This is a genomic window from Sphingobacterium thalpophilum, assembly GCF_038396785.1.
GTDB classification, from domain to species: domain Bacteria; phylum Bacteroidota; class Bacteroidia; order Sphingobacteriales; family Sphingobacteriaceae; genus Sphingobacterium; species Sphingobacterium thalpophilum_A.
Window position 1 is genome coordinate 5,248,105 of record NZ_CP151087.1, and the last position, 57,671, is coordinate 5,305,775.

Annotated in this window: 35 protein-coding genes (1 of these 35 running past the window's edge); 22 read left to right on the plus strand and 13 right to left on the minus strand. The window is 44.2% G+C overall.

The annotated features are described in order from the left end of the window. From AACH28_RS23220 to AACH28_RS23240, 5 genes are all read left to right on the plus strand, one after another. A protein-coding gene (locus AACH28_RS23220) for an FAD/NAD(P)-binding protein (RefSeq protein WP_341831652.1) crosses the window boundary here: on the plus strand, window positions 1-1,446 show its 3' portion. The gene continues 270 nt to the left of window position 1, outside the view; 1,446 of the gene's 1,716 nt are visible here — the last part of the coding sequence; its start codon lies off the left edge, out of view; its stop codon occupies window positions 1,444-1,446. 137 nt (window positions 1,447-1,583) lie between these two features. After that, a complete protein-coding gene (locus AACH28_RS23225) occupies window positions 1,584-5,198 on the plus strand; it encodes a response regulator (RefSeq protein WP_341831653.1) in 3,615 nt (1,204 codons plus the stop codon). A 77-nt stretch (window positions 5,199-5,275) separates the two neighbouring features. Beyond that, entirely contained in the window at window positions 5,276-5,650 is a 375-nt protein-coding gene (locus AACH28_RS23230) for a response regulator (protein WP_159333172.1), read from the plus strand. Continuing rightward, complete coding sequence (locus AACH28_RS23235; protein WP_159333171.1) at window positions 5,647-6,474, plus strand: protein-glutamate O-methyltransferase CheR; 828 nt, start codon at window positions 5,647-5,649, stop codon at window positions 6,472-6,474. Before AACH28_RS23230 ends, AACH28_RS23235 begins: the two co-directional genes overlap by 4 nt. 85 nt (window positions 6,475-6,559) lie before the next feature. Beyond that, window positions 6,560-7,216, plus strand: coding sequence for a response regulator transcription factor (locus AACH28_RS23240; protein ID WP_341831654.1), 657 nt, complete (start codon window positions 6,560-6,562; stop codon window positions 7,214-7,216). A 194-nt stretch (window positions 7,217-7,410) separates the two neighbouring features. Here the strand turns inward: AACH28_RS23240 and AACH28_RS23245 are convergent, their stop codons facing one another. After that, window positions 7,411-10,140 carry a DUF5695 domain-containing protein gene (locus AACH28_RS23245; protein ID WP_341831655.1) on the minus strand — a complete coding sequence of 910 codons (2,730 nt, stop codon included), beginning with the start codon at window positions 10,138-10,140 and terminating at the stop codon, window positions 7,411-7,413. A 273-nt stretch (window positions 10,141-10,413) separates the two neighbouring features. Here AACH28_RS23245 and AACH28_RS23250 point away from each other — a divergent pair, with 273 nt between their 5' ends. Then, window positions 10,414-13,815 carry a family 43 glycosylhydrolase gene (locus tag AACH28_RS23250; RefSeq protein WP_341831656.1) on the plus strand — a complete coding sequence of 1,134 codons (3,402 nt, stop codon included), beginning with the start codon at window positions 10,414-10,416 and terminating at the stop codon, window positions 13,813-13,815. 33 nt (window positions 13,816-13,848) lie between these two features. Here AACH28_RS23250 and AACH28_RS23255 read toward each other — a convergent pair whose 3' ends face one another. Beyond that, window positions 13,849-14,328 (minus strand): hypothetical protein, encoded by a 480-nt coding sequence (locus AACH28_RS23255; protein ID WP_286771094.1) that lies wholly within the window; start codon window positions 14,326-14,328, stop codon window positions 13,849-13,851. 189 nt (window positions 14,329-14,517) lie between these two features. Between AACH28_RS23255 and AACH28_RS23260 the strand changes: the two genes are divergently transcribed. Continuing rightward, window positions 14,518-15,441 (plus strand): hypothetical protein, encoded by a 924-nt coding sequence (locus AACH28_RS23260; protein WP_341831657.1) that lies wholly within the window; start codon window positions 14,518-14,520, stop codon window positions 15,439-15,441. 51 nt (window positions 15,442-15,492) lie between these two features. Here the strand turns inward: AACH28_RS23260 and AACH28_RS23265 are convergent, their stop codons facing one another. The 9 genes from AACH28_RS23265 to AACH28_RS23305 form a co-directional block, all read right to left on the minus strand. Then, complete coding sequence (locus AACH28_RS23265; protein WP_341831658.1) at window positions 15,493-16,092, minus strand: hypothetical protein; 600 nt, start codon at window positions 16,090-16,092, stop codon at window positions 15,493-15,495. Window positions 16,093-16,267: 175 nt separating this feature from the next. After that, window positions 16,268-17,113 carry a sialate O-acetylesterase gene (locus AACH28_RS23270; protein ID WP_341831659.1) on the minus strand — a complete coding sequence of 282 codons (846 nt, stop codon included), beginning with the start codon at window positions 17,111-17,113 and terminating at the stop codon, window positions 16,268-16,270. A 71-nt stretch (window positions 17,114-17,184) separates the two neighbouring features. Next, a complete protein-coding gene (locus tag AACH28_RS23275; RefSeq protein WP_341831660.1) occupies window positions 17,185-18,915 on the minus strand; it encodes an RICIN domain-containing protein in 1,731 nt (576 codons plus the stop codon). Between the two features lie 30 nt (window positions 18,916-18,945). Further along, window positions 18,946-20,631 carry an endo-1,4-beta-xylanase gene (locus tag AACH28_RS23280; protein ID WP_075993566.1) on the minus strand — a complete coding sequence of 562 codons (1,686 nt, stop codon included), beginning with the start codon at window positions 20,629-20,631 and terminating at the stop codon, window positions 18,946-18,948. Between the two features lie 23 nt (window positions 20,632-20,654). Next, window positions 20,655-21,680, minus strand: coding sequence for a DUF5627 domain-containing protein (locus AACH28_RS23285; RefSeq protein ID WP_145327914.1), 1,026 nt, complete (start codon window positions 21,678-21,680; stop codon window positions 20,655-20,657). Between the two features lie 16 nt (window positions 21,681-21,696). Next, window positions 21,697-23,460, minus strand: a complete 1,764-nt coding sequence (locus tag AACH28_RS23290; RefSeq protein ID WP_232475574.1) for a RagB/SusD family nutrient uptake outer membrane protein — start codon at window positions 23,458-23,460, stop codon at window positions 21,697-21,699. Window positions 23,461-23,481: 21 nt separating this feature from the next. Next, window positions 23,482-26,361 (minus strand): SusC/RagA family TonB-linked outer membrane protein, encoded by a 2,880-nt coding sequence (locus AACH28_RS23295; protein ID WP_341831661.1) that lies wholly within the window; start codon window positions 26,359-26,361, stop codon window positions 23,482-23,484. A 27-nt stretch (window positions 26,362-26,388) separates the two neighbouring features. Continuing rightward, window positions 26,389-28,284, minus strand: a complete 1,896-nt coding sequence (locus tag AACH28_RS23300; RefSeq protein ID WP_341831662.1) for a RagB/SusD family nutrient uptake outer membrane protein — start codon at window positions 28,282-28,284, stop codon at window positions 26,389-26,391. A 10-nt stretch (window positions 28,285-28,294) separates the two neighbouring features. After that, on the minus strand, window positions 28,295-31,477 hold the full coding sequence (locus AACH28_RS23305) for a SusC/RagA family TonB-linked outer membrane protein (RefSeq protein ID WP_232475573.1): 3,183 nt from the start codon (window positions 31,475-31,477) through the stop codon (window positions 28,295-28,297). A 440-nt stretch (window positions 31,478-31,917) separates the two neighbouring features. Here AACH28_RS23305 and AACH28_RS23310 point away from each other — a divergent pair, with 440 nt between their 5' ends. The 9 genes from AACH28_RS23310 to AACH28_RS23350 all read left to right on the plus strand — a co-directional run bounded on the left by AACH28_RS23310 (window position 31,918) and on the right by AACH28_RS23350 (window position 45,986). Continuing rightward, complete coding sequence (locus AACH28_RS23310; protein ID WP_341831663.1) at window positions 31,918-35,994, plus strand: two-component regulator propeller domain-containing protein; 4,077 nt, start codon at window positions 31,918-31,920, stop codon at window positions 35,992-35,994. Window positions 35,995-36,177: 183 nt separating this feature from the next. Beyond that, window positions 36,178-36,846 (plus strand): fructose-6-phosphate aldolase, encoded by a 669-nt coding sequence (fsa, locus tag AACH28_RS23315; RefSeq protein ID WP_115050365.1) that lies wholly within the window; start codon window positions 36,178-36,180, stop codon window positions 36,844-36,846. A 7-nt stretch (window positions 36,847-36,853) separates the two neighbouring features. Then, the gene (locus tag AACH28_RS23320) at window positions 36,854-37,711 is read left to right on the plus strand and encodes a transketolase (protein ID WP_341831664.1); all 858 of its coding nucleotides are present in this window, start codon (window positions 36,854-36,856) and stop codon (window positions 37,709-37,711) included. A gap of 28 nt (window positions 37,712-37,739) precedes the next feature. Further along, window positions 37,740-38,702: a transketolase family protein gene (locus tag AACH28_RS23325; protein WP_115050369.1), complete on the plus strand. Its 963-nt coding sequence runs from the start codon at window positions 37,740-37,742 to the stop codon at window positions 38,700-38,702. A 113-nt stretch (window positions 38,703-38,815) separates the two neighbouring features. After that, complete coding sequence (locus AACH28_RS23330) at window positions 38,816-39,652, plus strand: alpha/beta hydrolase-fold protein (RefSeq protein ID WP_341831665.1); 837 nt, start codon at window positions 38,816-38,818, stop codon at window positions 39,650-39,652. 106 nt (window positions 39,653-39,758) lie between these two features. After that, window positions 39,759-42,230, plus strand: a complete 2,472-nt coding sequence (locus AACH28_RS23335; protein ID WP_341831666.1) for a glycoside hydrolase family 95 protein — start codon at window positions 39,759-39,761, stop codon at window positions 42,228-42,230. Between the two features lie 28 nt (window positions 42,231-42,258). Next, window positions 42,259-43,818: a glycoside hydrolase 43 family protein gene (locus tag AACH28_RS23340; protein ID WP_341831667.1), complete on the plus strand. Its 1,560-nt coding sequence runs from the start codon at window positions 42,259-42,261 to the stop codon at window positions 43,816-43,818. A 6-nt stretch (window positions 43,819-43,824) separates the two neighbouring features. Continuing rightward, window positions 43,825-45,201: a glycoside hydrolase family 43 protein gene (locus tag AACH28_RS23345; RefSeq protein ID WP_341831668.1), complete on the plus strand. Its 1,377-nt coding sequence runs from the start codon at window positions 43,825-43,827 to the stop codon at window positions 45,199-45,201. An 11-nt stretch (window positions 45,202-45,212) separates the two neighbouring features. Beyond that, complete coding sequence (locus tag AACH28_RS23350; protein WP_341831669.1) at window positions 45,213-45,986, plus strand: sialate O-acetylesterase; 774 nt, start codon at window positions 45,213-45,215, stop codon at window positions 45,984-45,986. Window positions 45,987-46,103: 117 nt separating this feature from the next. Here the strand turns inward: AACH28_RS23350 and AACH28_RS23355 are convergent, their stop codons facing one another. Next, complete coding sequence (locus AACH28_RS23355; RefSeq protein WP_112374319.1) at window positions 46,104-47,126, minus strand: IS5 family transposase; 1,023 nt, start codon at window positions 47,124-47,126, stop codon at window positions 46,104-46,106. A 155-nt stretch (window positions 47,127-47,281) separates the two neighbouring features. Here AACH28_RS23355 and AACH28_RS23360 point away from each other — a divergent pair, with 155 nt between their 5' ends. The 6 genes from AACH28_RS23360 to AACH28_RS23385 all read left to right on the plus strand — a co-directional run bounded on the left by AACH28_RS23360 (window position 47,282) and on the right by AACH28_RS23385 (window position 56,394). Next, window positions 47,282-48,421, plus strand: coding sequence for a sialate O-acetylesterase (locus AACH28_RS23360; RefSeq protein ID WP_341831670.1), 1,140 nt, complete (start codon window positions 47,282-47,284; stop codon window positions 48,419-48,421). 78 nt (window positions 48,422-48,499) lie between these two features. Beyond that, on the plus strand, window positions 48,500-50,599 hold the full coding sequence (locus AACH28_RS23365; protein ID WP_341831671.1) for a hypothetical protein: 2,100 nt from the start codon (window positions 48,500-48,502) through the stop codon (window positions 50,597-50,599). A gap of 169 nt (window positions 50,600-50,768) precedes the next feature. After that, complete coding sequence (locus AACH28_RS23370; RefSeq protein WP_313531170.1) at window positions 50,769-52,181, plus strand: MFS transporter; 1,413 nt, start codon at window positions 50,769-50,771, stop codon at window positions 52,179-52,181. Window positions 52,182-52,194: 13 nt separating this feature from the next. Further along, window positions 52,195-53,346, plus strand: a complete 1,152-nt coding sequence (locus tag AACH28_RS23375) for an endo-1,4-beta-xylanase (protein WP_341831672.1) — start codon at window positions 52,195-52,197, stop codon at window positions 53,344-53,346. 5 nt (window positions 53,347-53,351) lie between these two features. Continuing rightward, window positions 53,352-54,323 carry a glycoside hydrolase family 43 protein gene (locus tag AACH28_RS23380; RefSeq protein WP_341831673.1) on the plus strand — a complete coding sequence of 324 codons (972 nt, stop codon included), beginning with the start codon at window positions 53,352-53,354 and terminating at the stop codon, window positions 54,321-54,323. 19 nt (window positions 54,324-54,342) lie between these two features. Beyond that, window positions 54,343-56,394 (plus strand): alpha-glucuronidase, encoded by a 2,052-nt coding sequence (locus tag AACH28_RS23385; RefSeq protein ID WP_341831674.1) that lies wholly within the window; start codon window positions 54,343-54,345, stop codon window positions 56,392-56,394. A 44-nt stretch (window positions 56,395-56,438) separates the two neighbouring features. Here the strand turns inward: AACH28_RS23385 and AACH28_RS23390 are convergent, their stop codons facing one another. Beyond that, on the minus strand, window positions 56,439-57,302 hold the full coding sequence (locus AACH28_RS23390; RefSeq protein ID WP_088162333.1) for an AraC family transcriptional regulator: 864 nt from the start codon (window positions 57,300-57,302) through the stop codon (window positions 56,439-56,441). Between the last annotated feature and the right edge of the window lie 369 nt (window positions 57,303-57,671).

Consider the following 57,671-nt stretch of genomic DNA (forward strand, 5'->3'; position numbering starts at 1 on the left):
GATGTTGACGATTTTAATCGCTACAAAGTAGTGCCACGGTTGCTCCTTGGCCGCTACCTTTCGGAGCAGTTTATGTTATTGAAACGGATGGCGGATGAAAAGGGGATAGAAACACAGATTCATCTCGGCTGCCAGGTCAGCGATATTATTGATCTGGAAAGCCAGACGCAGGTTAAAATCATGGTCGGCAGCACCGATACCTATATCGTAGACAAGGTTATCATCTGTACCGGACATAAATGGCCAACCAGGTATGAGGGCAATGTAGAGCATTATTTTGAATCACCCTATCCGCCGTCAAAGCTCGCCTTAAAAACAGACCATGCAGTAGGCTTACGTGGCGCTTCGCTCACGGCAATCGATGCTATCCGCACAATAGCGCGTCATAATGGGTCTTTTGAGGCGCTGGAGACAGGTGAGTTAAGGTATCAGATCGACCCGGGAAGTGAAAATTTTAAGTTATTGATGCATACACGCAGTGGTCTACTGCCTGCGATCCGATTCCATCAGGAAGAACCTTTCCTAGCCAACAAGCTCTTGATCTCCGAAGAGGAGCTGATGCTTAACAGGCTAGAGAATGAGGGTTTCGTCTCGCTGGATTTTCTGTTTGAGCGCAATTTTAAAGCGCAGTTTAAGGAAAAGGATCCCGACTTTTATGCAATTGTGGAAAAACTCAGCCTGGAAGACTTTGTAGAAGCAGTACTCAGTTTAAGGGAACAGAAAGATGCCTTCGAGGGATTTCGCCAGGAGCACGAACAAGCGCTGAAATCTATCAGAAGGCGTCAGTCTATCTATTGGAAAGAAGTACTTTCTGCCTTGAGCTTTACCCTGAATTATCCGGCCAAATATATGTCTGCCGAAGATATGCTGCGTCTAAAAAAAGTACTGATGCCGTTGATTTCCATTGTCATCGCTTTTGTGCCGCAGAGTTCCAGTCGTGAGCTCCTCGCACTACACGATGCTGGTCGGCTGGAAGTGGTCAATGTGGGTACGGACAGTCGGGTTGAACCCGCGAGCGACCGCGGCGCTAACTATTTTTATACCGATGAATCTGGGATAGAAGTAAAAACCCATTATAAGACATTTGTGGATTGTGTAGGACAGCGACCGTTGGACTTTAAAGAATTTCCTTTCAAGAGTTTAGTCGACAATGGCAATGTCAGTCCAGCCTACTTACGGTTTCGCTCCGTGGAACAGGCCAAAGAACAAATGCTGGCAGGCAACGACCATATGTTTGTGGCTCCGGATGGCGCCATTTTTTTGCAGGTACCCGGGGTAAAGATAGACGACAGCTTCCGGCTGGTAGACCACAGCGGCAACACCAGTCAACGTCTTTTCATGATGGCTGTACCTTACATGGGCGGCTATAATCCGGATTATTCGGGCCTAGATTTTTGCGCCGCTACCTCCGCTATCATTGCCGGCAAGATTGCTGAAGGGGGATAAATACGTAAGTTTTTGTTAAAATACGGTAAGATGGTTGGGGCAGGGCGACACGGGATTTAATTTAAGCTCCCTATTGCTATATTTGGCGGCCATCTAGATCATCAGTTGGCATTGTCTTAACTCAATTGTTGAAAAGCATGCCTAAAACTATTTTAAGAAACCTGCAGATAGGTTTTGGAATATCGCTGTTGATTCTGTTAGCCAGTTCAACGGCTTCTTATATCAGTATTCGTAAGCAGATCCATAATAGCGCGATGGTCGATCACAGCCGGCGTGTCATGAGCCGCGTCAACAAAATTCTGCAGGATCTGCAGAATGCCGAAACTGGCCAGCGCGGCTTCCTGCTTACAGGTATAGACAAGTTTCTGGATCCTTACAAAACCGGCCTCCAGTCGCTGCCCCAATCGCTGAGTCGTGCGCACGATCTTACGTCCGACAATCCTGAACAGCAGCAGATAATCGATACGCTATCCACACTCGTGCAATCCCGACTGGCAAAGCTTGAAAACCTGGTCAATATCAAAAAGCGTGGTGGAATGGTCACCGTTTCGCAGCTTGAGGAGGGCAAGACTTATATGGACAGCTGCCGTTTGCTCATCAGCAAAATTATCGATCGTGAAGAACTTTTGCTCAATAAGCGTTCGGAAGAACTGAGCCGCTCTTCGGGCTATACCTCCATCTTTGTTTTGTTGGCCGCTGCTGTATCCTTATTGATTACCCTCTTCTTTTACTTCCGCCTGCGAGCGGATTTCTTTCAACGGGAGCAGCTGCAGAATGACCTGAAACGTAAAGATGAAGAGATCCAGCGGCGGCTGAGCATCACCCAGCGCATCGCAAGGGAGATAGCGGCCGGACATTATGATATGCAGATTCAGGATGGCGAACAGGACGATCTGGGCAGCCTGACGGGATCCCTCAATGAAATGGCGCGTTCGCTCAAAACATCTTTTGAAGAACTCAATAATAACAACTGGCATCAAGCTGGTCTAACCCAGTTGGGTAACCTGTTGATGGGTAATAAACAGCAGGAAGAGCTCACGGCTGTCACGCTGGGCCATCTGACAAAATATGGCAACTGTGTCAACGGCGCCATATACCTGATGGAACAAGATGAGCTTGTCTTAAGGGGATCCTATGGACTTGAAGATCCCGAACGTAAACGCTTCGCCCCAGGTGAGGGCATGGTCGGCCAGGTCTTTAAAGACAAGAAAGAAAAGTTATTCGAAAACCTCGAAGATACCGATTATGTCATCAGCTTTGCTGCTGGGAAGGTACTGGTGAACAACCTTTTTATACTGCCTGTTTTCGATGGTAACGAATGTATCGGTGTAATGGAGCTGGGCTCACTACAACCTTTTTCGAGCATTCAGCTGGCATTTTTTAGGGATGCGGTGCAAAAGGTGGGTACGACACTTGCGGCGGCCCAAGCCAGACTGGTGGTACAGAATTTATTGGAAGAAACCCAGGCACAGACCGAAGAATTGCAGGCACAGCATACCGAACTGGAATCGCTCAATTCGAGCCTCGAGATGCATACCCATAAGCTGCAGGCTTCGGAAGAGGAACTCCGCGTACAGCAGGAAGAATTGGTGCAGTCTAACCGTGAATTGGAAGAGCGCTCCAAATTGCTGGAGGATAAAAATTTGGAGATTGCCGAACGCAATCAGGAAATACAGAAAAAGGCGGCGGAGCTTGAACAGAGTACACGCTATAAGTCTGAATTTTTGGCCAATATGTCGCATGAACTGCGTACACCCCTCAATTCAATTCTGTTACTTTCACGCTTGATGGCCGAAAATTCGGATGGTAACCTGAATGAAGAACAGATGGAATCGGCAGCTGTGATCCAAAGTTCGGGAAAGAGCCTGCTGACCTTGATAGACGAGATTCTGGATCTTTCCAAAATAGAATCCGGAAAAATGGATCTGGATGTACAGCCTGTATTTTTTGCCGATATATTGAACGGGCTGACGGCGATGTTCGCACCAATCGCCGCCGACAAGCAACTTGGATTAGAAATGAGCGTTGCGGAGGGAATGCCGCTACAGCTCGAAACAGACAAGCAGCGCCTGGATCAGATTTTACGTAACCTATTGTCGAATGCCATCAAATTTACAGCTTCGGGTAAGGTTACTTTGCATATTGACCACGAACAGTCGCAGACAAACCGTATCGTATTTGCAGTGCGCGATACGGGAATCGGGATACCGAAAGACAAGCAGCATCTGATATTTGAAGCATTCCAACAAGCAGACGGTTCTACACGCCGCAAATTTGGCGGTACTGGACTGGGGCTCTCCATCAGTCGGGAACTGGCGCGTCTGCTCGGCGGCGAAATCTTGCTGGATAGCGAAGAAAACAAAGGCAGTGTATTCCGACTGATCCTTCCAGCGAAGACTTCGGATGCCACGCCAGCTGCTTTCGGCACGGTGCAATTGTTGCCGATAGAGCTAGACTTCGCTGAAGAAGCATCTACAGCTGGAGTGCAGACTTCGGAAACAGTGAACTTGCCTGCCAAAAAGACACTGGAGATACCTATCCCAGCCGATATTCCTGATGATCGCGATAGTATCGTCGCAGGCGACCGCTTCATTTTGATTGTTGAGGATGATATTGAATTCGCAAAGATTCTGCTGAAATATACGCGCCAGCAAAACTACAAGGGTATCGTGGTCGTCCGTGGTGATATCGCGGCTGAGATGGTGGCCCGTTATATGCCGCTAGCCGTTCTGCTGGATATTCAGCTTCCGCTCAAAGATGGCTGGCAGGTAATGGCTGAGATCAAGGAAAACCCCAAGACTCGACATATACCGGTGCATATTATGTCTTCTTTACAGGTTAAGAGAGAAAGTCTGCTGCAGGGCGCCATAGACTTTATCAATAAACCAATGGCATTGGAGCAGATGGGTGATATGTTCCGTAAAATAGAAGATGCCCTCACGCGGCATCCAAAAAAAGTACTTATTGTTGAAGAAAATCCCAAACATGCGGCAGCGCTGTCGCTCTTCCTCGGAAGTTTTGACATTGCCTCGGAGATCAAGAGCAACGTAGATGATAGCATTGTGGCGCTGAGCTCAGACACTGCCGACTGTGTGATACTTGATATGGGGGTTCCAGACCGGGTTGGTTACGAGACATTGGAAGCTGTAAAACGAAATCAGGGTCTTGAAAATTTGCCGATTATTGTTTTTACCGGTAAGAACCTTTCGCAGGTAGAGGAAATGAAATTAAAACGGTATGCGGATTCTATTATTGTAAAAACGGCGAATTCCTATCAGCGTATTTTGGACGAAGTGGGTTTATTTTTACATCTCGTAGAGGAAAATAGTGGTCCTTCTACCAAATCTCCGGGCAGACTTGGCTTTTTGCAGGATGTTCTGCAGGGTAAAAAGGTGCTTGTAGCGGACGACGATATCCGAAATATCTTCTCGCTCACCAAGGCGCTCGAAAAATATCAGATGACCGTGGTCCCGGCAACGGACGGAAAAGATGCGCTGAAACAGCTGGAAGATAATCCGGATGTAGCGGTGATCCTGATGGACATGATGATGCCCGAAATGGATGGTTACGAAACGATTGCTTCGATCCGGAAAGATCAGCGCTACGAAAACATGCCCATTATTGCTGTTACAGCCAAATCAATGATGGGCGATAGGGAAAAATGTATTGCCGCAGGAGCGTCTGATTATATATCCAAACCGGTGGATATTGATCAGCTTTTGTCCCTACTTCGCGTATGGATGTATGGATAATAGGTATATAAGGATGATGTATGGATCTATTATTAGTAAGGTGTTATATATAGACAATAGGGGGATACTAAAACTGCATGGATAAGAACAAAATCATATTGATTATCGACGATGATCAGAACAATATATTTGCATTGAAATTGGCCCTGAAGTCAAGAGGTTTTCAAGCGATAGGCTGCCTGTCTGCTGAAGAGGGACTTGCTCAGTTACGGGATCATGCCGGCATAGGCCTTGTCCTCATGGATATGATGATGCCCGAGATTGACGGTTATGAAGCCACTCAGCTGATTCGGAAAACAAAGAATGCCTGTGAATTGCCCATCATCGCTGTGACGGCACAAGCCATGACCGGCGACCGTGAAAAATGTCTGGCTGCAGGAGCAAATGGCTACATTTCGAAACCGATAGACATTGAACTTCTGGTGCAGCTAATAGGGGAAATAAAAGGATGATTACGGGAAAAAAAATTGTCAGCCAAGAGCAGGTGATGATGCTGATGGAGGATGTGGAGCGTCTTTATGGTTACGATTTTACCCATTATACGAAGGCCTCCTTATCGCGGCGAATCAACCAACTTTGTCTGCTGGATAATTTTGCGAGCTTTGCCGAACTGCGTTACCGTGTTGTCCACGATCCGGAATACCTGCAGCGATTTGTCGAAAAGATGACGGTCAATGTGACCGAAATGTTTCGTGACCCTAGTTTTTTTGCACATCTTCGCCAGGAAATCCTACCCAAATTGCGCACCTACGCCTTTATCCGTATATGGATAGCTGGCTGTGCAACAGGTGAAGAAGCGTATTCACTGGCCATTCTATTGCAGGAACATAATCTGCTGCACAAATCGCTGATCTACGGCACCGATATCAATCCCTCGGTGCTCGAGCAGGCAAAGAAGGCTGTTATCCCGATGGCAAATCTAAAATCCTATGTTGAAAATTATCAGCTTTCAGGTGGTAAAGCTGATTTTTCATCGTACTATACCGCGAATTATAACTGGGTGAAACTCAATCCCACCTTGCGGGAACGCATTGTATTTGCTTCGCACAATCTGGTGAATGATGCTTCTTTTAATGCTTTTCAGCTGATTCTATGTCGCAATGTGCTGATCTATTTTGACACAGAGCTGCAGGCCAGGGTATTATCGCTCTTTGATGAAAGCCTCGAGACATTTGGTTACCTTGCCTTAGGCAGTCAAGAGACGCTGCGCTTCTCTGCGCTGGCACCCAACTATGATCAGGTAGGAAACGAAAAAATATGGCGCAAGGTCAAGTAGAATGGACTACTTTTTTTTAACTGGATAGTATTAAAAAATTAACTTATTTAAAAAAATAAAGTATCTTAGTAGGATTGGAGGAAAAATGACTAAAATTCTTTTAGTTGATGACCATCGACTTGTAAGAAATGGGATACGCTTGATTATTGATACCCACGACAAGCTTTCGGTGGTAGGAGAAGTAGACAGTGCAGAGGATGCATTAATCTATCTTGAACAAAATGCATTGCCGGATCTGGTTTTAACGGACCTGAATATGCAGGGCATGGATGGTGTGAGTTTCATCCGAATGGCCAAAAAAATATATCCTGATCTTAGGTTTGCTGTGCTTTCCATGATTGAAGATCCGGTTGATGTAGCCGAAGCTTTTCGGAGTGGCGCAGACGGGTATCTATCTAAAGGTGGGGATTATGATGAAATCTTATTTGGATTGTTACGTTTATCGCATGGGCATAAATATCTGATGACCAATTTCGGTTTACGGTTTATGGAAGATTATAATGTTGAGAGCAGTGCTACGGTCGATGTAGGTTCGCGCCTGGCACAGTATGAGATTTCCGATAGGGAGTTTGCTGTGCTGGAACTGATTGCCCAGGGTTTCACTGCAATGGAGATTGCGGATAAAATTTTTCTAAGCAAACGAACCGTTGAAGGACATCGCCAGAACTTGATGGATAAGACAAAAAGTAAGAATACGGCAGATTTGATCCGTTTCGCTTTTCAGCAGAAGCTTTTGAGTTAGCGCAGGATTTTTCGAATGGCGAAGACCTTAGGAAAGGTATCAGGAAATATTTTGCTAAAGTGAGTTATTAAGAATCGGGCTTCCATCTAAATGGAAGCCCGATTTTTGGGCGTCTTACGATCTCTTTTGTTTCTAGCGTGAATGCTAGCGTAGATATAGCCCATGTTTAAGTCGACCGTTGCCTGGATTTTTTGCTACTTCAGCTTTTTCAATTTTACCGTTTTTGTTGATAGGGGTATTACATAGCGATTCATCGCATCTTTGGCTATTCCTTCCACATCATAATGGCTTTCTGGATTTACATTGAGCAGCATATTCGTGCTATATTGGTTCGCCTCCGTATTGAAGATCAGGGTGACGCTGCGGTCTTTTTGATCGTACTGTAATTCGGCAATTTCTCCGGCGTCGGTGGTCAGCCAAAGATTTTCTTTTGCCAGAAAGACACGCCCTTTGGAAGCTGTAGTCAGGGCAACCTTAACCAGCTGTTTTTCGGTTTTTAGATTACCACTGAAAGCCAGCCAGCCAAATTCGGGATGGTCGACAATATAGGTTCCCGAATTGACGGCATAGCCATAAAAACCGGTTCCATAATCGCCCGAGATACCGTCATTGGCCAGTGTGGACGGGTAAGAGTGGAATGCTCCCGGGCCAAAGCCGTCTTGGGTGACATTGGCCAATGCACCCATCATGCCGGCATGTCCGATACGGAGTAGGTAGAAGTCGTCCGGATGATCGCGGTAGGCAGTCAGGACGGGAATGGCATTGAGGGCCGAACCATAATGATGCAGCTGCCGCTCGATACGGGAGAGCTTGCCGCCATAGACAAAATCCCAGTAACGGCGCGCGCTGCCATTGTAACCCCAGTGCGGAACGGTTGGCATGTAGGCGATGATGGCATTTAGGGTGACTTGAGCCTTTTCATCGAAACCAAAAAAGCGTGACCAGAGGTATACCTCTTCCTGACCGGTAGAGTCCCAGGGCATCTCGCTTCCGAATGGATAATTGAGGGTTTTCCAATGCTCTGCTCGTTTGCGCATGGCAGCTTCAAGCTTATCGGCCATGGTGGTTAATCCTTCCTTTCGGAGGTCATTGAGGACGATAAGGAAAATACTGCCTTCCATTTGACCGAACTGCGCGTAATAAGGCGCTTTTTCGACCATGGCGATACTGGTCTGGTACGCCCGTTCGAGGTACTTGTCCCAAGTTTCCTCGTTGACCAGATTGTTGTAGTTGCGGGCAAGCCTGTACATCACCCAGTGTGCTGCCGCCACGTGTGGGTAATTGTAGGACCGCCCAATGTCGTCGGCTTCTTTTTTAGGCCAAGCAGCCCAGGTCTTCCAGTTGATGTCCGAGCGGTATGTTCCTGCGGGCATCGAGTCGGGTTCATAATAAAAGAGGCTTTTGACAACGCCATATTTCTTGTCGCCTTCTTTATGCTGGATATGGCCATATAGCGTCTCATTGACAAAACGTTTCAATTTGGCTATTTCCTGCTGATTGGGCTGTAGTACCTGTTTCATCAGGGCGGCAAGCCAGCTTGCGGCACCGGCTTCATCGCTTAGACCCGCAAACCAGGCACTCTTATTTTGGGTGATGGGCTGCTGTTCTTCATAGTCGTAGGATATAACAGATGGTGATCGGCCAAAAATATCTTTATCATTTTCATACCACTGCTTGGTAGTGAGGAAATGGCCCAGATCTTGGACGACTTCTTTTTCAGATTTGATCACTTTATAGTGTATCGTCTGTGTAATGCCATCCCGGTAGTTGATGGTAAGCCGCGCACGTCCCCAACGATTGCCCTTCACTTCGTATTCGGTCCAGTGCTGTGCTGTACTTCCTTTTTTTGTCAGGGTCAAAGCACCTTCAGGATAGACACTGACATTTTTGACCGCTTTGCTATGCTTAACAAAAAGTTTGGCGGGATTGTCCATGGGGACAACATATCCGGGAAGCCCAACAGCAACAGGCCTATTATTTTTCAGTAACTCCGATTCAATTTGTCGGATACTTGGTGCGAGAACGAATTTTAAGGCAAAGGTATTTGATTCCTGTGGCTTCAAGAGGGTAGAAGTCGGTGTATTCCATTGTTCTACGCCTTTCCAGTCAGTCTCAGCATGTGCCTTACTGTGGATCAGCCATTCATGAAATCCCTCAAAGGTAATACTTCGGGGGGTCGGGTCGGTATTGAGCGGATTGTAGGCTTCAAAGCCTGCATTTTTATAGGGCAATACCAATAGACTAGGTCCATTGCCATGTAGACGGTTGACCTGTAGATAACCCGCATCTTGGCCGATATAGGGATCGAAAAACACATTCTGTGCATGCGCCTGATCGAGATTTTTCCAGTCCATGTTGTTATTGAATGGAAGGGGGATGCCCAGCGCGCCAATTTCGATGGTATAATCAGTTGGATTTGAAATCTCAAAGCTAAGGATCAGGTCGCCATGGTCATCTTGCCAGTTGCGGATGACCTTTAAGGGGATGTTGTTGAGCGTAGGACTAATATCCGCGCTGGCCAGGTTGTTTTTTGTAGGACTTAGCGCCTTTACGTGCTTACGCGCTGTAGCCGATGAATAGGCGCTCCAGGAGCTATCGCCCTGACGACGCAAACTGATCGTGATATCACCGATATGAAAAAATTGATTACGGTCTCTTTTGCGCAGGAGTTCAACAGGTGTATAGTCAAAGTCTTTTTCGCTTCCGTTGGGACGAAAAGAAGATAGCGTCTGCGACGCATTGAGAATGGCTACATTGAGGTTTTTGAGGGTAAAGCTTTTGGCGCCCTCTTCTACGCCTAAGGTGGCTTGCTGCGCTTTGACTGCTTTCCATACGGGGTGTTCGTCCTGCTGGCTATATACGCTGCTTGGCAACTGTGTGCATACGAGCGCAAATAGGATCCAATAGCATTTTTTAAGATTCATTTTAGATATTTTAATACTCATTATAAGACAGCTAAGGTCAATGCTCTTACAAAGATGAAGGATTGTACCCTGTATTTATGGGTAGATTTTAACCTTCAATAGCCCATTTTTAACCAGTTAGCCATCAAAATTTGTAATGTGATGACTGAAGTTATAAATTTAATGTTAAATAGACATTTATCGTAGATTTTATTTGTTGTAAAATCTGTTAAATGGCAATATCGTTTCTTCTGTACCTGTAAACTCTTATGTACTTGTAAACCTTGTGTTATCATGAAACATCATTTTTCTTTCGCTATTTTGGCAGCAATGGTTATGTCGCTAACAGGGCTGGTGGCCCAGCCGTTGAAACCGTACCAACAGCCTAATGTATTGAATCCACTGCTGCCCGGATATTTTGCGGACCCGAGCATCAAGAAAATTGCCGATACGTATTATATCTATGCGACTACGGATGGGAACGGTTGGGGCGCAGGCCCTTCGCAGGTGTGGAGTTCCAGGGATCTGAAGAACTGGACCATTCAACCCATGAACTGGCCCAATACACATTGGTACTGGGCGCCTGATATGACGCAGGGATACGACGGACGATATTACCTCTATTATAGTCAGCCTGTAGAAATTTTTGGGGCAGTGGCCGACAGCCCAACGGGACCTTGGGAACCTTTGGTAGCCGAAGGCAAATCGATGATCCCTAATTATATGATTCCAGGTGTAATCACCCTGGACGGGCAAACCTTTCGGGATGATGATGGCCGCATTTATCTATTTTGGGGGACCTGGGGAATCTACCCCGATCATGGATGTGGGGTGGGGATACTCAACAGGGATATGAAAACCTTCGACAAGACAGCATTGATCCCCAATACGGTGGCAAAGGACTTTTTTGAGGCTCCTTATATGTTTAAGCGTAAGGGCATCTATTACCTGATGTACTCCTCGGGGCATTGCGAAGATGGTACGTATCGTGTTCAGTACGTTAAAAGTAAAACCGGTCCCATGGGGCCTTTTGAATACCCGTCGATCAATCCAATATTGATTACAAACGAGGATGGCAGTATACACGGTCCGGGACATCATAGTATTCTTGAACAGGATAATCGTTATTTCATTGTCTATCACAGGCACAACAATCCACACGCTGGGGGTGGCTTCCATCGTCAGGTTGCCATGGACGAGCTATTCTTTACGGCTGACGGCGATATTGAGCCGGTGCGGCCCACACATGTTGGTGTACCGGATTTGTTTCCAGCAGTAGCAGAGCCAGTCGATTTGGCTTTTGGTAAAACCGTGACGGCCTCTTCCTGGTACAATACCGACTTTAGGCCTTCTTTTTTAGTAGACAACAACAATGGAACGCTATGGCGGGCCAAAAATAATCAGGGACCAGCCTGGGTAGCTATCGACTTAGGTAAAACAATGGATATACAGACCATATCTATTCAGTTTGAATACCCGACGTATGCCTATCGATACCGACTCGAAACCTCTATGGATGGTATCGTCTGGGAAAATTTTGTGGATCGCTCGGATAACGACCGCTGGGCGAGTCCTATTGTAGAACATGGCAAAGCTAGGACGAGATATGTTAGGCTAAATGTATTGAACAGCCAATTGAATGGACTTCCTCGTGGCGTTTGGAACATGAAGGTGTATGCACAAAAGCTTCCACAACAGACGCTATGGTCTGCAGCACAAAAGATGCCTGTGCAGGAAGTCGCAGTGGGTAATTTGATCCATATCGATGCGGCCAATTACCAGGAAGGACAATACGTAAAAAGTATTCAGAATAAAGGGCTACTCGGGGGCATGTTCAGCACGGAACAGGCCCTGGCTGTTAAAAATTATCAGGGTAAAAAGGCATTCTTCTTTGATGGTGTAACTGCGCTGCGATCGACATTCGCCGTGCCGCAGTCGTTGGCTGCAAATGGCTCCTATAGTATAGGACTATGGGTCAATAATCCGGACATAGACCGATTTGAACAGCTGGTTGCCTGGTCGTCGGGGCAGCAGGATCTCAGTAAAGCGATTTTTGGTTATGGTACTGATGCCGGACGTGGGGCCATCACGCATGGCTCCTGGCCTGATTTGGGATATGCATCGGTTCCGGACTCAAATGTGTGGCATCATATTGTATTTTCTTTTGACGGCTATCAGGAGTCTGTTTATGTGGATGGAAAGCTGCAGCGCAGGGAAAATAGGATGCTGTTTGTCAAGCCCGGGGATGTTTTTGTCCTGGGAGCTTCGGATGTACTGGACCAGCATTTTTCGGGCTATGTATCCAGTTTGCAGGTATATAATACGAGCTTGGATGAGGTGGAAGTGGTTAGGTTGGCCAATGAAGTGCCTAAATCGAATTTCTTTGCGCTGCAAACTGACGATTTAAACCTCGGAAAGCTCAGTACCTTGCGGAACCATGGAACAGCAAAGGATACTTTAGTGACGGTTGACGATGCGGTGGTCACGGTAGCGGGAAATAGACTGGCACTGAAAGGTAAAGCTTTTGAAAGTGCGGCGCTAAGGGAGATTCTTCAGCAGCAGCGGTATACGCTTTATCTTGATTGGTATGACGATGGTTCCTGGCAGCATGCTGTGCTTGTCAATGATAAAGGAAAGAAGAGCTTTTATCGCAATGGGAAGATTGAAAAGCGCGTGTTTTCTGACAAGCTGCTGCGGGTAAGTAAGAATACCCTCGAACTGGCTTATCTATTTCATTTCTTTCGCGCCTATGCTGGTACCTTAACATCGGATGAAGTAGACGCAAAGTTCAGTCAGTGGAAAGCGGGCCTGGCAAAGGGACTGGACGGGTATGTTCCGCAGGTGCTTTCTCCGCCGCACCTGATCAATGCCGATCAGGTATTTGCACAGGTAGAGAAAAAGCCAGGAATGTGGTATTTATTCCGTTCTGATGGTGAGAGCTCAGGCTGGAAGCAGCAGTCTTACCACCTTTTTAAATCATCCGGACCCGGAAAATCTATCGAAGTTCTTGCGAAGGATGCCTTTGGCCATGTCAGTGAGCCGGTAGTGGAAGCGATTTCGGCGCAAAAGCCGCAATTGGTGCAGCCAGCACAGGATGAAAGCTATTCAGCCAAGGATCAGAAAATTCCTTTCTGGGATGGTTATCAATACAGTGAAAGAATCGATAGCACACAGACAGCGCTTTCCTACCTGGCTGGAACCTGGAAAATCCAGTCCAAAAATACCAAATGGGGCGATGCAGATCTTCTAGCCCCGTTTGTTTTTAAAGAGCTGGAGGGCGATTTCACGCTAGAGGTTAAGGTAAGTGATGTGGTAGGCCTGGGCCGTAAAGTACGTACATCAAGTGAAGCTGGTGTCATGATTCAAAGCATGGATCGTAAGGATGCCTACATCAGCAATTGTATTTTGACGGGATGGAACCTGGGCAACCTTTCGCGGAGCATCGGTCCACAGATTTTTCAGGAAGAGAATACAGGAACGGGCCTTAATTTTTCGCCTTACCTTCAGGTCCAAAAGGTCGGTAGTTATTTCTTTTTGCGTTGCTCGATAGATGGGGTGGATTGGAAAGATCTGCCTGGAACACCGTTTCTACGTCCCGATCTGAACGGCAAAAGACTGCGCGTCGGCCTTTATCAGATTGCTGGTAACAACCAGCTGGGTTATGGTGAATTTGAAAGACTTCGTATCTGGAAATAAAAACAGTGAGTAGATGAAAAACGGTAAGAAGGATCACTTGGAGTCATTTGGCGTTAAAGTGCTGATTAATGAGTCAGCCTCCGCCTTTCCGACAAGCCTGGTGGATGATATGGTCTGCAATTTATAGCGGATATCCAACACTTTCGCTTGTATATTATAGCGAGTCATCACTTTCAGCACTTTGGTATATTGCCTCTTTTCGGCATCGTACCCGAAAGCGAAAAGATCCAGTTCTTCCTTGATGTTGCAGCCTTTAAAATAAACATTTTTCCAACGATGTCCTAAATTGCCGATGGGATTATACCAAATGATGGAAGAATCGAGGTTCCTTCTGCCCCAGCTATCGGGAATGGGATATAGGCCCAGTTTCTTACGCTGTTCATTGTAATGAACGCCATATTTTTCGGTGATACAGGTTTTGCTGAAATACGACCGGATGGAAGGATAAATGGGCAATAGAATAGCAATAAAAGATAGTACGACAAATAGATTCCGAAAAGTGGTCTTCTTCATAAGTGGTCTTTTGATGTTGCTAGGCTCGTATATTGTGCACCCTTATTGCATCTGTCTACAATGGTTTTCTTGTTTTCATTTTAAATATATTAAAAAATATGGAGTGAGGCGCTTCTAAAGTAAAATTAGGGCGATCAAAAACATTATGAAAAGGTTATTGTTGTAAAAAATAAGGTATAACCTCAGGTAATGAAAATAATTATTCTAACGCTTAGATCCTTTCTCTTTTTGTCCGTATTGCTGTTGACAGCCTGTTCGACCTTGATCAACAATGTTCAGGTAAATACGTTGACAACAAATTACTGCGCGCCAAATGTGGCCTATAGATCAATTCCAATACAGGAAATCACTGCCTCGGACAGTATTCAGTTAAGGAAAATCTTTTCTTACCATGATTTTGTGCTGATCAGATATCTCAATCTGGCAGAACCTATCATCCAGTATTTGGGGACTGCGAATAATGCTACGCTGAAATTGGCGGCCAAGCAAAAGATGATTGAAAGGTACATGCTGTTTGAGACAGAGCTGAATGCCATCGCAGCAGAGTTGGATTGTAATGGTGAGCGTATCGATAAGCTCGCAGGTTATATAGACGAACTGAATGCGAAAACGCAGACCCGTCTGACTGTGGCTTCTATACTACTGGGAGCCGTTACAGCCGTGACTGCAACCACGGTCAAAAATGATGGTCTCAACAATGGGTTGAGTATTGCTGGCGGGGTCGGCACCGCCGTATTGGGGTTTATGACACTAAACCCCAAAGGTAAAAGGATCAAGATGCAGCTGCAGCGAAATATGCTTGAAAGTATTTGGTATCAAAATAATAAGCACCAGATCTACCCAAGCTCAGTTTGGGGAATTCTGTCCGAGAAAAAATTTAGTAACGCTGAAAATTTTTCTTTGATTGAAACAATGCGGCAGCGCTGGCTGCAATATGGTTTGGATGATGAATCGGATAGTCCCCGGCAGCAGCTTTATTTTAAGGATGGTGGAACTTTTTCAGCCGAGGAACTACATGATCTAGCCAATATGCACAATGAATTGCAGGCGACCATTCGTTCCATTCAGCAAGATATGCGAAGTTTAATACTGGCCATTCATACACTGGAATGAGGTTAAGTCGTTTCATTACTGAAATGACTAGTCACATATCTAATTTTGGTTCTATTGGGCGTTGATCTTTAGATATTTTTCAATTGCTTGCCCGATACTGTTGGCCTCGATAAATTCAACTAATTCCTGTACCAGGTTAGAAAATTCAGGATAGTCCGCGAATGAGAGCTCCCAGATATCCTTATCGGACAGTAAGTCGTGAGTGGACTTTAAACCATTGATATACTGGCTCAGCTTGGGTTGGAGGTCGTCCTGAATAACAAGCCTTCCACTGGCGGCTTCACGAATGACCAGCAGATAAGCCGCAACACCAATGGCTAGACCCACTGGTGGTTTGCCCTGAAAAGAATACCATGGGGCGATCAGCGGAAACACACGCATTTTCATCTTGGTGGTATACTGTAAAGCAATAGCATGCCAGCGGTGGGCAAGAAAGGGATTTTTAAAACGGTCGATCACCGCCCTGCCAAACTGTTCCCATGCTGCTTGCTCAATATGGGCATAATGCTGTAGTGTGGGGCCGATTTCGTTGAAAAGAATATGGCGGATATACCGTTCAAACGCAGGAACCTGAAAAAAGTCATTGGGTAGTTTATCACCCAATTCGAGAAAGGTCAAGTCAGTCCGGATACTTGGATATGCCGATAACATCGTTTATACGCAGCTTGATGCCGCGCTGCAGGTGACTTTACCGGATGATTTTATCCAGAATAACATTGCTACGGTTTTGGAAATCGCTTAGACTCGTTCCTTCGCCGTAGTGTCATTGTTGGAAAAACTATGGATTTAAGTCACCTGCAAATGGCAATTTTAAAGCAATGGAAGTTTATTTTTTTTGAAGAATTTTAAGCATGCTTGCCGCATAATTTTTACCCAGCTGCCGGTATCCGGCAGGACTGAAGTGTAGTCCATCGCCGATACCCTGGCAACCCGCAGAAGAAATGATATGGGCAGTTGGGATAGTAGCGGGCAATGTTTGGATGATACTGTTCATAATTGCGCATTTACCCCCTGCTTCGGCCGATAGGAGTTCACCAGCAAGTAGGGGTACATCTTCGGCGTTCAGGTGCAAATCGTGCAAGAGGCTTTCATAGACTTTTTTTACTTTATTGGGCCATTCGCGATCGCCGGTATTGGATTCCCCCTGATGAAGTAAAATACCTTTGATAATACCTTTCTGCTGTGCCATCTTGGCCAGGACGACGAGCCTTTCATAAGGATTATTGTCATAAGCTGCAAGCATGGATTTCATCCATTCGGGTGCCTTTGCGACATAGCTTGCCGTGCTATCTTGATCAAATAATTGAATATGGCAACCACCTACCGAAACGTTGATGACTCCGATCTCGATATTTTTGGGAAGCTTTTCTACAAGCGTTCTGCCAAAATAATCTGCAGGTGTAAGGCCTGTGTGGCAACGCGTGAGTGGTGCCCGGGCAGGATACCACTTACCGTACTGCCGTCCCAATTCGGGGCAATCTACTGCCGCTAGCACATGAAACCGGCTGTTGGTGATGGTGTCCTGAGGTTCGAATTGTCCATGTCCCTCCATATTGGATTGTCCTAAACAAAGGTAGATATGGAAGTTCTTGTCTTGGGCAAAAGCTGTTGTTCCGGTAAAACAACATACCAAGAAGATCAGTAGCAGCATTTTAAATTGTGTTTGTCGCATCGTGAAGCTTTTTATGTTTTTAAAATTAACCTATTTCGCGGTAAGTATGGCTTACCGCGAATAGATAGTGTTTAGTTCATGGCAATAAATTTGAACTTAAATAATTGACAGGAGGTACCATAGTAATCCCAAAGCTGAAGATTGGAATTGCCGTCCATGGTACAGTTGGGTACATCCCAACCGCGTGTAGCATCTACCTTTGAGGTAATTTTGTAATAGCCATTGGCTACAGCAGTTACCTTCCAGGCCTGAGCATCATTGCTATAGTTCTGCCAAAGCCGGATGGCAGTTCCAAGCGCATTGCTATTACTCGTCAGATCAATGCAGCGATTGCTTGCACTTGCTTTTGAAACAAAGCGCCAGTATCCGTTACCGGCATCTATAGCGACCCAGCGCTGTGCATTTGCGCCATTTCTGGTCCACGGTCTGAGCACTGCACCGTTGGCATCTTCACCTGATTTTAAATCAAGTACCTTGTTGGCATCGGTCTGGAATTCGATTTCGTAAATGCCATTATTGACCAGACTAGTAACTGTACAGTTAGACATGGGGTAATTGGAGGCAGCATACTGCTGAAACCACTGTTTAGCGGGAGCAGCACAGGCTTCCCAATCATTGTTAAAAGCTGTCCCGGCGTTGGGATCCCCTTTGTGGAGCAGATCGTCGGGGGCGAGAAGGTTCCAGCTTACATTGCCGGACTGATCCACAATATATTTTAAATTTGCACCAAAACCGTTTCCGCCAGCGGTACCGGTTGATCCCGTACCAAATGTGCCATATCCCTGTGGAGCCCAGTCTGTCTCTGTAATGGCAATGGGTGCAATGTCTGCAATAGGTTTAACATTGGTATTCCAGGCATTTTGAAAAGCTTGATAGGTATTGACACCACCCCAATACCCAGGGTAGATATGTACTGCATAGCCAATGTTGCCACCCGTAATAGGATTATTGACATAGCCTTGATAATGGGACTGCCAGCCAGTTCCTGGTATCCAGCATACATTGTTGGCACCGTTATTACGGATGATATTGACCAAGGGCTGAAAGAAATTTTTCAACGCAGCAAAATGCTCGTTGCCGGTCGTCCCCCAGTTGCCATTTGTTCCCAGAATCTCAACGGGTTCGTTAGCCAATTCAAACATCACATTGTCAGCATTCTTTAGTGATGGGTGCTGCGATAGGAAAGTCCATACGGTCTTAAGATAAGTATGATAGGCATCATTGACTGCGATACGGTGTGGACATACGCCAGGAGGACGCAAGATCACATACATGCCCCGGTTACGGGCATGGTTGATTAAAGGAATAATGACCTGATCAGTATAGGTAACCAAGCGATTATAGTTAAATCTTGAGATGTCGTCTTCAGGAATAGGAGCGCCCGGATCATTGGTCCAATACGGATCGATGTGCAGACGGATATAATTGAGATACCAACCGTCGGCCGCGCTGCTGAGTTTGTCAATGACTGCTTTATTGTAATTGAGCGCACCCTGAACATTGTAATTATCCCAGGTGCAGTAACCGGAGTTGGCACCATACTGGCAGCCATTGAACCAAGGGCTGGGTGTAATGGCCACTCCATGCAGGACAATATTGTTGTCACAGGGATCTTTGAGGTACTTCCCGCCTACATGTAAGGTTGGTGTCGTTCGTGGCCAACCTGTAACGGCTTGGGCGGAAACATTGGATTTAAGACTTCTTTCGGATTCGCTGGTCAAGGTTTTTTCTTCCAGCCGCGAGCAGCTGGAAAGAAAAACTAAGAAAAAGACCAGAAGTAACCACATTTTGTTTGTTCTCATAATTTAAATATAAAAGGGTGATTAATGATCTTATTTTTTAGCTAACAATGCCTCAGCAACCGCCTGATAGGCTGGCTTTCGAACGAATCCTTCGGTCCATAAACCGATGGGTTCCCCACGTCTCCAGAATGAATTCTCTTGGTCCGGACTGTCCAGTGGGCTCCATATGGTAATACCATATTGCTTATCCTTGGGAATGATCTCAAGATATTTTTGAACGACAAATTTGTACATGTCGGCCTGCTGCTGATACATTTCAGTCGTTGCATTGCTAGTCTTTATGCCATTTCCCAAACCAATATCGAGCTCAGACACTTTGATCAGCTTGCCGGTGGCGGCCAATAGGTTAAACATACTGACGATATTGTCTTTGCTTGTGTTGATGTCGATGTGCATCTGGGTACCGATTCCATCCACTTTGGCCCCTTTGCTTTCGACGTAGCTGACATAGGCGATCAGCCCTTTACATTTGTTGTCACTGCCTTCCAAGCCATAGTCATTGATGAATAGGAGATCATTGGCATTACCATATTTGCGGGCAAACTGGAAGGCTTTTACGGCATAATCTTTACCCAAGTAATCCTGCCAGTAGAATTCATCATCCGCCAGATCGGTTTTGCCCACTCCCGTCTTTAGGGCATATTGGTCGGGCCAGTCGGACATCGGTTCGTTGACTACGTCCCAAGCCTTGATGTAGCCTTTGGTTTTCTCAAGCATGCCGGCAATAAATGTCTCCAGTGCTTTCGCGAGAATGGCTTCTTTCTCGGCAGGGGTTTTCTCGATCGTGCTGCCCCCAGGGCTCCCATAACCTTCGCCATTGGCGGACTGCGCTCGGGAGGAATTGTTTCCCCAGCCAAACCAGCCATCAATATTGCTTTCAAAATCACTGTTGGCAATGAGGCTTGCCGAACTGCCTGTTTTTGTCAGCACAACCTTGTCGATGAAGATGGTACCATCGTATTGACCAAAATTGATGATAAAACGGTTACGCGCGGCAGTTGCGGTCACTTTGAGTTCGTATTCTTTGTAGCTTGTTGTTAATGCCAATGAACCCATATTGTCGCCCGTATAATTGGAGGTGCTCTGCAGATCGATACCAATGTTGCCCGCTTTGCTGCCCCGGGCTACAATCTTCAATACATATTCTTTCCCTATTTCCGTGGGGTTAATGTCTGTGGCTGTCTGTGCTTCCCAGGCATTGACAACAGTGGGATTGCTCATTTTTAATGCATGTCCCGCTAGAGCTGGTCCTCCAGAACCTGGTATTACCACAGGAGCGATTAACTTATTCAGGTAGGCGGCATTCTGTCCCGAATGCCAGCACAGCGTGTGGCCATACAGTGCCATGTTGTTTTCCTGCGCAGCTGTGATCAGCTGTTCTACACGAGATAGATTCAGGCTTCCGTCGGCTTGCACAATGGAACCATGCTTCATTTCATAGCCCATCACCATTTCTTCGAAATTGCGGTTAGCCAAGCGGTAGAGTACTCCTTTGTTAAAATAATCGTTCATATTGAGCGCAACACCCAGCTTAAGTCCGGGGTTGCCTTGCTTATCCAGATAACTTTTTAATGGATTGTAAGCATTGATATCTTCCTGCGTCAGTACTTTCTCCGGTTTATCGACGGCGTAATCCAGTGGCTGATATTTGGAACAGGAACTCCAGGCGGTGCCGAGCGAAAGTAGGATGACGATAGTTTTATTGATTTTTTTCATCGTTGTTCGTTATAGAATTGATACTACTTTTTGATGGGTGTAAATGTTTCCATTTTTACAGATCTGTCCCGCATCACGAGGGTATCCTTGCTGGTGACACTCATTTGTGTCATATCGATCGTGTAGGAAAGATAAAGTGCATCTCTGTCTGCATTGCCCCAGCTGTTTTTTTCGCCCCGTTTGACAAACTTACCGGTTCCTGTAGCGGAGATGCCAGCACTTGCCGAGCTAATGCTACAATTGTTGTCGTCATCAAAAGTTAAGTTCAGATTGACATTGATATTGACATCATCAGCTCCTTTAAAAGAAAGAGGCAAGATCGATTTCTTTAGCGCTGCTGTCGTGACGCTTTTGACTTCGTCTTTTTCTACATAAGCCTGATGTCTGACGATATTTTTTGTCAAGCTGTTATTGGCACCTTTGCCGACAATTTGGTCGGTACCCCGACGCAGGTAATTGCCGTGCCAGGGATTGATATATTTGAGTGCATAAAAGGTAAAATCTTTTGGTGCGACATCCCAATCGGATACAATAGCCCTATTGGCAGCCTGCAACGAGGTTTTACCGGAGAGGATGGAATCGGCGTTAACCACTTTTGTCATCCTTAGAGGAAGTACGTAATAGGTTTCCAAGGATTTTGGGTCGGCAAAAAATGCGTCAGTCAGCTGTACTTCAACACCACCTGTGAGACTACCACTTGGGATATTGATCTGATTGCTAGCAAGCTGATAGTAATTGTTGGGTAATGCGGTAACTGTCTGCCCGTTTGGATAGCTAAGGCCATTCGTAAGGCTGTTGTCGACAACAAAATCGATACGGATGTCTTTTCCATTGTTGTATACTCCTCCAGTGGTTGCCATGACTTTCACCTTATGCTGGTTGTCGAGACTGTTGTCAAAAATGTCTTCGCCTAGGGTTACCGTTCTGACTGGTGTCTGATAGGCGAAGTATACCGATTGAAATTCGAAATCTGGGAACTCCCAGTCGTTATTTTTGCAAGACGCCAGGCTTACCAAAGCCATGGCGTAAAGAAGATTGATCTTTTTCATTATGCGTGTATTAATGTTAATTCCATCCCGTATTCTGTACAAGATTGCTGTATTTGAGTACTTCACTGTACGGGATCGGACCGTAGTACATAAAGTTTTCATAAAGTCTATTCTCTACCGGAATCTCGGTATAGCTGTTGTTGCTTATACTGATTCCTTTTGCAGCAACGTTGATATCCAACTTCCAGCGACGCAGGTCCCAAAACCGAAACCCTTCAAAACAAAGTTCTAGTCTCCGCTCATTGCGGATCAGCTGCCGCATTTGCTCTTTGTTGTTTTTTACCTGTTCTAGGTAAGGATCGCCATTGTTGGCTCCTACACCCGCCCGTCTGCGAATAGCCTTGATGATGTCGTAGGCCGAGAAGGTAAAAGTACCCATGCCAGTAGGCCCCCAGGCCTCATTTGCGGCTTCGGCATAGGCCAGATACATTTCTGTCATCCGTATACGTGTATTGAAATGCATTTGTTGTGTAGAAGATGAAGGGTTGAGGTTTACATCTTGGCGCAGCAGCTTTTTCAGGTAATAGCCCGTCCGAGTAGATGTCTCGACCTTATTTAACCCATCGTTTGTTGGACTATTGGCAGCGGTATTGATAGCCGTGTTGCTTACGCCTGCCGTGGCACCATTGACAATAATGTAAGTCTTCAATCGGGGATCCCGCTTGTCGTACGGATTGGTTTTATTGTAAGCCGAATTGGCATCGTCAATGGGATAGCCATTTTCCATGGGAAAGGCATCGACCAGATTCTGTGTAGGATTGAGACGTCCTCTGCCAAACAATGTTGGCGGAAAATGGTCCTGTTCCATGCTGTTGCTATTTCCTTTGTCGGTGCGCCAAAGTATTTCGGCCGGATTGGATCCGGAGGTTAAGCCATCGACCACATCTTTATTGTACCAGGTGAATCCTTTCGGATCGATACCACTTGGTCCGCCTTTGGCCTGGATGACCTGCCCCGCATAGGTGGCGGCTTGCTCCCAGGTTGTTTTGCTGCCCTCGCTGTATGCCGGACTTGCCGCCATTAACGCTGCTCGGGCACGAATTGCCTGCGCGATGCGCTTGGTCATGCGGAGTTTGAAATAGGCTCCAAATACACGGTTGTAGTCGTCTTTATTGATTGTGCCTGCGTATTTGACCGGAACTTGACTGTCTGCACTGATGTCTTCATAATCCATAGGCAACAGGTCTTCTGCATTTTTGATGTCATCGTAAAGTTGCTGCATGCAGGCTTCGAACGGTGCACGACTGTGGTTAAAATCCGAATTGACATCTTCGGGAGTCAGCAGGATAGGCACACCAAGTATCTCACCGGTACTCGACTTTCCGGCATGGGATTGCAACAGGTGAAACATAAATAGTGCCCGGAGACCATAAGCTTCACCTTTCATGCGATCGTTAAACATCGTACTGACCTTGGGATCCAAGGCCCATTCTACTTTATCACTTAGGGATAAAAAATTGTTGAGGTACTGTATGGCTGCATAGCTATTGCGCCATTGGTCGAAAGGATTGTTGATGCTTGTCCATTGTCCGGTTGCTGTTTTAAGGTAAGTATTGCTTTTATCGTTGCTCACAGCATTGTCTGTGGCGACATCATCAAAGCTATAGCTATTAGCCGGAACCCGGTTGTATCCATTTAAAAGTAGCCCTTGTGCGTAAAGGGGGCGACTATTGGCTGTTTCAATTTCAAGATTATTTTCAAGAGCCGGCTCAAACATATCTTCACAGGAAGAAAATAGTAAGCTGCTTAGGATGGCTATGGTTAGTATTCTTTTCATCATTCTCGTCTTAGATAGTAAAGATTAAAATAGTGCCTTCAGTCCGATGTTGAAAAAACGCATTTGTGGTGCTTGTCCAATATTCAATTGCATCGTTTCCTTTTCTTTGGCAATGGTCAGTAGGTTGGATCCCGTGGCATAAATCCCCAGTTCGTGTATAAACTTAGCATTGAATAGACGCTTTGGGAAATCGTAAGACAGCTGCACTTTGGATAGGTTGATGCGATCGGTCTTGTAAAGCCAAAAGTCTGAGCTTCGAAAGTTGTTGTCACTGTTAAAGGTGGTAAGGCGCGGATAAGTTGCGGTCTCCTTGGTCGACTCTGTCCAGCGGTCACGTACGACCACTGAATATTTATCTTCCGCATCTAACCAAAAGTAAGAACTGTTTTTCATCGCTTTGGCTCCGAACTGTCCCGTTGCCGCGGCAAATAATGTGAAATTATTCCATTTGACTGTCAGGTTGCAACCTAATGTCAGTGGGGCACCGGCCCATCCGCCTTTGCCTAAGTATACTTCGTCGCGGGTATCGATGGTACCATCACCATTCTGATCTTTATACTTGATATCCCCAGGCTTGACTTCTCCAAATGTTGAAAAGGCAGCTTGGTCAATTTCACTTTGACTGTTATAAAAACCATCATGCTGTAAGCCCCAGATGGCGTCTAGTGGTTTTCCGGCTCTGTTTTGGTAAGCAAATTCATAGAGTTCGTCCCTTTTTACCGCCTTGGTCGTATAGTACATCCCGTTGAAACCCAGTGATACGAAGGTTTTGTTGATCTGTTTGTTCAGGTTGATGCCAAAGTCGACACCCCGGCGTTCGTCGTCGTTAAAATTGACATAGGGAAGGTCTGAATAAACCGGCCAGTAAGTCATAAAATACATTGGGTACTGTGTTGCCGCCTGTACCAACCCGCCGCTCATCCGATTAACAAAGTAGGACGTATTAAAGGTGATCAGGTTGTTGTAGAGCCCACCTTCGAGGTTGATATTAAATTCCTTGCGTTTCGGGAATTTCATGTTGGGGTTGTCACCCCTGCGTCTGTCAAAGGTATGGACGAGGTCACCGTCGCGCCAGCTATACCATGCTGCGTCGTTATAGGTATAATAGCCCTGATAGAGGTAATAGTCGCTAATATCCAGATCCGTGTTTAATATACCGGCCGACGCGGATAATCTTAACTCATTGACGACTTTGCTGTCGACCAAAAAATTTTCTTTAGATAGACGCCAGGCGAGCGCTAAAGTAGGAGATAGGGCTCTTCTATTCCCTTGTGGTAATTTGGCGGAATGACTGTAAGCACTGCTAAAGTCAACATAATATTTGCTTGAATAATTGTAGCCCAACTGCAGCCCTAGGTTGGCATTGCTGGTTTTGTGGTAGCTGCCAGAGGCAGCGATCTGGAACGCATTGGCCAATAGGATTGCCGATACATGGTGGTCATTACCGTAGGTACGGTTAAAGTTTAGGGACCCATTGAGACCGATGGTCTGCCGATAGGTACTGCCACTGATATTTTGGATGCCTGAAATACGGTCGTCACCATATTTTGTGAGGCTACTGATAAGGTCTTTTCCATCATAGTTGTTCCACGATGCCTGATAAACAGCATAATTGTTGTTATAGGATTGGTTATAATTTGACTGATAATCCACAGCCAGGTTGGTTTTGAAAACCAATCCTTCCAGGATATTTTTCAAGTCAAAATTCAAACCCGTATTAAATTGAAACTGCCGATTTAGATAGCGGTTTGTGCCGCCGGCATAAACGTTTGCAAAGGCATTGGTTTGATCCAGCTGACTTCCCCCAAGGAGATATTTGCCATCGATGAGAAAATTGCTGTTGTTGACATACACCATCGAGTTGACGTCACCTTCTTCGATCATATCAATAGGAATGAGTGGAGAGAAGCGATGTGGCCGCACGGTTGCTGCTGCACCCCAGTAGTCCGCATTTACCCCTTTGGAAATATAAAAACTGGCTGCCGCATCGACGTTCAGGGAGATCAGATCATTGACTTTCACATCGATGTTACCGCGCATATTGAATCTATTGGCGCCACCATTTCTTTTCGCCTGTCCAAAATTGAGGAGGGACCCTTCAGACCAAAATCCAAAGTTGGTATAATATTGTGCACGTTGATTTCCGCCTGAGATTTCGGCGGTGGCATCGTAGCGATTATAGTGATCTTTGATATAGTCCGATGAATAGTAGTCCACGTTGGGATAACGATAAGGATTTGTTCCGGCTGCATGTTGGTAGATTGTTTCGGTACTATAGAGTGGTGATAATCCATCATTTTGTCGAGCTTCGTTATACAATGTCATATATTCTGCGGAGCCAAGATATTGTGGATAGCTCATAGCCGCATTGATACCGCTATTGGCTCTAATTTTTATCTGTTGACCTCCGGATTTTCCGCGTTTTGTCGTGATGCTAATAACGCCTTTGGCTGCTCGGCTACCATAAAGAGCGATGGCATTGGCGCCTTTCAATACACTGACCTGATCGATTTCTGTTGGCATAACGTTATTGGCATCACGCGGAAATCCGTCCACTAATACCAAATAACCACCCATACCCCAAATATTACCGTTGTATCCCGGAATAAAGGCATCTAGATTTTCCAGACTGTAGGTGTTGTAACTCTTGTCGAGCAATTGTGGAACATTGATGGATTGTACATTGCCCATGAGGTCCTTCTTCTGAACTTTTCGGAAAGCGACCTGTACAAGTGTCGTACTATCGGTGCCAATACTGTCCGGACCAACAAATGTCGAGCGCTCCGGAAAAATATTTTTATGTTGTCTAATGGTTGGATTAAGTGATTCTTTCGCCATTCCTTCAGCGGTAGCTATCCAACTTAATCCAAGACATAGTGCTATTCTTAATTTTTTGTACTTCATTTTTTGAATGATTAAATGAAAAACTTGTTACCAGCCTGGGTTCTGATAGAACTCGGGATACATGTTGACATCTCTGACCTTTAGGGGCAACCAGTAATGCTTGCTTGTAAACTTCCGTTCCAAAAGCACATTTTCTTTCATGTTTACGACGCGGTTTTGGGATGGATCTACGGTGTTGAAGGTTCCTGCCCGATCAAAAACAACCGATTTTTTTAAGGTGTAAGGTGATTCGGTCAACAGCAACCAGCGTCGCAGATCATTAAAACGATGACCTTCAAAAGCGAGCTCCACAGCTCGTTCCCGCCGTAATTCAGGCAACAATGCGTTCGCCGAACCTAGAAATTTGGCATCTACATGACCCACGCCAGCCCGATCCCGAACGATATTGATCGCATCAACTGCTGTTTTACCGTAATTGTCGGCTTTGCCTGTAGCTGAGTTGGAAGCCATCATGGCGGATTCGGCGTACATCAGATAGACATCAGATAAACGCATATAGGGCACGTAAATATGAAGATTGGATCCATAATTATAGGCTTGATCATATTTGTTGGCTGTTATAGGGACAAATTTACGTAACACGTAGCCTGTCTGGCTGCCAGACTGGATATCTCGATAGCTTCCATTACTGTAAAGGTTAGCGTATCGATTTTTTTCGTCCTGTGTATTTCCCTGGACGACTTTTGTTCCATCGAAAATGATGTCCTTATAAAAGCGTGGGTCGCGATCTTTCCAAGGGTATTCGGCATTGTAACCTGATTCTGCGTCAGACTGGGTAATGTCTTTGATCGGTAAACCGTTTTTCATACCATAGTAGTCGACATAATTGGCTGTTGGAATAAACTTCAATGCATCTCCGTCGGAGACGACCAGCGGAATGTACTGTTTACTGGTACCATAATTCGATACCCATGCGTCAATGTAGGGCCCTCTAAATATAGCTTCTGTACTCCCGGGCATGGCCCAATTTTGGCCTGTTGTGTAAAAATTCAAGTGGATATTGGCCATAGGAACAAGGGCGTAATTTGTCTGTCCGCTTTCGACAAGAGAAAGTAGTTCGCCAAAGGCCTGAGCTGCTTTTTTACAATAGTCAGTATGATAGGTTTTATTCCCGGTAGACTGAAAATTCATCAAAGGGCTTCCCGCCCAAAGATAATTTTTGCCAAGATAAGCAAGGGCCATGATTTTGTTGATGCGCAATTGATTCTTCCCCAGGGTACGTTTTCCGGCAGTGGTATTGTCCCAGTCGATCGGCAATAGATTGGCCGCTTCTCTAAAATCGGCCGCAGCAAGATCCGCACAGGCATGGTAGCTCAATCTTGGCAACCGCAGCTTTTCGTCACTTGGAAGTACATAATTGATGTACGGCATCCCGCCAAAATATTCCATCAATCGGTGGTGAAACCAACCTCGGAAAAATAACAATTGCCCCTTGATCAGGTTCTTTTCTTCGGAGGTGGCTTCGGTTAATTTGTCGATATTCTCTAGTCCGAGACTGACTTTTCGCAGGCCAAACCAGGCCGCGCTCCATAAATCGCGGAAGGCACGGTTGGCAAATACATCCCCATTGATGGTGGTAAAATCATCCTGATCCATCCAGCCGGAGCCCCAGCCGTCGGATTCTCTTTGCCAACCCCAAAAATTACCGTTGTCGATTTTGTGAACGAAATGGTAATTGCCAGCCGTTGAGGTCATTTCATCTTCACCCCAGTTCCACGAGTTGGTCCAGTAGTTGTTGCTGAAGTTGACAACACAGCTGTATAGCTCTTCTGTATAGCCCTGAAAGTTAATAAAGTTTTTAAATGCTTCTTTGGAGGACACATTGGACTGTTCTTCTTTATCCAGGTATTTTTTACACGAGAGTAGGGATGTTGAAGACCAGATCACAGTAGATATAAAGATTACCTTGAAATACTTTTTCATAGTGGTAGGATTAAAATGTAATGTTTGCACCTAGATTAAACCGCTTTACGGTAGGGTAGGCGCCCTGCGATGCCCAGCCCGTACCGGCATAATTGGATTCACGGTCGTCTGGCATTTTGGACCAGAAAACTAAGTTGTTGCCATTTAGAAAAATGCGAAGGTTTTGAAGCCCAAGTCGTTTGATTACGCTGGATTCCCGATTAAAATTGTAGGCAATTTCAGCTGTTTTCAATCGAATGTAGGAACCATCAAACATATACCGGCTACCGGGTGTATAAGTACTCGACTGTGATAACCAGCGTGGTAGTGGTACGTCTGCATTGACATTGTCCTTTGACCAATAGGAACCTTCGTCATAAGCAAGGTTAAGCTGGCCCGAGAAGCTGTTGAAAACAACTTGCCGGGTGACATTATTTACGGCATACCACTGGGTCATGACACTGAAATTCTTCCAATCAAATCCAATGGTATAATTATAAGTGTTCTGTGGTACCGAAGGAAAGGCGTAGGGAATATTATCCTTAGCATCGATAATACCATCCCCGTTATAATCCAGTATATGATAATTGCCGGGTAGTTTCGCTAGGTCATTGCTTTCGTGCGCGGTACTCGAATAAAGTTCGTCCCAAGTATTGTAATATCCGGAGCTAACATAAGAATAGGTTTGACTAACTTGTTTGTTATCCGGTTTCTGATATTCGGGCAGCAACTCGGGGGCATCGGCATTGATGACTTTATCCTTGGCATGGGTAAAATTGATATCAGCCCATATTCTCCAGTCAGTATTGAGCTGTCTGTTAAATTTCAGTTCTACTTCAAACCCTTTATTCTGTACCTTACCTAGGTTGGCTGTAGGTGCCTCCATCCCAAAGTAGGAAGGAATGGCTCGGTTGGCGCCGCTAATCAGAACATCTGTCCGCCGGTCTCTAAAAAAGTCGACTTTACCGGTTATCTGGCTATTGAACAGACCGAAGTCGAGGCCGATATTGAATTTGTTAACTTTTTCCCAGCGGATATTTGGATTGCCAAGCGCACTTTCCTTATACCAGATATAAGGACTGGTATTGCCGTCGGAGTAGGAGTAGCGGCCTTCAACCCCCATGCCAGCGGTGCCCCCATATGCCCATTGGGTTAGGTACAGAAATTGACGGCCGCCACTATCGTCACCGATGTCACCATAGGACGCACGTAACTTGAGCATATTGAGAAACGAGATAGGCCTCATAAACTCTTCTTCAGTAACTAGCCAGCCTATCCCACCGGAATTGAAAAAGGCAAATCTATTGTCAGGACCGAATTTTTCTGATCCCGTATAGGCTCCATTGTACTCGAGCATATATTTATTTTTGTAGTTGTAGGTGGTGCGGAATACCCAGTCTTCGCGATAGGAGGGAATCATACTCCCTGTTCCGGTCTGATTGCGGTTGAATAACCCCATGGCAGTGATGTTGTGATTCTTAGCGATGGTCGTTGCGTAGTTTAACTGCAATTGATAAAATAATCTTCGATAGGTAGACCAGTCTCTAACCTGTCCGGCACCGGTTGTCCAGTTTATGCCCTCGACGAAGTCAAATCTATTTGTACCATCGAAAGCGATCTGATAGGTTGGCAATCCCGTATTGGGATCGATCCATTTACTTTGTGTACTGTTGTTGGCATCATTGATACCGCGGCCGCCCTCGACAAACGTGTTGTCCAGTGAGATTGTCCCACGAACGTTAAGCCCCTTCGTTAAAAACTTAAGATCTTGTTCGAGCGTAAAATCTGTTGTAATACGACTGGTGGTGATGTATTCGGTTCCGCTGAGTGCCAGCACACGGGCAGAGTTTATCCCGGCTTGTGTGTTTAAGGCATAGTAACCCCAGGTACCGTCTGAATAGCGTGGATAAATAACATCTGGAGCTACCGTATAGGCAGCGATCCAATAGGAATAATCGTTGCCGCCGCCCCATGGACTTTTTTTGACACCGCGAGACCCTGCCAGGTTGGTTGAAAATTTAGTTGTGGGAGTAAGCTGGAAGTCTAAATTGGACCGTACATTTAGACGGTTAAAACCGTAGCCAGCTTTATAACCGCGAGCATTTTCGAACTGGCGGAACATATCGCCTTCGTAAAGAAAGTCCGCATTGGCAAAATATTTGACAAAGGGTGTGCCACCAGCAATATTGACGCTGCTATTTTGTGAAAAAGCGTGGCTTTTAAATAATTCCTTTGCCCAGTCGGTATTCACGTAACGTTCGCGTTCCGTCTGGTCAGCGGGAAAACGGTATTTATTGATGACGTCTTGTGGAAGATAGTTGGCCCAACTGGAAGGAGAAATCCCTAACTCATATTCGATAACCTTGTTGCGTAGCATCAAAGCATCGTACGAATCCATTTTTCCCGGAAGTTGGGAAACCGTTTTTACAATGTTGTTGACGGTACCGCGTATCAGCATTTGCCCTTCTTTACCCCGCTTGGTGGTGATTAAAATAACGCCATTGGCCCCTCTAACACCATAGACAGCAGTTGCCGAGGCATCTTTGAGGACGGAAACAGTTTCGATGGAACTGATATCAACGGCAGATAGTGGCCTCTCTACGCCGTCCACCATGACTAAAGGATCGGTATTGTTCCAGGTGCTACGCCCCCGAATCACAATACGGGGATCTTCCTCGCCGGGCATACCTGTACTTGCAGTAGTAATCACTCCGGGGACGTTACCGGTCAATGCGGCGCCTACACTAGAAACACCACCTGCGCGCTCAAGGATTTTACCCGAAGTTTGCGCAATGGCGCCAACGACAGTTTCTTTTTTCTGACGACCATAACCGACGACAATGGTTTCCTCGATTTCGATAGACTTATCGCTTAGTTGTACTTCTACCGTGTTCTTATTGTGGATATCCACTTCGATTTGGCTATATCCTAGCTTGGAGATAGTCAACAAATTATTATCTGCAGGGACTTGGATCGTGAAAGCTCCATTGTCATCGGTAGCCGTGGCTAGCGAGGTGCCTTTTACCCTGATGGACGCACCGCTCACTTTTTTATGGTTACTATCGACGACAATGCCCCTTATCTGCCTTTTGGCCTGAGCATAGAGTGTTGTCTGTCCAACATAAAGCAGGAACAGCAGTAAAGTGAATGGCTTAGCTATACCCCATAGCTTTTTCCAATGCCTTACTCGTGTGATTGTACATGTAATCATCATCGCATTTGTGGATTGATAAATAGGTTTAAGAATTCTTGGTTAAATTTTCTCTAATTGGCTAGATACGTTTGTATCGGTGTTCCCTTAGTTCATTTTGATAAAAAATCTAAGGGACAGTCATGGATCATCAGGTACTGTCATATGCTGTATAATAATTGGTTAAATTTTTTATAACTATATAGCAACCGGTTGCATTGTTTGCATATAGTTTTCCCTATATTGGAAATGCCTTTCAAAGCAGTTTATAATTGTATACCAAAGCTAGCCATTGGAAAATTTGGTGGATAGCAAGAATGTTTAAATGAAGGATAAGAATGTCAAAAAATACCGCTTACATGGGTCAAATGATTGTAGATACTAGTTTAGTAGGGATTAATTTGATAATTTAGTTGACAGTTCAATACAGATTTTTTTGTATTGAAGATTACATACCTAAATATATGATACGAACTTTAGTGGTATTCACCTGGATGATGCTGACGTTTTTTTCTTATGGACAAAGCCAGCCTGTAACTTTTCAACGCTATTCTTCAAAGGATGGACTTTCTTCCAATACAATCTATAGTATCTACCGCGATAGTTATGGTTTTCTTTGGCTAGGAACAGAAGATGGGCTTAATCGCTTCGACGGACGTCATTACAATGTCTACCGCTATGATGCCAACAAAGAGAATAGTTTAATGGCAAACCATATTTCGGCTTTATGTGAAGACATGAAGGGAAGAATATGGATCGGTACAAATGGAGGGGGATTAAGTTATTATGATCGGGAAGCTGACCGGATCAGGTCGTACAATCTTACCCCTGATGGTAAATGGCTCAGTACCGCTATTAATGCGATCGATAAGGATGCAAGTGGAAATATCTGGATCGCTTCCTATGGTGCTTTGTATATTTTGGACGTCAATGATCTACAAAAGAGAATGGATCCAACTTATCGACGTATTGTAGAAGCTTTTGCCGGTAAAGTAACGGGCAGTGTTTTTCGTGACCGTAAGAACAACATGTGGGTGTCATCAGAGAATGGCATATTCCGCATATCAGCAGACCTAAAGACCATAAAACGTTTTGAAGTTCTTTCGGAAAAGGAAGGATATGGAAATGGAATTGAAATTAGTTCCATTGTTGAAGATGATCAGGGCCGTATCTGGGTCGGATCTATGCTTGGCCTTAAATATTTGAATCCGGGCGATTCGCAGTTCAATAAATTCAGCGCAGGAGAAGGGAAAGGAGCTTTAAGCAGCCCCCGCATTTACACCTTATGTTACAATCAAAAGCAAGACTTATGGATCGGAACGGACAAGGGTCTTGATGTGCTTAATACCAGGGATTTAACAATTCGGACCTTTAAGCCGGATCCAAGTAATGTTCATAGTCTTTCTCATAAATCGATACGATCTATTTTTGTCGATAATAGCGGAATTTACTGGATAGGTACCTTTCAGGGAGGGCTAAATAAATTCGATACCAATTTAAGCCAATTTAGATTAAAAAGTTTAGATTTTCTGGAGGGTATGACCGGTGACCCAGCTATAGTAACTTCTTTCGCGGCTTATCAAAATAAGATTTTTTTGGGCGTTGATGGTGGTGGTATCTGGAGATATGACCGATCGACAGATAGACTGTCGTCTGTTGAACTTTCGGCCAACTTACCTAAAGATCTAACGGTGTTGACTTTGGAAAGAAAACTCGATCAGCTTTGGATCGGTACCTATCAGCAAGGGGTTATCTGTTATGATCTGCTTAATGGAAACCTAAAAAGATATACTGTTGGTAACAGGGAAGATAATTTGAATAATAACGATATTTTTTGTTTAAAAGTAGATTTTCGGGGGAATACCTGGGTTGGGACGAATGGCGGCGGCGTGAACATCATTCAAAAAGGAAGCGCTATCGTCAAAAAATACAAGCGGGAAGAGCACTCAAACGATGGAATAGAGCTACCTGGAAATTTTATACGTGCGCTAGCGGAGGATCAGGAACATAATATGTGGATAGGAACTTACGGCTCGGGCCTGGTGATGTATGATCCTTTAAAACAACAGACTACACTGTATGATAAAGTAAAAAATAAGCTTCCAAGCAATTATATATTAGCCGTGCATACGGATAAAAATGGAAATTTATGGGTTGGAACAAATGGCAATGGAGTAGGTTTGCTGCGAAAAGGGAAAACACTATTTGAGACACTTTCTGAGAAAGATGGATTAGTGAATGGTGCTATTCAGAGTATTATCGAGGACGATAAAGGGAGGATCTGGTTTTCAACAAACAAAGGATTGAGTTGTTATTCTCCGGTGCAAAATAAGTTCAAAAACTATTCTAATGCTGTGGGATTGCAAGAAGGTGCTTTTATGCTCGGTGCGTCATTAAAAACGGACGATGGAGAAATTTATTTTGGTGGGCAGAAAGGGTTTAACCATTTTTATCCGGCTCATTTAAAAACAAATGGCAATCCTGCGAAGGTCGCACTGACGGATTTAAAAATTGACAATGTGATCGTTCAGCCCACGGAGAAGGGGCCAATACAGCAGTCGCTGTTGACTGCCGATCGCATCAACCTGAAATATAAACAAAATTTTTCAATTTCTTTCGCTGCGCTAAATCTAACTGTACCTGAGGATAACCAATACGAGTACCGACTTGTCGGCTTTGACAAAAATTGGATTCGAAATGGAAAGGAAAATAGTGCCTATTATACAAATTTGGATCCGGGAGATTATGTTTTTGAGGTTCGCGCAAGCAACAACGACGGTATTTGGAACAAGGAAATCAAATCGATTGCGATACACGTTGCTCCACCGTTTTGGCGCACCATTTATGCTTATCTATTTTATGTGCTAGCAGTATTGGGCGGCCTGCTGTGGATCAGACATCGCGGGATTCAAAAGTTAAAACAAAAATTTGCGATTGAACAAGAGCGTATCCAGGCGAAGCAGCTCATTGAACAGCAAAAGAGAGATGCCGAGACAAAGCATCAAATAGATGCAATGAAAATCCGATTCTTAACAAATTTAAGTCATGAATTCCGAACCCCAATCTCTTTAATCACAGGGCCCGTGGATGCTTTGATTGCCAAAAATAAAGATAGCAAACTGGGCGATCAACTAAATTTGGTAAGCCGTAACGCGCGGCGGCTTTTAAATTTGGTCAACCAATTACTAGATTTTCGTAAAATGGAATACCATGAATTGAAAGTGCAGGATGAAGATGGTGAATTGGTATCTTTTGTACAGGAAGTATACCGTTCATTTCAGGATATGGCGCTGCAAAAAGGTATCGATTATTCTTTTTTTCCATGCCAGGAAAAATTGTATTGCCGTTTTGACCGAAATAAGGTTGAGCGCATTCTATTTAATTTAATCTATAACGCTTTTAAATTTACCAAAAAGGGTGGGGATATCGCTGTAAGTATATCCTCTATAAGCCTTGTCGACAAGAAACTGCATGTTTCCCTTGAAGTGCGCGATACTGGTATCGGAATTCCCGAGCAATTGCAACAATCGATATTTGAGAGTTTTTTTCAGCATGATACTGAGGGCAAGGTGGCAAGTCAGGGTTCAGGTATTGGACTGTCAATTGCACAGTCATTTGTTCAGATGTACCATGGCGAGATTTCGGTTAGCAGTCAACCCGACAGCGGAAGTACCTTTAAATTTGATCTATGGCTGGATCAAGCTGAGTCGGTATATGAGGGAGGGGTTGAACCAGAAGTAGTTACGGAGATACAACCTGTGGAGCTTAGACAGTGCCCGCTTGTGTTGATTATTGAAGATGATGAAGATTTTAGATATTACCTCAGCGAGTCTTTAAAGGAGTATTATCAGATTATCGAGGCTACTAACGGAAAGGATGGCTGGCAAAAAGCACTTTTTCATCACCCTGACCTTGTGGTGAGCGATGTTCAGATGCCATATATGAATGGTATGGAATTTTCACAGAAGCTGGCGCAGGATAAACGGACAAAACATATTCCTGTTGTACTGCTGACGGCCTCACAGGTCGACAATGGTCTTGTTTGCGGGCTTGAATCGGGTGCGGTTGGATATCTGACCAAACCTTTTGATATGGATGTACTGGTAGCGAAGGTTAACAGTTTGCTTCAGCTGAATCAGGCGTTCAAGGAAGTCTATAGTAAACAGGTATCTATTGTAGCTCCCGAAATGACGATTAAGTCCGAAAAAGATAAATTTTTACAAAAAGTGCTCAAATATGTGCACGATAATATCGATAATCCACAACTTTCGGTAGAAGCGCTGAGTGCCCACACCTCGATGAGCCGAGCCTCCCTATACAATAAGTTGCTGGAACTTACGGGAATGTCACCTGTAGATTTTATACGCTCGGTAAAACTAGAAAAGGCTGCAGGCTTGCTTGAAAAAAGTGATAAGTCCATTTCTGAAATTGCTTACGAGACGGGATTTGCCAATCCAAACTATTTTACAAAAGTCTTTAAAGCGAAATATCAAATGACACCAAGTGAATATATCCAATTGCAAAAAAGCACATCCGTGTAATAAGCACAAAATTGTTGTTTAAAAAGGTTGTTTTAGATCAGTTTTTTGGAAGGGTAATCTGTTTTAAACATTTTTACCCTTCTTTTTTTTATTTGTTGCAATCCTATCTGGTTGAAAACTATAGTTTTGCCTTATAACCAATCGCTAGAGATCTAGCGAATACAAAACTAATCAACTAAAAAAATGAAATTTTTTATCGATACAGCAAGTCTCACTGAGATTCGTATGGCTCAAAATTTAGGTGTCCTAGATGGAGTGACGACCAATCCTTCGCTCATGGCCAAAGAGGGCATTACAGGAACAACTCATGTACATGCCCATTACAAAGCTATCTGTGATATTGTGGAGGGTGATGTCAGTGCTGAAGTGATTTCGACTGATTTTAACGGGATGATTGACGAAGGTTTGCTCTTAGCGGCCTTAGACAATAAGATTGTTGTTAAGGTTCCGATGACTGAAGACGGCATTAAAGCGATTAAATATTTTAGTACAAAGCAAATTAAAACCAACTGCACCCTGGTATTTTCTGCCGGGCAAGCACTCTTGGCCGCGAAAGCTGGAGCTACTTATGTGTCGCCTTTCGTGGGCAGGCTTGATGATATATCTGTTGATGGATTGGCGCTGATCCGTGAAATACGGACCATTTATGATAATTATGCTTTTGAAACCCAAATTCTTGCGGCTTCGGTACGTCATAGTGCGCATATACTAGGTTGTGCCAAGATTGGTGCGGATGTTATGACGGGACCTTTGCAGGCGATCTTCTCCCTTTTAAAACATCCGCTGACGGACAGTGGGCTCGCTCAATTTTTAGCTGATCATAAACGCGTTGCTGCACAAAGTAACAATTGAGATGGTCATGACAAAACATAGTATACATAATTTAGAAGCGATTGTTAAGCAAGTCCGAAGGGATATACTCCGCATGGTACATGGTTGCCAGTCGGGGCATCCGGGAGGATCGTTGGGTTGTACTGAATTGTTGGTCTCTTTGTACTTCGAGTTGATGCAGCGAAACGATCATTTTGACTTGAATGGTATGGGGGAAGATCTGTTTTTCCTTTCCAATGGTCATATCTCTCCGGTATTTTATAGTGTGTTGGCGCGATCGGGGTATTTTCCAATCGATGAACTTGCTACTTTCAGAAAACTCAACTCACGGTTGCAGGGACATCCGACAACACATGAAGGACTGCCAGGTATCCGGGTCGCTTCGGGATCCTTGGGACAAGGGCTTTCTGTCGCTATTGGCGCTGCTCAAGGAAAAAAACTAAATAAGGATAACCGCTTTGTTTATGTGCTGATGGGCGATGGTGAATTGCAGGAAGGGCAGGTATGGGAAGCGGCCATGTATGCAGCCCACAACGAAATGGACAATTTGATTGCTATTGTAGATTACAATGGTGCGCAGATTGATGGTGCTACCAATGATGTCCTTTCGCTGGGCGACCTACCTCGCAAATGGATGGCATTTGGCTGGAAGGTTATTGAGATTATGCGTGGTAATGATATTAGTTCTGTGATTTCAGGACTTCAAAAGGCTCAGGCTTCAACCGGAGTTGGCTTGCCAGTAATGGTGTTGCTCCATACGGAAATGGGTAATGGCGTCGATTTTATGATGGGCTCGCATAAATGGCATGGCATAGCGCCCAGCGATGAGCAACTAAGTTTGGCCTTAAACCAGAATGCAGAAACATTGGGAGATTATATTGCCTAATCGTAGGGTGATTTTGAAATAGATAAACATGAAAAAATATACATACACAGAATCGAAAGACACACGTTCTGGATTTGGAGCCGGTTTGCTGGAAGCGGGAAAGGAAGACGAAAATGTGGTTGCACTCTGTGCAGACCTGATCGGTTCCCTCAAAATGAACGATTTCATCAACGCCTTTCCGGAGCGTTTCTTTCAGATCGGCATTGCCGAAGCAAATATGATGGGTATTGCGGCTGGACTTACCATTGGTGGAAAAATACCGTTTACAGGTACATTTGCCAATTTTTCAACGGGTCGGGTATATGATCAGATCCGACAGTCTATCGCCTATTCAGATAAAAATGTGAAAATCGCAGCTTCGCATGCCGGCCTTACATTGGGTGAAGATGGAGCGACCCATCAGATATTGGAAGATATTGGATTGATGAAAATGCTTCCGGGCATGACAGTTATTAACCCTTGCGATTATAATCAGACGAAGGCTGCAACCCTAGCAGCCGCCAAACACAAAGGGCCGGTCTATCTGCGGTTTGGACGACCTGTAGTACCGGTTTTCACGCCGGAAGATCAGGAATTTGTGATCGGTGAAGCCGTGATGCTCAACCCGGGTAATGCAGTGACCATTTTGGCAACAGGGCATCTCGTTTGGGAAGCTATACGTGCGGGGGAAGAATTGGAAACATTGGGTATTGATGCCGAAATCATTAATATCCATACCATCAAACCCCTAGACGAGAAAGCGGTACTGACTTCTGTCGCTAAGACGGGCTGCGTTGTTACAGCCGAAGAACATAACCGTATCGGTGGACTCGGAGATAGTGTCGCACAACTGTTAGCAAAACAATTGCCTACTCCGCAAGAGTATGTGGCTGTAAACGACAGTTTCGGTGAATCGGGACCGCCAAGTGCGCTGATGGATAAATATGGCCTAAACGCCGACGCTATTGTAGCTGCGGTGTTAAGAGTACTAAAAAGGAAAGTGGCGACCTAATTGCCATGGGCTATTGTTCTATTATGAAATTAGGCAACTGTTTCTAGATTGGATGTGCGCTGTTGCTTTTATCGGTTGCTTACCTAAAATTGATGTACTGTTAAACCAATTATATGATGAGAAAAATGATCTACACGTTATTGTGCGTGTTTTCTGTCAGCTTAATCGCTCGGGCGCAGCAGGCTGCTCCACAGGAATTCGATGTGGAGCGAAAATTGGCGTCCACTGGAAAAATCGACTCCGTAGTTTATCCTTCGAAAACTGTAGGGGTTACTAGGAAAGCCTTAATCTATACGCCGCCGGGATATAGTACCGCAAAAAAATACCCTGTACTGTACCTGCTGCATGGAATCGGCGGTGATGAACAGGAATGGTTCAGACATGGAAACCCGCAGGTTATTTTCGATAACCTGTATGCGGAAGGAAAAATGGAACCCATGCTGGTGATCATGCCTAATGGCCGTGCCATGGAAGATGACCGTGCTGCTGGAAATGTGATGGCACCGGATCGGGTAGCGGCGTTTTCAACTTTTGAAAAAGATCTGCTCAATGACCTGATTCCATTTGTTGAAAAGCAGTTTCCCGTTATCAAGGATCGTGAACACCGCGCGATTTTTGGGCTGTCTATGGGAGGAGGCCAGGCGCTGAATTTTGGTCTGGGCCATATGGATACTTTCGCCTGGGTAGGGGGCTTTTCTTCTGCGCCCAACACCAAGATGCCACAGGAATTACTGCCTGTTCCAAAAGAAGCTAAAGATAGCCTAAAAATGCTGTGGATCTCCTGTGGTGACCAGGATGGTTTGCTCAATATCAGTAAGCGTACACATGAGTACCTTTCGGAGCACGAAGTGCCACATATTTACTATCTGGAGTCGGGCGGGCATGATTTTAACGTATGGAGAAATGATCTCTATAATGTCTCGCAATTGTTATTTAAGGATAAGAAATAAAAGACCTTAATAAGTTGATCATAGCAATAAACTATTCGACGGTTTGCCTTGGTCTATCTTACAATGAGTTTGTTGGTCCTCTGCATTAATCCCGAAACTGCAAAAAATGGTATCAAGAAAAATGATTGAAAACTTTATTTGGAAGTACATAAGTATATTCATTGTGATCTTGTCACTGAATATGACGTTGTTGTTTGCCCAAAAGCGATCGGCATTGACCCTATGGTATGATCGGCCTGCAGACGAAAGGGTATGGGAACAAGCTTTACCGCTAGGAAATGGTCGGTTGGGCTCTATGGTTTATGGAATTCCATCTTGTGAACGCATGCAGCTCAATGAGGAAACTATTTGGGCGGGTGGACCTTATCGCAACGATAATAAGAAAGGTGAGGCGGCATTAAAAACTATTCAGCATTATATATTCGATGGAAAATCAGCTGAAGCCGATAGACTTGCGAATGAAACCTTCTTCACCGAAACCCATGGCATGCCCTATCAGACCGCAGGAAATATACTGCTGCGATTTCCTGGGCACGAACAGTATCAGGATTATTATCGCGAACTGGATATTGAACGGGCGGTAGCACTGTCCCGTTATACAGTAGATGGGGTAGCATTTACCAGAGAAGTTTTTACTTCGTTTGCTGATGATGTCATTGTCATGAAAATAAAGTCGAGCAAGAAGGGGAAACTCAACTGCACATTAACTTATGAGAATGAGTCGAAGCATACTATTCACAAAAACGGTGATAAACTTATATTAGCAGGACGAGGATCCGATCATGAGGGTATTAAAGGGCAGGTTGTTTATCAGATTCATACGGGAGTAAAGCATACCGATGGACAGCTTGTTGTGAAAGACCAATCGATTGATATAAAAGGTGCAAGTTCCATTTGTCTTTACATTTCCATAGCGAGCAATTTCCAAAATTACAAGCAATTGGGGGCTGATCCCCATAAGGTGGCCGCTGAAAGGTTGCGAAAAGCGATGGATAAGGATTATCAGCTTGCTTTGCGGCAGCACATCGCTTCTTATGGCAAACAATTTAACCGCTTCCAGCTCCATTTTGGCAGTTTGAGCAGTGAACATCAGGAGCCTATTGCAAAGCGTATCGCAAATTTTGCCCGTACACAGGACCCGGCGCTCGTGACTTTGTTGGCTCAATTCGGCCGCTATTTGCTTATCTGTTCTTCACAGGCAGGTGGTCAACCTGCTAATCTGCAAGGCATCTGGAACCGCTCCATGCAACCAGCCTGGGACAGTAAATATACGATCAATATCAATACCGAAATGAACTATTGGCCAGCAGAGGTTACCAACCTTTCTGGCACGCTCCAGCCGTTATTTTCGATGATTAAAGAGCTCAGTGAAAGCGGAGAAGAGACAGCGAAGACATTGTATCATGCGCGCGGCTGGGTAGCGCATCACAATACCGATATCTGGCGCGTGACGAGTCCGATTGATTTTGCGGCTGCCGGAATGTGGCCGAGTGGAGGGCTGTGGTTGTCTCAACATTTGTGGGAACATTACCTTTTTACGGGAGATAAGGTCTTTTTAAGGCAATATTATCCAGTAATGAGGGGAGCTTGCGACTTTCTTTTGTCTGTGCTTGTCGAGCATCGTGGTTATCCGACTAAACAATGGCTCGTTCTGAGTCCTTCAATTTCGCCCGAGCAAGGGCCACTTGCGGCAGGCGTAACCATGGATAATCAGCTATGCTACGACATGCTGACACGTACTGCTTTGGCGGCAGAAGCCCTCGGTGTTGATGCAATGTATAGGGACACATTATTGGCAACGGCACGGCGGATTCCACCAATGCATATAGGTCGTTATAATCAGTTACAAGAATGGCTGGAAGACGTGGATGATCCGCACAATCAACATCGGCATGTATCCCATTTATATGGATTGTTTCCAGGTAGTCAAATTTCACCGTTCCGCACGCCTGAATTGTTTGAGGCAGCACGTAATTCGTTGATCTATCGAGGTGATTTTGCGACGGGATGGTCAATTGGATGGAAAATAAATTTATGGGCCCGTTTATTGGACGGAAACCATGCCTACGAAATTATAAAAAAGATGTTGACGGTTTCCGATGAAAACCATCCCGAGGGACGTACCTATCCCAATCTGTTTACGGCACATCCTCCATTTCAGATTGATGGTAATTTTGGCTTAACGGCCGCAATTGCGGAGATGCTGATTCAAAGCTACGATGGTGCTGTGCATTTACTGCCAGCTATTCCCGATCAATGGAAAGAGGGCTGGGTAAAGGGGATCAAGGCGCGCGGTGGATTTGAAATTGAAATGCAATGGCAAAAAGGAAAGATAAAGGAAGTTATGGTCTTTTCATCTTTAGGCGGTAATTTGCGGCTGCGAACGGCTTCGCCATTGAAAGGACCTGAACTTCAACTAGCAAAAGGCGATCAGACTAATGCCCTTTTAGCTCCTGTAATAACACCAGCGAGTATTCATTCGGCAGATTCACACCTGAAAGGAATTGAATTACCAAGCTATTATGAATACGATGTACGAACCTTGCCTGGAAAATACTATACATTTAAGGTTTACTAAATTAATGCGACTCATAAAAACTGTCAATATGTTAAGAATGAAAATCAGCGCTTTTGTCTTCTCCTTGATGATCACGTTTTTGGGAGCGACAGCGCAACAGGCCCATAATCCAATCATCTTTGCTGACGTGCCCGATATGTCCATGATACGCGTCGGTGATACCTATTATATGAGCAGCACGACCATGCATATGAATCCCGGTGTCCCGATTATGAAGTCCAAAGATCTGGTCAATTGGACGATGATTAATTATGCTTACGATCGTCTTGGCGATCAGGATGAACTCAATCTGTCAAACCATAAAAATGCGTATGGGCACGGCTCCTGGGCGAGCAGTTTGCGCTTTCATGAGGGGCGTTATTATGTCAGCACATTTTCGGCCAATACAGGAAAAACGCATATTTACCAGACAGCAGATATTGAAAATGGACCCTGGACTTTGAAAGAATTTCAACCGATGATGCACGATCATAGCTTATTCTTTGACGAGGGGAAAATTTATATGATCTGGGGTGGGGGGCGCATCTATATTGCTGAATTATCGCCAGATTTTTCAGGTGTTAAAGCAGGAACACAACGGGTATTGATAGAGAATGCCTCTTTACCCGCCAATCCTAAAGAAGGCAAAGCCGGTTTACCTGCTGAAGGATCCCAAATGTTTAAGATCAATGGTATGTATTATCTTTTTAATATTTCATGGCCAGCGGGAGGGATGCGCACAGTAATTGTACATCGGGCCAGCCAATTGGAAGGTCCGTATGAGGGGAAAGTGGTTTTGCAGGATCAGGGTGTGGCACAGGGAGGGCTGATCGATATGCCCAATGGAAAATGGTATGCTTATCTTTTTCAGGATTATGGTGCTGTAGGCCGAATTCCGTTTTTGGTTCCGGTCTACTGGGAGGATGGCTGGCCTGTGCTTGGAATTGATGGAAAGGTACCAACCACATTGGATCTTGCCGCAAATAAAAGCTTAAGCCCTGGAATTGTTAGCTCAGATGATTTTGAGCGGAAAGCTGGCGAACCCGCCCTTCCCCTAGTATGGCAATGGAACCATAACCCAGCTGTTGATCTATGGTCAGTGACCGAACGCAGTGGCTTTTTGAGACTGCGGACCGGCGACCTTACTGATGACTTTCTGTCGGCTAAAAATACATTGACGCAACGCACCATCGGCCCGAGCTGCAGCGCCGCTATTGCTGTAGAGGTTTCTAACATGAAAGATGGTGATTTTGCCGGATTATCGCTATTGCAAAAAAACTATGGTTTAGTAGGCGTTCGGATGGAAGGAAACACAAAATCATTGGTAATGATCAATGCGATGACGGGGGCACCACAAGAACTGGCCAAGATCGACCTCAAACAGCAACGTGTATTTTTTAAAGCGAGCTGTGATTTTTCAAACAAAAAAGATACGGCCCAATTTTTTTATAGTACGGATGGACACAATTGGAACAGAATAGGTAACGTGTTAAAAATGAGTTATACCATTCCTCATTTTATGGGGTATCGGTTCGGACTTTTTAACTATGCAAGTAAAGCAGCTGGCGGCTATGTAGACTTTGATTACTTCCATTTGACCAGCAATTAAAATGATATGAGAAAACAATTTTTTACGCTATTACCGGTCGGGTTTCTGATCATGTTTTTTGTTAAGATAGATGCATTGAAGGCACAAAATCCGATTGTACAGACCGCCTATACGGCGGATCCGGCGCCTATGGTGTATAATAACCGTCTTTATCTTTATACCACGCAGGATCAAGAAGAGTCCACCTGGTTTACTATGAATAATTGGCGGGTATATTCAACCATTGACATGGTGAACTGGACGGATCATGGTGCGATTCTCTCTTATACTGATTTTGATTGGGCAAAAGGTGATGCCTGGGCGGCACAATGTGTTGAAAAAAACGGTAAATTTTATCTATACGTGCCTGTTATTTCTAAACAGAACAACCGCGGTGCGATCGGCGTTGCTGTCGGGGATAGCCCATTAGGTCCATTTCATGATCCTTTGGGCAAACCGTTGCTGCAAAGTGAATGGGGCGATATCGATCCGACTGTATTTATTGACGACGATGGTCAGGCGCATATGTACTGGGGTAATCCCCAATTGAAATATGTCAAGCTGAATGAAGATATGATCTCCTATGCAGGTGATATCGTTGAGGTTCCAATGACGGCAGCTTCTTTCGGAAAACGAGCGGGCGACCCGAAACGACCGACAAGCTATGAGGAGGGTCCCTGGTTGTATAAAAGAAACGGCTTGTATTATCTCTTTTGGCCGGGAGGTCCTCTACCTGAATTTATCGGTTATTCGACCAGCGAAAAAGTCGAAGGTCCCTGGAAGTATGGCGGAGTAATCATGCCTGCGGAAGGAAAAGCATTCACAAACCATCCAGGTGTTGTTGATTTTAAAGGAAAGAGTTACTTCTTTTACCACAATGGAGCTTTGCCCGGCGGTGGAGGTTTTACGCGCTCTGTTGCTGTTCAGGAGTTAAGCTTTAATTCAGATGGCAGTATCCCGCCGATGAAAATGACAGCTGGAATTACTCGTGCGCTAGCAGCGGTGAATCCCTACGAGCTCCATCAGGCCGAAATGATTGCGTGGTCCGAATATGTTAAATCCTATCAGAATGAAAAAGTAGGCGTTTTTATAAAGGCAAAGAAAGATGGAGCTTATACCTGTGTGAAAAACGTTGACTTTGGTGAGAGAGGTGCAAGCAATTTTTTTGCGCGAGTGGGAACAACACATAACGGTGGTGTCAGTACGGAGGTACGTTCGGGAGCGATCGATGGGGCTTTACTAGCTACGATACAAGTTCCCATGACAGGAGGCGATGACCGCTGGACTACAGTGGAGACTATACTAGCCAATAAAGTGAAGGGAGTACATGATTTATACTTTGTTTTTAAAGGCAAGGCTCCGTCAAATATCCTGTTTTTCGATTGTTGGAAATTTGGAAGGTAAAGTGGTAGAATATGTTTTTTAGAATAGAAAATTTCTTTTGCTTTTCATCTTTTTTTAGTCGTCTAACACTGGTTTTTGTTTGTCTTATCGGACTGCTGCCATGCGCTGCCCGTGTACGGCTGCCAGCAGTCATGGGAGACCAGATGGTTCTACAGCGGGATATCGAACTCCATATTTGGGGATGGGCATCGAAAGGTGAGAAGGTTACCCTTCGTTTTAGAGGGGCATACTATTATACAGAAGCCGGACAGGATGGCAAGTGGAATGTGCAGATCCCGCCACAGCGTTATGGGGGACCCTATACGATGGAGATTAATGACATTGTTATTCGTGATGTGTTAATCGGCGATGTCTGGCTTTGTTCGGGTCAGTCTAATATGGAAACGCCAATTAAGCGTCTTGTCGAACGTTTTCCTGAAATAAATGAATCTAATAATCATATGATCCGTTATTTCAAGGTTCCGACACAAAATAGTCCCATTGAGGTAAAGGAAGAGATACCGCCTGGTGAACGTTGGCATTCGGGCATAGCTTCAGATGTGATGAATTGGACGGCATTAGCCTATTTCTATGCATTGGAGTCCTACCAACATAACGGTATTCCGGTCGGAATGATCGTATCTAGCCTTGGTGGATCGGGAATAGAACGCTGGGTCGACCAGAACTCTCTAAAGCAATTTCCAGAGCTGTTGCTAGATCAACATGCGATCGATAGCCTTAGGTTGGCCGAAAAAGATGGCAGGGTAGATCTGTGGACCGCAGAAAATAAGACCGTTGCAAAATAATGTTGATATTTTCTGATCGGTTATTTTTGCTTTTTTTTTGCAGTTTTTTCCGATTTGGATTCGGAAATCTAGTTGCGTTTTCTTGAAAAATCCTCTTTTTGAGGCCTTTTCAACTGCTTAATTTGTGTTTTTTATTGCATTGGACACAAGTATCCCAGGTGATCTGTAAAGATTGTACGCCATGGCTTCCATTAGATTTTGTGTATGCATTTTGGCGATCCCCTTATACCTTGCACAGCTTGAGTTGAACCATCGCCGGATGCTCCCGAAGGTCCGTTCAACTTTGAACCTGATCTTGCCGATCAGTTTGTTTCTTAACTTCTCTCTTTCGGTTAACGCTGTTCCTTTCTTTGCCTTATGCAAGATCCTGCTTTTTAGCTTTCCTGATTTGATCAATTCCTCATTTTTAGAGGAACGATATCCCTTGTCAGCATAGATATGGATGCCCTTTGGAAGGTCAGCCGAAGATATTACCTGTTGAAGATTGGCAATTTCATTTACATTTGCTGGAGTGGTTACCACGCCCAGAACCAGGCCTTCTGTATCGGTGACATAATGCTTTTTATAGCCATAACGTGTTTTCCCAGCCTTCTTTATCCAACGAGCTTCATGGTCAACACCCGGGCTCTCTTGTTGGATCAATAACTGTTCACTATTCTCTTTATCCAGCTCAGAATCTTCGCGAGGATGTTCACTACGGTCACTTTCGATCTCGTAAATAACTTTGCCTTTTGGTTTTAGCGGAGAATCAACAATACTGGCATCAACGATAGCTCCACGTTTTACCAATATTTTATGTTTATTCAACTGCTTGTTCAGCTCCTTGAATAGATTCTCATAAACACCCTTTTCTGTCAGCGAGCTGCGAAAACGGCTAATAACACTGTGATCGGGAACCGAATCGTCCAAACTGATGCCAACAAAGCGACTAAAGGAGATACTGTCGTTTATACGGTCTTCTACTTCGTAGTCACTCAGACCATACCAGGTCTGTAGAAGTGTCATTTTGAAGAGGACAAGACCAGAATAACTAGGGCGTCCCATTTTGCTTTCCCCTTTGTGGTAATGCTTGTTGATAATATTTGAAATCGGACGCCAATTTACCAATGTATTGATCTGATCGAAGAATTCCTGCTTGATTTTCCGTCTTTGAACCATGTAATCAACAAAGCTAACTTTTTCTGTCTTTTCCATACCTTAAATATAACGAAAATCAACAAGAAACAAATTAAAAACTTGAATATCAATAAAATAAAAACCAAACACTTTTGCAACGGTCTTAAAATTATAATGATTTGCATTGGCCAACAGTGCCGGTTCCCGAATACTGGAGCAAACCGCATCGATTAAACAGAGGTGTCAGTTATTTTCGGAAGGATTTTGCTGTTCCGATGGCTAAAGAGGGACGGCATGCCAAGTTGTATTTGGGAACGTTGATTGATAGTGATTCCGTTTATGTAAATGGTCATTTTGTCGGTTCTACGGCCTATCGGTATCCACCACGGATTTACGATATACCAGCGGGGGTACTTCGCGCTGGAAGAAATAATTTAACTGTACGTCTGCGAATGGCCGACAAGGATGGTGGATTCACACCTGATAAATCCTATGAGATCAAGCTCGACGACGTACGCATTGATCTCACAGGCGAATGGCATTGGCAAGTTGCCGTGGACCAAGATAAAGTTGATCGCTATAAAAGCCGCCTACAGAACTTGGGACAGGTTGGCTCAGGCCTCTACAATGGAATGATCTATCCGTTGCATGACTACGGGTTAAAGGGAGTAATTTGGTATCAAGGGGAGACCAATACCGCCAATCCATTACGTTATCAGCGGTATCTTACGTCGTTGGTCCATAGTTGGCGCGCGCATTTTGGTCAACCGCAGCTCCCCTTTCTGATGGTACAGTTGCCGAATTTTATGGTCAAGGATACAGTACCAGCAGAATCCAATTGGGCACGGATCAGAGAAGCTCAGTTTCAGGTCAGCAAAGAAATACCATTTACAGCACTAGCGGTAACATATGATCTTGGTGAGTGGAACGATATTCATCCGCTCAATAAAAAGGATATGGCCAAGCGACTATTTGTATGCGCACGCAAGATGTTGTATAAAGACCAAGTCGTTGCTTCAGGTCCTCAGTATAAGCAGATGCGGGTTGATGGGAATCGGATTATTATTTCATTCGACGAAATTGGAAAGGGGCTGGCTATCCGTCAGGGAAAAAAACTACAACATTTTGCAATTGCCGGTTCAGATCAAAAATTCTTATGGGCGAATGCCGTCATACGTGGGAATGAGGTCGTGTTGAGTCATCCAAAGATCAGCAATCCAAAGGCAGTCCGCTACGCGTGGAGCAACAATCCTGAAGATGCAAATCTAATCAATAAAGAAGGAATGTTAGCGGCACCATTTCGTTCCGATAATTGGTAAGCATGCGTAGTTGAAGCCAAAGAAATCAAATGAACAGCATAAAATATAATTCAGCAATTTAATTAATTTAATCAATTTATGAAGGGACTAAATATTGTCTTAAAAAAACGGACAATGGTATTGTTATTATCCGTTACGGGAATTTTATCAACAACAAGGATACTGGGGCAGCAGCAAAATATGGTGAAAGATCTCAGTAAGGGGTTTGTGCACCAGTCTATCGGTAATCCATACCTACCACTTTGGGAGCATCTCCCTGATGGTGAACCCCGTGTTTTTGAAGATCCTGACCAACCCGGCAAATATCGCGCTTATATTATTGGTTCCCATGATCTACGTTTTACCAGTTATTGTGGGCCTGACATTCGGATGTGGTCAGCGCCGATTGAAAACTTAACGAGTTGGCGCGATGAGGGGGCTATTTTTACCTATCCGATCGATGGAAAATGGGATGTGATGTATGCCCCAGATCTGGTCGAGGTCAAACGTAAAGGTGGGAAAAAAGAATACTACTTGTTTCCACACAGCAGAGGAGATAAACGTGAAGCAATGGTAGTCAAAGGCGATCGGCCGAATGGGCCCTTTAAACCTATAAATCTCACGGAAGATGGCAAGCGTACCCTGCCTGGAAGTATCCTTGGATTTGATCCGGCCGTTTACATTGAATATGTGACGGATCCCAAAGATCCTGATTACGAAATTGGATTCCGGGCATACGGTTTTTGGGGGTTTCAACGCTCGATGGCGGCACAATTAGATCAGAAAACGATGTATTCGCTGCGACCGGGTACCGAAATTATTAATTATCTATTGCCGGCAAGTGCACGATATGGTGAATTGCGAGATCCAAAAGGTACTGCGTACCCTAATATTTTTGAAGGGGAGGATTTAGGAACTTTTAATTTTTTTGAAGCGTCGTCAATTCGTAAAGTCGGCAACAAATATGTATCGGTATACAGTGGCTATTCAGGTCCAGAATATGGGGTAGGGAGCTCAAATTCAACCTTACGGTATGCGGTCGCAGATTCACCCTTGGGGCCTTGGAAGAGCGGCGGTGTCCTGGTCGATTCGCGTGCTCCAGTATTAAATAAAGACGGATCGACTATCGAAACCAGTAATGCAGGGCATAATACCCATGGGAGTATCGAACTGATTAACGGACAATGGTACGTATTTTACCATAGACCACCGCGCGGATTTGGTTTTGCACGTCAGGCTGTGGTCGAACCTATCAAAGTTGCATGGGATGAAAAAAGTGTCAAAGAAGGGGGAATGGTTTCTATCCGGGCTTTTGACCCTTTTCAAGAAAATTTAACCATCAAAGATAAACAAGGAAAAGAATATAAAGGTGCAGAGGTAACATCAGAAGGATTTCATTTTTATGGATTAGACCCTTATCGGTACTATTCTGCTGGATATGCCTGTTACCTTTCAGATATCAGTTTGCAACAGGATTCATGGGATGTATGGGATAACCATATGCCTGTGACAAATATGAAAAATGGAACTATCGCGGGTTTTAAATATTTCGGATTCGGTGGTCTGAAACAGGATAAGTTTGGGTTAAAGGCTTTTGAGGGAACGAAAAAGGGAAACCGCACTGCCTTTAATCTGTTTATTGCACCAAAGGCACAGACTTCATTTAAGGTCAACGTGTGGCTGGATGGCCCTTGGGATAATGATACCTGGAAAGGAAAGCGGATTGCCCAAATAACCGTTCCGGAAAATACTGCGACAACAGTAAAGCAATTTACGGTCGATGTTTCTAACTATGTGGATCAACTGGATGGCAAACATGCCTTGTTTCTGGTCGCTGAGGGTGAAGAAGGCAAGCCGCTTTTTGATTTTATAGGATTGGGATTTAGTTCGAAAGACAAAAAAATTGAACGTCCAGTACCACCTTCGGTTACGATTACAGTGAATGGCAAAAAACTAATGTTGCCTTCGATTCCTTTGCGATCGACTGATGAGAATGGCATCGTTGGTTACAACTATTATGAAGTTACTTTTCCAATGGAAAGCAACGACAAGAAGATTCCAGTAGTGAAGGCTGTGGCAAATAATGCTGAAGTTGAAATCAAAGTTAAACAAGGCAGTTCGTTGACCGGTTACGCACAGATAGATTGTGTTTACAGAGGACAAACCAAAAGCTATATTATAAAGTATGTAAGGAATTGAACCTTTAGCCGGTAAGTGGCTTTACCAACCATGTAGAAAAAGGCTGTCTAAAAAATAGACGGCCTTTTTTAAACATTTTTATTGGAATATAAAACATTTGTATTGGTTCCCGGTCCAAAGCTACTTGTAGTTTTACCCTTGTAATTCAACTAATCGAATAACCAATTATATGGATCAAAGTATGACCGAGGTAAAGCCTATTAAAGGTTTTTACAAACTTTCAATGAAACAACGGGTGGGGTTTGGTGCTGGTGATCTTGCCCAGAATCTTATTTACCAGACTGTTTCGATGTACCTCCTGATTTTTTATACCAATGTTTATGGAATTTCTGCTGCTTCGGCAGGAGTCATGTTTCTTATTGTCCGAATCGTGGATGTACTGTGGGATCCCATTGTAGGCGCATTTGTTGATAAAAGAAATCCACGGATGGGAAAGTACAGATCTTATTTGGTGTTGGGAGGAATTCCGTTGACGGGTTTTGCAATTCTGTGTTTTTGGAATGGATTTTCGGGTTCTTTGGTCTATGCCTATGTCACTTATGTTGGGCTATCCATGCTTTATACCCTGGTAAATGTCCCCTATGGTGCTTTAAATGCTTCCTTGACGAGGGATACAGACGAGGTGACAAAACTAACATCGACGCGTATGTTCATGGCCAACGTTGGTGGGCTTGCGGTCGGATATGGTGTTCCGTTGGTTGTACAGTACTTCTCTCCGGATGGAAAGATAAACTCAAAAGATTCGGCAGAAGCTTGGTTTATAACGATGCTGATTTACGCTTTAGTCGGATTGGCCCTTCTAATTTTTTGTTTTTCACAAACAAAAGAGCGGGTTATTATGGATGAAAAGGATACTGATAATGTGCGTGTATCTGATCTATGGCGAGAATTTAAGCACAATCGGCCTTTACGCATTTTGGCCTTTTTTTTCGTTACAGCATTTGCGATGATGGCCATCGGTAATTCGGCAGGATCCTATTACATGATCTACAATGTACATGCTCCGGATATGTTGCCTTATTTCATGGCCCTGGGGTCTTTACCTGCTTTCATCTTTATGCCATTGGTGCCAGCTATCAAACGTGCAATAGGTAAGAAGCAAATGTTCTATGTTTTTCTGGGTGTCGCTATCCTTGGAATGCTCATGTTATATATGATTTCATCCAACGAGACACTTAAGGGCAATATTGGATTGGTATTGACAGCTCAGTTTATTAAATCAACTGGTGTAATCGTAGCTACGGGGTATATGTGGGCGCTTGTACCCGAAGTCATATCCTATGGCGAGTATAAAACCGGTAAGCGTATTTCGGGGATTGTCAATGCACTGACAGGTATTTTTTATAAGGCTGGCATGGCACTGGGAGGTGTAGTGCCCGGGTTGGTACTCGCCTATGTTGAATTTGATAAAGATAATGCTATAATACAATCTGCATTGGCTGAAAAGGGAATTTTATGGTTGGTGGCCGTTATTCCAGCAGTACTTTTGGTACTCGCCATGGTTGTTATCTCCAGATATGAACTGGATGATGTAACGATCGATAAAATTAACCGGGATATAGAATCAAGACATACACATTAATCAAAAATAAACCATGAAGATGTTAAAAACTATTGTTGTAGCTGTATCAACATTATTATTTGGTCCTACTGCCTCAGCCACTTTGCAAAATCCGAAGCGAGCCCCGGATTCATTGACCTTGAAAGATGCATTTGAAGGTAAGTTTTATATAGGAACAGCATTAAACCTTGATCAGATATGGGAGCGGGATGAGGCTGCGGTAGCGGTGGTCAAAAAGCAGTTCAATTCCATTGTTGCCGAGAATTGTATGAAAAGTATGTTTTTACAACCAAGGGAAGGTGAGTTCGATTTTAAGGATGCGGACCGTTTTGTGGCGTTTGGAGAAAAAAATAAAATGCAAATTATCGGTCACACGCTGATTTGGCATTCGCAGACTCCAGCTTGGTTTTTTATTGATAAAAACGGGAAAGAGGTCACCCGGGAAGTACTTATCGCACGCATGCGGAAGCATATACAAACTGTAGTGTCGCGCTATAAGGGAAGGGTGTTTGGTTGGGATGTGGTGAACGAGGCTATACTGGATAATGGTGAATGGCGTAAAAGCAAATTCTACCAGATTATTGGACCGCAATTTATTGAATTAGCATTTAAATTTGCTCATGAAGCAGACCCAAAAGCTGAATTATATTATAACGATTATTCGACAGCAATCCCCGAAAAAAGAAAGGGGATTATGCACATGGTGCAACAGGTAAAGGCTGCCGGTGGTCAGGTCAGTGGGATTGGCATGCAAGAACATAATGCGCTGGACAATCCACCTATTGAAGAAGTTGAAAAAACTATACTCGGATTTGCGGGCCTTGGAGCAAAGGTAATGGTAACGGAAATGGATATTTCGGTCCTGCCACATGTACGCCCCAATATGGGAGCCGAAGTTGGGGAACGTCATGCTTACAGCAAAGCAATGAATCCCTACGAAAAAGGGCTTCCAGCGGAGAAAATGGACGAGCTAGGAAAGAGATATGTAGCGTTTTTTAAATTATATTTCAAACATCGGGATAAAATATCGCGTGTGACATTGTGGGGTGTAGGCGATGGAGATTCATGGAAGAATGGTTGGCCTATTCCGGGACGTACAGACTATCCGTTGTTATTTGATCGGAATTACCAGCCCAAACCATTTGTAAAAGATATTATTGCGTTGACTCAAAAAAAAAAGAAATAAGAAATATGAGCAAAAGTAGGTATTTATATTCCGAAGATTACATGGCTGATCCTTCAGCTCATGTGTTTGAAAACAAAATTTATATTTATCCCTCTCACGACAGGGAGAGCGGTATTCCCGAAAATGATAACGGCGACCATTTCGATATGCAGGATTACCACGTGTTTTCTCTTGAAGATATCAATGCGGACATTGTTAACCATGGAAAGGTACTGGATGTAAAAGATATTCCTTGGGCTGGTCGTCAGCTTTGGGATTCTGATGTGACTGAGAAAGACGGAAAATACTATATGTATTTCTCCGTGAAGGATAGAAACGATATTTTTAAACTCGGTGTTGCTGTGGCAAGCCGTCCTTATGGACCATTTGTTCCGCAGGAGCATCCTATCAAAGGAAGTTACAGTATTGATCCATGTGCTTTTAAAGATACAGACGGTTCCTATTATTTATATTTTGGTGGTATATGGGGTGGACAACTTCAATTTTATCGGAATAATAAAATTATTTCGCCCAATGAATTGCCAACATCTGATGAACCCGCATTGTCTCCAAAGGTTGTCAAGCTGTCTGCTGATATGATGGAGTTTTCGGAACAACCAAGGGATCTTGTTATTTTAGATAAAGAGGGCAAACCATTAACGCATGGGGATACGGAAAAGCGATTTTTTGAAGCTTCCTGGATGCATAAATACCAAGGTAAGTATTATTTTTCCTATTCTACAGGCGACAGCCATTTGATTTGTTACGCCATAGGAGACAATCCATATGGACCATTTACCTATCAGGGTGTGATTCTAACGCCCGTAGTTGGCTGGACCACGCACCACAGCATTGTCGAATTCAAGGGTAAGTGGTACCTATTTTATCATGATTCGGTACCTTCTGGAGGAAAGACCTGGCTTAGAAGCATGAAAGTTATTGAGTTGAGCTATGATGAAAATGGTCATATTAAGCCGATTGATGGATTGTCTTCGTAATGATATATTTTAGTTCAAGATGAGGTATATCATGCGTTTCCATTTCTATTTGGTGATCATACTGTATTGTGTTCCCACTGCTTTAAGAGCTGAGGACGGTAGTCAGTTATGGCTGCGGTTTTCAAAACAGGAGAAACCAGTAGGCACCGTCCAGATTATAAAAGGAAAATCAACTGATGTTACATTGGCATTGGCAAAACAGGAACTGGAATGCTATTGGAAGGGAGGGGATGTCATCTTAAAATTAGATCCTAGCCGAAAGGATTTAAAAGATGGCTATCAGATAAGCCAACACGAAAATCAGGTTTATGTGATTGCCGGCCAATCTGTGGGCATATTATATGCTGTTTATCATTTATTACGTCTTCAGGAAACTGGAGCAGGGATACCCCGCTCGGGATGGGTTGAAATACCTGCCTATGATATCAGGGTTTTAAACCACTGGGACAACCTGGACGGGACAATAGAACGTGGATATGCAGGGCATTCGCTATGGAACTGGGAGGAATTGCCGAATAAACTTTCACCCCGATATGAACAATATGGACGGGCCAATGCTTCGATTGGAATTAATGCTACCGTGTTGAATAACGTGAATGCTTCTTCGGATCTATTGAAGAAGGAGTATCTGATAAAAGTTAAAGCTCTGGCGGATGTCTTTCGTAAATATGGTATAAAAGTATATGTGTCGATCAATTTCTCTGCGCCGAAAAATTTAGGTGGGTTAGCTAATTCGGATCCCTTAAATAAGGATGTTCAACACTGGTGGAAATCCAAGGTGAAGGAGATTTATGCGTTAATTCCGGATTTCGGCGGATTTTTGGTCAAAGCAAATTCTGAAGGACAGCCAGGCCCCCAAGATTATGGACGAACCCATGCGGACGGAGCCAATATGCTTGCCGATGCGCTCAGCCCCTATGGCGGTACCGTGTTTTGGCGTGCTTTTGTCTATCATCCGACTAAAGATGACCGTGCCAAACAAGCCTATCGAGAATTTGTTCCACTCGATGGTCAGTTTCGTGACAATGTTATTCTTCAAGTAAAAAATGGCCCGATAGATTTTCAACCCCGGGAACCTTTCAATCCTTTATTGGGGGCGATGCCAAACACAGCGAAGATGCTCGAATTTCAGTTGACACAAGAGTATCTGGGATTTTCCAACCATTTGGTCTATTTGGCACCTTTGTTTAAGGAAGTATTGGATAGTGAAACCTATGCCACTGGAAAAGGCGGAACGGTGGCAAAGCAGACCGACAGTAGTAGGCATTCGGGGCGTAAAACGGCAATCGCTGCAGTAGCTAATATTGGTTTGGATACCAATTGGACGGGGCACCATTTCGCGCAAGCCAACTGGTACGCCTTTGGGCGCCTGGCGTGGAACAATAGCCTTTCGTCGGCTCAGATAGCAGATGAGTGGATACGTATGACTTTTACCGGAGTCAAGGAGTTTGTGGAACATGTAAAGAAGCTGATGCTGGAATCGAGGGAAGTAGCAGTCGATTATATGATGCCTTTAGGTCTACATCACCTTTTTGCTTTTGAGCATCATTATGGCCCAGAACCTTGGGGAGATATTCCGGGGGGACGTCCAGATTGGATGCCTTGGTATTACCATAATGCGGATACTTTGGGATTGGGCTTTGACCGAACGGTTAATGGAAGTCGTGCCGTAACACAATATAATCCATCTTTGGACAAGATTTATGGGAATACATCCACTTGTCCTGAAAATCTTTTATTGTGGTTTCATCATGTCTCCTGGAATTATCGAATGAATAGCGGCAATACGCTGTGGACCGAATTATGTTTCCGTTATGACCACGGTGTCCAAAAAGTGAGGGAGTTTCAAAAAGTTTGGGATCGTATGGAAAAATATATTGATCGACCACGTTTTTTGGCTGTTCAAGCTAAACTGAGAATTCAGGCTAGAGATGCAGTTTGGTGGAAAGATGCTTGTCTGCAGTACTTTCAGTGTTTTTCGCGTCAGCCGATTCCTTACAATCTGGAGCGACCGATACATAATTTAGAGGAGTTAAAGAAAATTAAGCTGCCGATGGGCCATCATAATTAACAACGAAAGCAATGTCTTCAAGATCTTATTCATAATGGGTTGCTTTATCTGCTTATTCGACGTTTATAAATCGTAGGTGTTTCGCCCGTTATTTTTTTAAAGAGTCTGTTGAAATAAGATATATTTTCAAAGCCCAATTTAAAGCACAGCTGTTGGATATTGTCTTCATCGATTAACATCATCAACTGTGCTTTTTCTATTTTTTTTTGATTGATGTAATGTACCGGTGTGGCATTCATGTGTTTTTTGAAAAGTCGGATCAGATGATCTTTGGAGATAAAAATCAGATTGGCAAGTTGTTCGATTGAAATCGTATGATTGATATTTTCGTCTATGTAATCGAGTACACGCAGAAGTCGTTTTTCTACTTGCGGTATTTTGTTGGTCGCTTCTGCTAGAAATCGGCTCATCAACAAATGAATGATCGCTTGGTTTTCGGAGGCTCTGGCGAAAGGCGAAGCCGTCTGAAGTGCCATGTTTTTCATTAATTCTGATGAATTATCGTAGCCCTTTGGATCGTAAATTTTTAACTCACGACCTGGATTCGAGGCATAGAGATGCTGGATGACAGTCTCCAATAGCTGATCAGATTTGATCTCCTTTGGAAAAGTGTAACGATCAAAAATACTTGACCTAATTTCGGGATTTTCATAGATATGGATGTAATAGAGCGAGAGTTTAGCAGAACAGGCATAGCTATGATGGATATAGGCTGGTGTAAGATAGAGATGGCCGGGTCGAAGTTTAATGATTTCATCCTTTAAAATAATAGATGCCTCACCTTCACATACATAATGTATTCTTGCAAAGGGACTCTTAATATTTTGAAAGTTCCAATCTGCCAGATGTTCCGCATAGCCAATATTCAATAGTGTAAAATCGAGTTTATTCTTTTCGTTATTTATCATTATGCGAAGCGGAAAAATAGTTAGATACTATATTAATCTCAGATACAATAATACTCGTTTTCTCTAAAAAAAATAGCACTTTTTACCTAAAGTTGTCGATAATGTGTTTTTTTGCGCAATCAACGCATCTCTACGAGATCGTTGTATGTTTTTTGTAGAATTATTCCGAGCGTTTTGTTTTTTGTGAAGGCTATGGTTTCATAACAGCTTTATTAGTAGCTGAACTTATCTGAGCAATATTTTTTTAGCATCAAGCAATTTGTCTGATCGTTAATAACCTTCCTTTATTTGGTACTTTTGAAAGAGGGGTTTTGTGATATATATGGGGATGGATCGATATCGTGTTAGTTTTTATCGCTAATGTAGTTC

Excerpts from the sequence above, each read along its gene's own strand:
- AACH28_RS23225 (WP_341831653.1), top strand. The coding sequence starts at position 1,584 with ATGCCTAAAACTATTTTAAGAAACCTGCAGATAGGTTTTGGAATATCG.
- AACH28_RS23230 (WP_159333172.1), top strand. The coding sequence starts at position 5,276 with ATGGATAAGAACAAAATCATATTGATTATCGACGATGATCAGAACAAT.
- AACH28_RS23235 (WP_159333171.1), top strand. The coding sequence starts at position 5,647 with ATGATTACGGGAAAAAAAATTGTCAGCCAAGAGCAGGTGATGATGCTG.
- AACH28_RS23240 (WP_341831654.1), top strand. The coding sequence starts at position 6,560 with ATGACTAAAATTCTTTTAGTTGATGACCATCGACTTGTAAGAAATGGG.
- AACH28_RS23245 (WP_341831655.1), bottom strand. The coding sequence starts at position 10,140 with ATGAATCTTAAAAAATGCTATTGGATCCTATTTGCGCTCGTATGCACA.
- AACH28_RS23250 (WP_341831656.1), top strand. The coding sequence starts at position 10,414 with ATGAAACATCATTTTTCTTTCGCTATTTTGGCAGCAATGGTTATGTCG.
- AACH28_RS23255 (WP_286771094.1), bottom strand. The coding sequence starts at position 14,328 with ATGAAGAAGACCACTTTTCGGAATCTATTTGTCGTACTATCTTTTATT.
- AACH28_RS23260 (WP_341831657.1), top strand. The coding sequence starts at position 14,518 with ATGAAAATAATTATTCTAACGCTTAGATCCTTTCTCTTTTTGTCCGTA.
- AACH28_RS23265 (WP_341831658.1), bottom strand. The coding sequence starts at position 16,092 with ATGTTATCGGCATATCCAAGTATCCGGACTGACTTGACCTTTCTCGAA.
- AACH28_RS23270 (WP_341831659.1), bottom strand. The coding sequence starts at position 17,113 with ATGCGACAAACACAATTTAAAATGCTGCTACTGATCTTCTTGGTATGT.
- AACH28_RS23275 (WP_341831660.1), bottom strand. The coding sequence starts at position 18,915 with ATGAGAACAAACAAAATGTGGTTACTTCTGGTCTTTTTCTTAGTTTTT.
- AACH28_RS23280 (WP_075993566.1), bottom strand. The coding sequence starts at position 20,631 with ATGAAAAAAATCAATAAAACTATCGTCATCCTACTTTCGCTCGGCACC.
- AACH28_RS23285 (WP_145327914.1), bottom strand. The coding sequence starts at position 21,680 with ATGAAAAAGATCAATCTTCTTTACGCCATGGCTTTGGTAAGCCTGGCG.
- AACH28_RS23290 (WP_232475574.1), bottom strand. The coding sequence starts at position 23,460 with ATGATGAAAAGAATACTAACCATAGCCATCCTAAGCAGCTTACTATTT.
- AACH28_RS23295 (WP_341831661.1), bottom strand. The coding sequence starts at position 26,361 with ATGAAGTACAAAAAATTAAGAATAGCACTATGTCTTGGATTAAGTTGG.
- AACH28_RS23300 (WP_341831662.1), bottom strand. The coding sequence starts at position 28,284 with ATGAAAAAGTATTTCAAGGTAATCTTTATATCTACTGTGATCTGGTCT.
- AACH28_RS23305 (WP_232475573.1), bottom strand. The coding sequence starts at position 31,477 with ATGATGATTACATGTACAATCACACGAGTAAGGCATTGGAAAAAGCTA.
- AACH28_RS23310 (WP_341831663.1), top strand. The coding sequence starts at position 31,918 with ATGATACGAACTTTAGTGGTATTCACCTGGATGATGCTGACGTTTTTT.
- fsa (WP_115050365.1), top strand. The coding sequence starts at position 36,178 with ATGAAATTTTTTATCGATACAGCAAGTCTCACTGAGATTCGTATGGCT.
- AACH28_RS23320 (WP_341831664.1), top strand. The coding sequence starts at position 36,854 with ATGACAAAACATAGTATACATAATTTAGAAGCGATTGTTAAGCAAGTC.
- AACH28_RS23325 (WP_115050369.1), top strand. The coding sequence starts at position 37,740 with ATGAAAAAATATACATACACAGAATCGAAAGACACACGTTCTGGATTT.
- AACH28_RS23330 (WP_341831665.1), top strand. The coding sequence starts at position 38,816 with ATGATGAGAAAAATGATCTACACGTTATTGTGCGTGTTTTCTGTCAGC.
- AACH28_RS23335 (WP_341831666.1), top strand. The coding sequence starts at position 39,759 with ATGGTATCAAGAAAAATGATTGAAAACTTTATTTGGAAGTACATAAGT.
- AACH28_RS23340 (WP_341831667.1), top strand. The coding sequence starts at position 42,259 with ATGTTAAGAATGAAAATCAGCGCTTTTGTCTTCTCCTTGATGATCACG.
- AACH28_RS23345 (WP_341831668.1), top strand. The coding sequence starts at position 43,825 with ATGAGAAAACAATTTTTTACGCTATTACCGGTCGGGTTTCTGATCATG.
- AACH28_RS23350 (WP_341831669.1), top strand. The coding sequence starts at position 45,213 with ATGTTTTTTAGAATAGAAAATTTCTTTTGCTTTTCATCTTTTTTTAGT.
- AACH28_RS23365 (WP_341831671.1), top strand. The coding sequence starts at position 48,500 with ATGAAGGGACTAAATATTGTCTTAAAAAAACGGACAATGGTATTGTTA.
- AACH28_RS23370 (WP_313531170.1), top strand. The coding sequence starts at position 50,769 with ATGGATCAAAGTATGACCGAGGTAAAGCCTATTAAAGGTTTTTACAAA.
- AACH28_RS23375 (WP_341831672.1), top strand. The coding sequence starts at position 52,195 with ATGAAGATGTTAAAAACTATTGTTGTAGCTGTATCAACATTATTATTT.
- AACH28_RS23380 (WP_341831673.1), top strand. The coding sequence starts at position 53,352 with ATGAGCAAAAGTAGGTATTTATATTCCGAAGATTACATGGCTGATCCT.
- AACH28_RS23385 (WP_341831674.1), top strand. The coding sequence starts at position 54,343 with ATGAGGTATATCATGCGTTTCCATTTCTATTTGGTGATCATACTGTAT.
- AACH28_RS23390 (WP_088162333.1), bottom strand. The coding sequence starts at position 57,302 with ATGATAAATAACGAAAAGAATAAACTCGATTTTACACTATTGAATATT.